This window comes from Streptomyces hesseae, from assembly GCF_031845785.1.
In the GTDB taxonomy this organism is placed as follows: domain Bacteria; phylum Actinomycetota; class Actinomycetes; order Streptomycetales; family Streptomycetaceae; genus Streptomyces; species Streptomyces hesseae.
In genome coordinates, this window is the sequence record NZ_JAVRFI010000025.1 from 57,457 (window position 1) to 98,654 (window position 41,198).

Consider the following 41,198-nt stretch of genomic DNA (forward strand, 5'->3'; position numbering starts at 1 on the left):
CCATGACCGAGCCGGGGCAGGCTCGGTGGTGGGCGCGCTGTCGGCAGGTCGTCGGACTTCAGGTGCGCTGGGTATATGCGCACACATACACCGTTGCGGGACAGTTCCGGATTTCCACCGGATTCCCCTGCGACGACAGCGGAGACGAGCATACATCTAGTGCCGGGTCTCGCACGCGCCCCCACATGTTGTGTCGTCGCGTCATGAGACGGTCGCGGAATGTGCTAACGGGCGTACCTGGAAGGGCAAGAGAAGAGGGCCGCCACGCCCCCTGGGCGGGGATGTGGCGGCCCTCCGGGGGGCCTCCGGGCGGTGGTCCCGGGGGTGGCGGGTCAGTGCCCGCCGGGGGCTCCTGCGGTGGCCGGCGGGAGGTCCGCGCTGACCCCCGGGTCACCGGCGTCGGCCGTGTAGTCCGAGGGCCGGGTCCGGTCCTCGCCGTCGGGCACCTTCAGCGCCTTGAGGACGACCGTCGCGACGATGACGACGATCACGTTAAGGATAAAGGCGGTAAGTCCGATATATCCCTTTTCCCCAATAAAGGGGATGAGGTTGGTGTTCCCGAAGTGGTCCTGGGTGGCGCTCGGTGTGGCGTACGCCCGCCACGTCCCGTACGTCATACCGGCCGCCCAGCCCGCGAGCAGCGCCCAGCGGTGGGGCCAGCGGGTGAAGAGCCCGCCGACGAGCGCGGGCACGGTCTGGAGGATCCAGATGCCGCCCAGCAGCTGGAAATTGATGGCGACCGTTTTGTCCATGGTGAGGACGAAAACGAGCGCGCCGACCTTGACCAGCAGGGACGCGAGCTTCGATACCTTCGCCTCGTGTTCGGGGGAGGCGTCCGGTTTGAGGAAGTCCTTGTAGATGTTGCGGGTGAAGAGATTTGCTGCGGCGATCGACATGATGGCCGCCGGTACGAGCGCGCCGATGCCGATCGCGGCGAAGGCCACCCCGGTGAACCAGTCCGGGAACATGTCCTCGAAGAGCTGGGGGATCGCCAGCTGGCCGTTCTTCACCTTCACCCCGGCGGCGATGGCCATGAAGCCGAGCATCGCCAGCAGGCCCAGCATCAGGGAGTAGAGGGGAAGGATGGTGGTGTTCCGGCGGATGACATTGCGGCTCCTGCTGGAGAGGACCGCCGTCACCGAGTGCGGATAGAGGAAGAGCGCCATCGCCGAGCCGAGCGCCAGCGTCGCGTAAGCCCACTGCGTCTCCGCTCCCGGGATCAGCGAACCCCGGGGTTTTCCGGTAGCGGGATTCTCGGTCGCGAACGCCTCGCCGGCCTTGCCGAAGATGTGCTCGAAGCCGCCCAGTCTGATCGGTATGTAGATGATCGCCACGATGATCACGATGTAGATCAGCGCGTCCTTGACGAAGGCGATCAGCGCTGGGGCGCGCAGCCCGGCGGAGTAGGTGTAGGCCGCGAGCACGCCGAAGGCGATGAGCAGTGGCAGGTCCTTGACGAACCAGTTGGTGTTCTCGCCGCCGCCGACGCCCATGACGTCGAGCACCGCCTGGATGCCGACCAGTTGCAGCGCGATGTACGGCATCGTGGCCAGGATCCCGGTCACCGCGAGGGCGAGGGAGAGGCCGCGGGAGCCGAACCGGCCCCGGACGAAGTCCGACGACGTCACATAGCCGTGCTTGTGCGCCACCGACCACAGACGGGGCAGGAAGGTGAAGACCAGCGGGTAGGTGATGATCGTGTACGGCACGGCGAAGAAGCCCGCCGCGCCCGCCGCGTAGATCGCCGCCGGTACCGCCACGAACGTATAGGCGGTGTAGAGGTCCCCGCCCAGCAGGAACCAGGTGACCCAGGTGCCGAAGGAGCGGCCGCCCAGGCCCCATTCGTCGAGGTTGTCGGAGTTCTCGGCCCTTCGCCACCGGGCGGCGAGGAAGCCCATGACCGTCACGACGACGAAGAAGAAAAGGAAGACGGCGAGTGCCACGCCGTTCACGCCGTCCTTCATCCCCTCTCACCCCCCGCGTGCCGCTCCCGGCGCACCGCCTCCTCACGCCGACGCACGATGACGTAGGCGATGACGGTGAGGAGAGTGGACAGCAGCACCCAGAGCATCTGGTACCAGTAGAAGAAGGGGATGCCGATGAGAGCCGGGGTGAGCCTGGCGTAGGAGTCCACCCAGAGCATCGCCACGAAGGGGATGGCGAGGCATACCCCCGCGACGATCAGCGGGACGGTCAAGACCGGGTTGCGTACGGTCAAGAGTGGTTTATGGCCGTCCGTGGCGGCTTGTGCGGCCGCGCGGCCGGGTGGATGCTCGGGTGGTTCCGACATGCGGTGACTCCGTCCCCTGTGCGATCACTTGCCGTAATGCGCTGGAAATCTAGGTGAGGGTGCCTCCGGTCGTCACCCCCTTTCCGGATATCGGAATGGCAACACCAGCAGGGGCGCGGGCGGAATCCCATCGTCCGGACGGCGGTTGGTGACGGGCCGTGCACACGTGGCGTCAAGTCGCCTTGCGCGGGCCATGGTTGTCCAGTATTTGACGAAACTTCGATCTGTCATCGACGGGTAATGCGCAGGTAAAGTGTTTGTCGCGGCGGCCGGGCAGAATCGGGCCCCGGCAGCCGGTGTGCCCCGAAGCAGTGGCCCCGGCGCGCCGCATCCGGACACCGGGTACCCCGGCGTCCGTCGCTCTTGATCCGACCCGACCACACCGTGCCCGGCGCGTCCCCACACGCGTCACGGGCGCAGGAGGCAGGCCCATCATGAAGTCGCTCATAGTCCACGCCCGTTCCTTCGCGGCCCACGTCGCGGACTCCGAACGCGCCGAGAGCTTCCGTGCCCTCCAATCCGGCCAGTCGCCGGAGGCGCTGTTCATCACCTGCTCCGACTCACGCGTCGTCCCCTCGCTCATCACCGGCGCCCGGCCCGGGGAACTCTTCGAACTCCGCACCGCCGGCAACATCGTTCCCGAGTACGGCGGCGGCCGCCCCATGGGCGAGACCGCCACCATCGAGTACGCCGTGCGCGTGCTCGGCGTCCGCGACATCGTCGTCTGCGGCCACTCCCACTGCGGCGCGATCAGCGCCCTCGTCCAGGGCGACGACCTCTCCGCCGCCCCCGCCGTCCGCGACTGGCTCGCGACACAGGCGGCCGGTTCGTCCTTCGGCGCCGATCTCGCCGACGCGGTCCAGCGGCACGCCGTGGCCCAGCTCGACCGGCTGCGCACCTACCCGTGCGTCCGCGAACGCGTCGAGGAAGGGCTGCTCTCCCTCCATGCCTGGTACTACGAGGTCCACACGGGTGCGGTCCGTGCGCACCGACCCGGCGGGGACAGCAGTACGTTCGGGCCCCTCTGAGGCGGCCGGGCGCCGCGACGGGCGCTGCCACGACGCAAGCAAGGCAAGCGGACTTCTTCGCGTGGCGGGCGGGAGATGCCCCCGTCCGCCACGCGAGCGACCCACAAGGAACCCCCACGTTCATGCTCTCCACCCGCAAAACCCTCACTACCTCCGGCGAGGGCGGACCGGGCGCGCTGCGCCAGGACGCCCTCGCCTCCCTGGTCGTCTTCCTGGTGGCCCTCCCGCTGTGCGTCGGCGTGGCCGTCGCCTCGGGTGTCCCGGCCGAACTCGGCCTGATCACCGGCATCGTCGGCGGCCTGGTCGTCGGCGCCCTGCCGGGCAGCACCTTCCAGGTCAGCGGTCCGGCCGCCGGGCTGACCGTCCTCGTCTTCGAGGCGGTGAAGGAGTTCGGCCTGGGCACCCTGGGCGCCATCGTGCTGGCGACCGGCGTGCTCCAACTGACCCTGGGCGCGCTGCGCTTCGGCCGCTGGTTCCGCGCGATATCCGTCGCGGTCGTCCAGGGCATGCTCGCGGGCATCGGGCTGGTGCTCGTCCTCGGCCAGCTCTACACCATGGCCGGCGCCAAGCAGCCGGGCTCGGGCCTCGCGAAGATCACGGGCCTGCCGGGTCTCGCCGTGGACGCCGTGACCGGCCGCGACTCCGTTGTCGCGTGTGCGGTGGGCGCGGGCACCATCGCCGTCCTCGTCCTGTGGAAGAAGCTCCCCGGGAAGGCCCGGCTCGTCCCCGCCCCGCTGGTGGCCGTCACCCTGGCCACGGCGGTCACCGCGGCCGCCGGCCTGGACATCGCCCGTGTCGAGGTCAAGGGCCTCGCCGACGCCATCCAGCCCCCGGGCCTCAACGACCTCACCTCCCTCGGCAGCGTCGCCGTCCTCGGCACGGTCCTGGCCTTCACCCTCATCGCCTCGGCGGAATCCCTCTTCAGCGCCGCCGCGGTCGACCGGATGCACCAGGGCCCGCGCACCCACTACGACAAGGAGCTCCTGGCACAGGGCGTGGGCAACACGGTCTGCGGCGTCCTGGGCGCCCTCCCCATGACCGCCGTCATCGTCCGCAGCGCCGCCAACGTCCAAGCGGGCGCCAAGACATCGCTCTCCCGCGTCCTCCACGGCCTGTGGCTGCTGATTTTCGCTGTCGCACTGCCCGCCGCGATCGGCGTCATCCCGCTGGCCGCGCTGGCGGGCGTTCTCGTCCACGCGGGCTGCAAGCTGGTGCCGGTCAAGGAGATCGGCCCGCTGTGGCGGGAGCACCGCGGCGAGGCACTGGTACTGGCGGCCACGGCCGTCGCGATCGTGACGACCAGCATGTTCGAGGGCGTGGTGCTGGGGCTGCTGCTGGCGGTGGTCAAGACGGCGTGGGAGGTCTCCCACGTCCACGTCGAGACCCGCGAACTCACCGGCGGCCGCCTGGTCGTGACGATCACGGGCCACGCCACCTTCCTGCGCCTCCCGCGCCTGCTGGAAACCCTGGAGGCCCTCCCGCAGGACCGCCCGGTCGAACTCGACCTGTCAGCGGTCCGCCACCTGGACCACGCGTGCCGCACGGCCCTGGAAGGGTGGGCGGAACGCCACAACGCGGAGGGAACGGAGGCGGTCCGGGTACGGCATCCGGAGCTCGCGTAAGGGAAAGGGGGGAGGGGCGGTGCTCCGCCCCTCCCCCCTCCCGGCCGGCCTTCAGTTCGCGGCGCGGCGACGGCGCGCCGTCACGAGCATGCCCGCACCGGCGGCGAGGGCGACAGCACTGCCACCCACGGCCCAGGGGAGCGAGGAACCGGCGCCGGTGGCGGCCATCTGCCCGCCGACGGCAGTGTCCTTCGCGGCGGGCTTCACGGCGACGTCGGCCGCGGGCTTGGCATCGCTGCCGCCACCGCTGGTCTCCGGCTTGGCCTGATCGCCGGTGGACGGCTTGCCGTCCTTGTCACCGCCGGTCCCGGCGCCGTCCTTCCCCTCCTTCTGCTCCTTCTCCTTCTTCTCCTTGTCCTTGGCTTCCTTGGCGGCCTTCTCGGCGGCCTCGTCCTTGGCGCGGGCCTCGTACTGACCCACCTCCAGGAAGCGCCGAACATCCTCGGGCGTTCCCTTGAGCGCCGTCTTCGCGGCTTCCCGCACGGCGGGCCCACCGGCGCTCAGAATCTGAACGGCACGAACCCGGTCATCCGCGGTCCGAGCTCCCTTGTAGCCGCTCTCCAGGAACTTCACCCGGTCCTCGGGGGTACCGTCGAGCGCCTTGTTCGCGGCTTCCCGGACGCCCGGGCCGACGTCCTTGCTCATTCCGAGCATCCTGAGGATCGCGAAGCGGTTGTCCTCGTCACGGCCCGCGTACTGGCCGGTGGTGAGGAATGCGCGCATATCCGCAGGCGTGCCGTTGAGCGCCTTCTCGGCCCTCGTCTTGAGACCGCGGCCGATGTTCTCCTCGCCGAGGATCTTCAGAATCGCGGCCTTGTCCTCTTCGGCCTGCTTCTTGTCGGTGCCTTCTTCCGGCTTCACCTCAGCGGCCTTCTCCGAGGCGGCGACCCCGGATGCCTTGCCGTCGTCGGCGGCGACCGCCGGAGAGGAGAACAGAACAGCCGGGGCCAGCGCGGCGGCAACGACGACTGCGGAAACACGGGCCAACTTCACGGATGTGCACCCACTTTTAACTAGAAGATCATTAAAGTTTTCTGTATAAGGTATGTCGCACCTCGGGGGTGCGGCAGGACCCGCCCTGGAAAACGGGAAGAGCGATGCGTCCCAATCAAGATCGCCGGGCATCGGGCTGTGAGCATGGGGATGCTCCTGGCTCACAGCCCGATGCCCCGAGTCGCGAGCGGTCAGCGCTCAGGACCGTTGCGTGCGTTCCGCTGACCCTTCATGTGGCGCAACGTCACCCATGCAAGCGCGAAGGAAGCGACGCCGATGGCCAAGAGGGCTGCCCTTGTGGTGAGTCCGCTGTTGGTGAATGCGCCGATGAAACCGGCTGCTGTTCCCGCGCAGCCGAGGAACAGGGAACGCCAGCCGAGGAGCATCTTGCCGAGCATTTCGCCGATCCCGGCGGTCGATCCTTTTACGAGACCCTCGCCTTTTGGTGAGTTCAGCCGGTTTTCCTTGTTGATCATTTACTTCACCACTCATGCGATGGGAGCGATGGGACGTCGCTCGAAAGGACTGGGTGCGACATAACGTACCGGGCCGCCCTCGGGCAGGAGGTAATCGACGATCGTTGCTCCGAAGGCCACCGGCCACCCAAACGCCCTGACACCGATTCTACCCAGGAACGCTCCTTTGCCCACCTCGACGGCAGAGCCGCTGACGTAGCCTCCGAGCTGCCCCGCGAAGAAGGGGCCAATGAATCCCTTGAAGGATTCTTTGGCCTCGTCCGTACGACCCAGCACGGTGAGTGCGACACCATCGAATGCCCCTCGCAGGCTGAAGAATCCGACTGTGTTGCGCACGCCATCGGGAATTCCGGCGTTGCTGTGTTTCTCGAAGACGACGTCGTCATTTTTGGGGTCGTCCTGGGGGCGATAGTTGATCTGTGCGTTCTTGTGGGCTTCTTCCCGTGCCGCCTTCACTTCTGCCTGCTGTTCCTGGTGGCGCTTCTCCGCAGCGATGGCGTATGCGTCGCGTGCGGCTTGCCCGGCAGCGGCGGCATCCCGGCCTGCGTTCAGGGCAGCCTCCTGGGCTCGACGGGCGGACGCGGCTGCATTGCCGGCCGAAATACTGGCTTGGGCAGCGGAGTCCGTGGCCCGGCTGGCCGAGTAGTTCGCTGCCCGGCTGGCCTTGCGCGCGGTAGCAGCCGCGGATTTGGCGCGGGTGGCGGAGTCCGCTGCTGCTGCGGCGGACTTGTCGGCGGCCTGGGAGCTCTCACGTGCCCGTGTCGCGTGATCCCCTGCTTCCCGCGCGGCCTGTTCCGCCTGCTTGGCGTAGCCGTTCGCCTCATCGGCCTTCCCCCTGGCGTGGGCGGCTGCCCCGGCGGCGGTGCTGGCGTCCTTGTAGGCATCGGCTGCGGCCTTGGCGGCGATGCTGATCTGCGCACGGACAGCCGCGACGTGGGCGGCGGTGTCCTGATCGGCTTGCGCGGCCTTGTATTGGAGACGCGTCACGAAGACGCCCGGCATCCAACGGGGCCCAGCCATGGCTGTGCGGGCAGCGGCCTTGACGTGCGGACCGCCCTTTTCCATGATCCGCAGAGTCTCGACCCGGTCGTCCTCGGCCTGGGCCTTCGGGTATCCGCTGAGGAGGAAGGCGCTGAGGGCCTTGGTCGAGCCGTCGTTCATGGCTGCGCTGCCCGCTGTGGTGACGGCCTTGCCCGCGTCTTCCATCGCCTGCAGGGTCTGGATGCGGTACTCGTCGCGCTGGCTCTCCACCACTCCGTCGGTCAAGAACGCTTCGACTGCCTCAGGGCCCCGAGTGAGTGCGGCTTCGGCGGCGTCAGCCGTCTTCGGCGTGCCGATCCGGGCAAGGTGGAGGACAGTCTCGCGATCGTCTTCCTGCTGCGCGGTGAGACGGTCGGTCGACAGCCAGGTGAGGATGTCGGCATCGGTGCCGGACAGGGCCTGGCCGGCAGCCTCACTGGTCCAGCTGCCGTTGCTGCTGAGGAGATTGACCGCGGCCTTGCGGGCAAGGCCGGCCGCCGCCGCAGGGTCGGACTTGGCCTTGTCCACTCCCTCCGCGAGCAGCTTCTTCGTCTCCTCGTCCATGCGGGCGGCCTGCGTCCGCGCGTACTGGTTGGTGGCCCTGGCCTCGTCGTCCAGAGACTTCAGCAGTTCGGCATCCGCGACTGCTTTTGCCCCCTCCTGCTCAAGCAGGTACTTCTCAGCATCGCGGGCAACCATCTCGACCTGTTGGGCCTGAGTGGTTGCGGCCCCGGCTTGTTCTGCCGCCTTGATGGCGGCGTTGGCGTGTGCGATGGCCTTCTTCGCCTCGGCGTCGGCCTCACCGGCGTGCTGAGCGGCGTCCTCTGCCGCCTTCGCGGCCGCCTCGGCATGACCGGCTGAGGATTCGGCGGCCTTGCGAGCCTCCCGGGCCGCTGCGGCAGCCTGGTTGGCCAGTCGCTGGGAGCGGTCAGAGGCTTGAGTGGCCTGCGTTGCCGCTGAGCGTGCTTGGGCTGCTGCCCGTCGCGCACGTGCGGCTTCGTCGGCGGCGACCCCGGACTGCTCGCCTGCTGCGGCTGCGGCCTCGGCAGCGGCGGCCGCGTTCTGCCCGGCACTGGCAGCTGCGGACGCGGAGTCCCCGGCGGCAGCACTCGCGTCAGCGGCGTGGGAAGCAGCTTGAGCTGCGGTGCGGGCGCCAGCTGCCGCATCGCGGGCTGCCTGGGCGGCCTTTCGCGCGTTGGCGGCCTGATTGCGGTCACCGATGGCGGCATTCGCCGACTGATAGGCCTTGGCGGCTGCCTGCCCCGCCGCGGTGGCGGCATACGCGGCGTTGGCGGCAGCTTGTGCGGCGGTGCGAGACGCGGCCACCGCGGTGTTCGAAGCTTGGATCGCCGTACGGGCAGCAGCCGCCGCTCCTTCGGCTGCCTGGGCGGCGCGGGTGGCGGCTCGTCCGGCCCTGTCCGCATCCCCCTTCGCCGCCTGGCTCTCTTCCGCCGCCTTCTGCGCGGCCTCCTTGGCCAAGGCAGCCGCCTTGTCGGCGCGCCCGGCCGCTGCCTTGGCCTCCTCGGTCTCGGCCCGGGCGCGCTTACCCGCCTCTGTGGCCGCTTCCGCGAGTTGGGTCACCGTCATCAGTTCCTGGTCGCGGGCACGAGCCAGGTGCTGTCCGGTCTCCAGGAACTGAATCCTGTCCTGTGGCGTTCCATTCATCGCCCGCGTGCCGGCCTGCTTCATCGCGCCGCCGCCGGACTCCATCAGGGCCAGCACTCGGACCCGGTTGTCCTCGTCCTCGGCCTTGGGCCAGCGTTTCTCGAAGAACTCCTCCAGCGCCTTGGCCGAGCCGTCGTTCAGTGCCCTCTGCCCTTCTCGGTTGACGGCCCTGCCACCCTCGCTCATCGTCCGCAGCACGTCGACGCGCCGGTCATCGCGCAAGGGCTTCTCGAACCCGGACTTCACGAAGTCGAGAACATCCTGGTCGCTCCCGGACAACGCCTTCTGCCCTGCTTCACTCACCCCCTTACCGGCGGTGGGAAGCATCTGGAGGATCGCGATGCGTGCGTCGTCGACTGTGGCCCGACGGAGGCCTCGCGCAAGAAAGTCCCGCAGGTCCGCATCGGTTCCGGTCAGTGCTTTGGCAGCGGCGCGCTTCACTCCCGTACCGCCGCTCATCCAGGCGTCGACGGCCTGGGCCCGGGAATTGACTGTTGATGCGGCCTGCTCCTGAGGAGCCGCCTGCGCGATAGCGGTCCCAAAGACAAGCGCAGAGACCGTCAGCGCTGTGAGTGAAGTGAGTCTGCGTCTGGATTGACCCGCTCTTTGGCGCATCAACTCTGTCTGATTCATGTCAAGTATTCGCTAACCGGATTCTACGTAAATGATTGTCCTGTGGGCGCGTTCGGCGCCGAATCCGATGATCACATGGGGTCAAGTGAGGTTAAAGGCGAAGTAAAAGAGGACTAAAGTCCCGACGGCTGCCCGTACCTCCTCTTCGGTGAGCGAGAATTCCTGCTGTCCGGAGTGGAGTTGAGCATGGGACTTTAGTCCCGAGCGGGGCTGAGCACAGGTGCGGGGAAAGCTTGAGATGTGATCTTCGGCACCCATTGGAAATTGTCGACCTGGCAAGCCTGGTGGTAGTCAGTTAGCTCTGCCGGTCGGGTCTGAAGCGCCCGATGCCTCCTCGGCGAACTGGTTCGGCGATTTTGTATGCCTGTCTCCACCGTGAACTGGTGACAGATGGGCTGTCTCCCATGAAAGAGCTATCGATGAAGACCCCTTCACGCCTGCTGGCCCTGGCCCTGGCCGGCTGCACCCTGACCCTGGCAGGAGCGGCCTACGCGGTCGATGCTCCGGCATCGACCACGTCTGCGGTCGGGACGGCCGGTACGTCCGACCGGGTTACCCAAATGCCTGTCGCCGTCGAGGACTTCTCCTATCCCAACGCGGAAAAAATCCTCGCGGAGAAGAATCTGAAGCTCAAGCGTGGAGACGGCAATATCATGCTGGCCGAATGTGACAGCTCGCCCGACCTGCTGCAGTTCATCGCCCGGGATCGGGATGATTTCTGCTTCCGCGTCAAGGGCGCCAAGGGATACCTCAGCCTTGAGGTTCCCGCTGTGACCGGAGTGCAGACCAAGGACCACACTGCACACGTTGCGATGACCGTCGACGGTAAGACCAAGTCCTACGACGTCGACAAGAACGCATGGAAGGGTATCGGCGAGACCACGGACCCGGCAAAGCGCGAACACGTACTCGTGGAGATCGTCACAGGGAAGTAGGCCACGCCCATCCGTCGGCCTCGGCTGTCGGGGTGTTGACAGGCTGCTTGCGACGAACTCGGGAAAATCACATGAATACTGATCAAGGAATACACATGTCTGCAAGGCGTTCGCGCGCCGTGTGGACAGCGGGGCTTCTCACTGCGGCTGTTGGAGCCGGTCTGCTGACTGCCGCGCCGGCGGGCGCCGTCGTGGGCGGTAGTGCCGGGGAGGGCGTGTACGCGTTCACTGCAAAGCTCAACGTCGGTGGAGAGCGCAGCTGCTCCGCAGCACTCGTCGAGAAGCAGTGGCTGGTAACCGCGGCCAGTTGCTTCGCCGACAATCCTGCTCAAGGCTTCAAAGTCGGCGCCGGTGCTCCGAAGCTCAAGACCACCGCCACCATCAGCGGCCGTGCGGTGGACGTCGTCGAGCTCGTCCCGCGCGAGGACCGTGACCTGGTGATGGCCAAGCTGGCCAAGCCGGCCACCGGCATCGCCCCGGTAGCGGTCGGCTTCAAGCCGCTCGCCCAGGGCGAGGAGCTGCGCGTCGCCGGCTATGGCCGTACCAAGGACGAGTGGGTTCCCGACAAGCTGCACTCGGCGAAGTTCACCGTGGGTGCCCTGCGGGACGGTTCCGTCGAGCTCGCCGGTGCGAGCGCCGACGCCGCCGTCTGCAAGGGCGACACCGGCGGCCCCGCCTTCCGCGAGGTCGGCGGCCGCTACGAGCTCGCCGCCGTCAACAGCACCTCCTGGCAGGGCGGCTGCTTCGGCAATGAGGACGAGACCCGCAAGGGCGCCGTCGACACGCGGGTCGACGACATCGCCGGGTGGATCCAGTCGGTCTCCTCCCGCACGCTGCTGTCGCGCTCGAGCTGGAAGTACGCCGCCCACACCGCGTCCGGCTACTTCACCGGCGGCTCGAACGACGGTAAGCGCCGCATGGACCTGTTCGTCGTCTGGAAGGACGGCGAGGCCACGCTCTTCCAGGGTGCCGATCACGACGACCCGAAGCAGCCCTTCTCCGCCGAGTACAAGATCGCCGACAAGGGCAGCTACTGGCAGGACGCCCGGGCCGTCACCGGCGGCAAGTTCACCGAGAACGGTTCCGACGGCATCACCGTCCGCTGGGCCAGCGGCAAGCTCTCGACGTACACCCACGTCGACGAGAAGGGTGTCCACGACGAGAAGACGCTCCGCCCCGGCGGCGGCGACAACCCGTTCTGGAAGAACGCCCGGCTGATCACGGCGGGCCGCTACACCGAGAACTCCCTGCGCGACGACCTGCTCGTCCTCTGGGAGGACGGCTCGACGTCGATGTACTCCGACATCGGCACCAAGGGCCTCAGCGGCTGGACCCAGCTGACCAAGGCGGACAACGGCTGGAAGAACGCCGCCCAGATCAGCGCCGGTGAGTTCACCGGCAAGAAGACCGCCGACCTCCTCATCCGCTGGAACGACGGCCAGGCCCAGGTCTTCCCGGGCGTCGACACCGCCGGATACCACGGCAGCCGGATCACCGTCCGGCCCGTCGGCTCGGCGTGGAAGAACGCCCAGACGCTGACGGTGGGTTCCTTCACCGCCCCCGGTAAGGGCCCGAACGACCTCCTCGTCGGGTGGAACGACGGCAACGTCAGCTACTACCCCGGTATCGACGCCGCCGGCACGCACGGCGAGGTCCAGCTCGTCGGCTGAACCGGCCCGACGCACATCAACCACGGTCCGGCCGCCGCTACCGAGGCGGCCGGACCTGAGCGTGTCCTGCCCGCGCTCGCCTATGACTCCCAAGGAAAGACACATGAACCGCAGTAGTTCGCGCGCAGCGTGGGCAGCCGGTTTCCTCACCACTGTTGTCGCGACCGGCGCACTGGTCGCCACCCCCGTGCACGCCGTCACCGGCGACGTGGCCAAGGACGGCCAGTACGTCTCCAACGTCAAGCTCGACATCGGCGAGGGCCGGCGCGCCTGCACCGGCACGCTCGTCGACGAGCAGTGGGTGCTGACCGCCGGCAGCTGCTTCGCCGACAACGCGCAGCCAGGCGGCAAGGTCGCCCCTGGGGCGCCCCAGCTGAAGACGAAGGCGACCGTCGGCCGGGCGGATCTCGCCACTGAGGCCGGTCAGGTGCGGGACGTCGTCGAGCTCGTCCCGCGTGACGACCGTGACCTCGTCATGGCACGGCTCGCCGCCCCCGTCGCCGACGTCAAGCCCACGGAACTCGGCAGCGGCGCGCCCGCCAAGGGAGACACCCTGCGGGTCGCCGGCTACGGCCGCACCAAGGACGAGTGGGTGCCGGACCGCGTGCACTCGGGCGCCTTCGGCGTCGACGCCGTGAAGGGCACCAGTCTCGACGTCACCGGCAAGGACGGGGCCGTCTGCAAGGGCGACACCGGCGGGCCGGTGGTGCGGGAGCGCGACGGGCGCGAGGAACTGGTCGCCGTCAGCAGCACCTCCTGGCAGGGCGGCTGCTTCGGGAACGAGGCCGAGACCCGCAAGGGCGCGGTCGTGACCCGGACCGACGACGTCGGCTTTTGGGTCCAGCAGGTGCGTGGCCTTCCGAAGCGCTACGCCACGACCACCGGCGACTTCGACGGCGACGGCAAGGCCGATGTCGCCATGCTGACCGACTACGGCCCGTCGAAGGACGGCCGGGGCCGGGCGGCGCTGTGGGTCCACACCGCCACCGGCGAAGGCTTCAAGGAGCCGCGCGCCGTCTGGGACACCGGCACGGACAGCTGGCGGTGGGACGCCGTCAAGCTGACGTCCGGCGACTTCAACGGCGACGGCAAGACCGACATCGCCGCGCTGTACAACTACGGCAAGACCGCCGACGGCCTCTACCGGACCGGTCTGTTCACCTTCACCAGCACCGGGACCGGCTTCAACGCCCCCGTGAAGGTCTGGGAGAGCACTTCCAGCTCCTGGAAGAGCTGGAACTGGGACGCCAGCAAGGTCACGGCCGGTGACTTCAACGGTGACGGCAAGGCCGACATCGCCGTCCTCTACAACTACGGCAACAACGGTTCCCGCAACGAGACCGGCCTGCTGACCTTCACCAGCAACGGCAACGGCTTCGCCGAACCCCGCAAGGCGTGGGCAAGCGGCTCGACCAGCTGGAACTGGAACAGCAGCAAGATGGTCGCAGGTGACTTCAACGGCGACGGCAAGACCGACATCGCCGTCCTCTACGGCAACGGCACGACGTCCGACAGCCGCAACGAGACGGCCCTGTGGCTCATCGCCGACAACAGCAATGGCTTCGTCGAGCACCGCAAGGTCTGGAACAGCCTGGCGTGGGAGGGCCGCAGCTGGATCTGGGAGGCCAGCAAGGTCACGGCCGGTGACTTCAACGGTGACGGCAAGGCCGACATCGCCGTCCTATACGACTACGGCAAGGTCTCCGGCAAGAACAAGACCGGCCTGTGGATCTTCTCCGGCACCAAGGACGGCTTCACCGACCCCCGCAAGGTCTGGGAGAGCGGCACCACGGTCGACAGCTGGAACTGGGCCGCGAGCGAGCTCACCGCCGGTGACTTCAACGGTGACGGCAAGGCCGACATCAGCGTCACGTACGACTACGGGCAGGGCGCCGACGGCCGTACGTCGGTCGCCCTGTGGACCTTCGCCAGCAACGGCAGCGGCTTCAACGCTCCCGTGAAGGTCTGGAACAGCGACCTGAAGCGCTGATTCACCCCGTGGGGCCGGCACCCTGTGCGCCGGCCCCACGCCCGCATCCCATCGCAGCAGTTCAGCAGCGTTCAGTAGTTCGGCAGTTCATACGTCAGGAAACCCGCCGCCCCATGAAGCTCGCCCCCATCCACCTCACCGGTCGCACCCGCCGCGGGCTGTGCGGGATCACGCTCGCCGTGTCCCTCTCCACGGCCGCTGCCGCGGGGCCGCTCACCGCACAGGCGAACCCGGCCGCGCCCGGGCCGGACAGTGCGCAGGCCGGCCCGTCCAGGGGCGTGCCGAATCTCGTGCTGCCCGATCTGCGGAAGCCCCCGCAGCAGCCGGGCCCGTCCGCCAACGGGGACGCCGGGATTCCTGCCACCGCGCTGGACGCCTACAAGAAGGCCGCGCAGGCGCTGGCCGCGAGCCAGTCGGGGTGCCGGATCCCGTGGGAGCTGGTCGCCGGGATCGGGCGTGTGGAGTCCGTGCACGCTTCCGGGTACGGGCTGCGCACCGACGGGTCCACCGAGCAGCCCATCCGGGGGCCGCGGCTGGACGGGAAGCAGTTCGCGCTCATCCGCGACACCGACGGCGGACGCTGGGACGGGGACACCGAGTACGACCGTGCCGTCGGCCCCACCCAGTTCATCCCCTCCACCTGGGTCACCTGGGGCGCCGACGGCAATGGCGACGGGGTCAAGGACCCCAACAACATCTACGACGCCGCCCTCGGCACCGCCCGCTATCTCTGCGCCGGCGACCGGAACCTCACGGATCCCGCCGACCTCGACAAGGCGATCCTCAGCTACAACAATTCCCGCGAATACGTCAACGCCGTCCTGGAGTGGATGCGGACGTACCAGGGCGGCAAAGTCACCGCCCTCCCGGACGACACCCCGGCCGTCCCCCATCGCCCGGACCCGGCCGACGGGCGGTCCGTCACCTCGGCGGACACCGCCGTGCGGACGTCCGTCCCCGCCCCGGGGGCGAAGCCGCAGCCCAAGCCCCTGCCGCAGCCGAAGCCCAAGCCGAAGCCCAAGCCGAAGCCCGAGCCCACGCCCGAACCCGAGCCCCGGCCCAAGCCCGACCCCCGGACCGTCACCCGTCTCACCCCTCTCGGGGAGCAGAGCCGCGACGCCGAGACCGGACAGGACCTCGACCAGGTCGCGCGGGTACGGGCGAGCAACGCCAACGGCGACCCCGTCCCCGGAGCCGGGGTCGCCTTCGAGATCGTCGGCGCCGACACCGACGCGCGTTTCCCCGGGCACGGGGACGCCACGACCGTCACCGTCACCACCGACGCACAAGGCATCGCCGTCGCGCCGCGCATGCGCGTCGGTGACCGGCCGGGCGGCTTTGTCGTCATGGCGACCACCGTGGGCAAGGACGTGACGTTCCGGGTGAACGCCCGGCTCTCCTCCTCCGCCACCGCCGACACCCTGACGCGGATCGGCGAACGGTCCCCGACCGCACCGGCCGGCGGTACCTTCGGCGAGAGTCCGCAGGTCAAGGCCACCCGCTATGGGCAGCCCGCCCTCGGCACGGTGCTCACCGCGACCTTCCTCACGAGCAAGGAGAACACCGCCGAGAACACCCTCGGCCCTTACTTCTCCGACGCGTCGGGCAAGACCGTCCGCACCCTCGTCCTGCCTCCGCCCGGCGCCGATGGCGTGGTCACCCTTCCGGCGATCCACACCGACGGGAATCCCGGTACGTACGTCCTCCGGCTCACCGCCGCCGACGGTGTCACCCTGGACGTCGAGCTCACCGTGACCGCGTGAGCGTCAGTACCCCGTCTCGCCGCGGTTGACGGCCATCACCATGACCGCGCCGATCAGGACCAGACGGTCGGTCAGCGCGTCGAGCTGCTGGCGTTGTTCCGTCGGGAGGTGCCAGTCCTCCCAGGAGGACGTCTCCTGCTTCGAGGGCGGGGCCTGCCACTCGGTGGCCCAGTCGCGGCCGAGCCGGGCCGCGAGGGGGGCGGCGGTGCGGGCCAGGCCGCCGTAGGCGCCGAGGAGGCCGAGCATGTGGCTGTCCGGGAGCCAGCCGCGCCAGGCGTCCAGCAGCTCTCCGGCGAGGTGGGCGACGTCTTCCAGCCAGAGGACGTGCTGGGTGACCCAGCCCTGGGGGCTGGGGGACAAGGGCATGCCCGGCAGCACTCGCTGCGGTATGGCGTCGCGACGTGTGAAGAAGTCGCGAGCGAGGGTCAGCTCGTGGTCCGAGGGGGTCCAGGAACGGTCGTTCAGGGCGATCGCGGCGGCATCGACCGCGTCGACGGCGTGGCTCATTCCGATACCGTACGTGCCCCGCAGGCCGAGGTGCGAGCGGGTCGGGGAACCGTCATGTACCGGGCGCGGCGGCCCGCCGCCAGCCATTCGGCCCGCAGCCGCTCGTAGACATCGCGCTCGGCGCTGGTCAGCGTGCGGCCGCGACGGGCCGTGAGGAACGTGCGTATCTCGTGGTTGAGCTGCTCCGGGGTCGGGGTCAGGGTCGCGTTGCATGACATGCCCTCAGGCTAGGGGGTGCCACTGACAACGGGCGCGCCCCAAGGTCGTGTTTGCGGAACGCTCATCGAATGGTCATGAAGTCGGTGGGTGAACCTTGAGGCGGTTCTTATGTCCCGGGGCCAAACCGTTCCGCGCCGCTACTCCGCCACCGGCCGCCGCAGCCTCGCCACGCTGCGTTGTCCCGGGGGCAACCCCCGGACCCCCGGCCGGGCGGGGGCGTCACCCCGCTACTCCGCCACCGGCCGCCGCAGCCTCGCCACGAACTTGTAGCGGTCGCCCCGGTACACCGATCTCACCCACTCCACCGGCTTGCCCTCCGCGTCCAGCGAATGGCGCGAGAGCAGCAGCATCGGCAGGCCCACGTCCGTGCCCAGCAGGCCGGCCTCGCGCGGGGTGGCCAGGGAGGTCTCGATGGTCTCCTCCGCCTCCGCGAGGTGGACGTCGTAGACCTCGGCCAGCGCGGTGTAGAGGGAGGTGTACTTCACCAGGCTGCGGCGCAGGGCCGGGAAGCGCTTCGCCGACAGGTGGGTGGTCTCGATCGCCATGGGCTCGCCGCTGGCGAGCCGCAGGCGTTCGATGCGCAGGACGCGGCCGCCGGGCACTATGTCGAGGAGACCGGAGAGGCGGTCGTCGGCGGTGACGTAGCCGATGTCGAGGAGCTGGGAGGTGGGCTCCAGGCCCTGGGCGCGCATGTCCTCCGTGTAGGAGGTCAGTTGGAGGGCCTGGGAGACCTTGGGCTTGGCGACGAACGTGCCCTTGCCCTGGATGCGCTCCAGCCGGCCCTCGACCACCAGCTCCTGGAGGGCCTGACGCACCGTCGTACGGGAGGTGTCGAACTCGGCGGCCAGGGTGCGCTCCGGCGGTACGGGAGTACCGGGAGGCATGGTTTCGGTCATATCCAGCAAGTGCCGTTTGAGCCGGTAATACTTGGGGACGCGCGCGGTCCGTCCGCCGCTCGCGGCGCTGCCGCCCTCCGCCGTCTCGCCCTCGGTCGCCATGGCGTGCCTTCCCGACCTTCCCGACTCCGATGATCCTGCTGCCGTCACCGGCTCCTCCGTCTATAGCGGTCACATGGTGGCACGGGCGGAGCCCGAGGAGGCCGGAGATACCCGGGTCGACCTCGATGTGTCGGTCCGGTAACGGAGCCGACAGCGACTCTTATACACCCTTGACACCCCAAAAGGTCTAGGCCAAGCTGCGGGCACTGGTCTAAACCATTAAAGACCACATTCGGTCCTCAAGGGAGAGTGCTGTGAAGCGAGGGCTCATAGCGGCGACGGGTGTCGTGGCCATGCTGGTGAGTGTTGCTGCCTGTGGGTCCAGCGACAGTGACAAGGGATCGGCCGACGGCGGTTCCAAGGACAAGAGCCTCACTGTCTGGTTCATGGATGGCTCGAATCCACCGGGTTGGACCAAGGCCGTTCAGGCCGAGTTCGAACAGAAGACCGGTGCAAAGCTCAATGTCCAGGTCCAGAAATGGGACGGCATTCAGCAGAAGCTCACCACCGCCCTCTCCGAGTCCAGCCCGCCGGACGTCGTGGAGGTCGGCAATACCCAGACGCCCTCCTACGCCCAGACCGGTGGCCTCGCCCAGCTGGACGACCTGAAGAAGGAGATCGGCGGGGACTGGACCGAGTCCCTCAACAAGCCGTCCGTCTTCGAGGGCAAGCAGTACGCCGCCCCCTGGTACGCCGCCAGCCGCGTCGTCATCTACAACAAGAAGATCTGGGCCGACGCGGGCATCAAGGACGCCCCGAAGACCCGTGACGAGTTCTTCAAGGATCTTGAGGCCATCCAGCAGAAGGGCGACGCCGAGCCGCTCTACCTGCCCGGCCAGAACTGGTACTTCTTCGACGGCCTGACCATCGGCACCGGCGCCGACCTGGTGAAGAAGGACGGCAAGAAGTACGTCTCCAACCTCGGCGACCCCAAGGTCGCCAAGGCCATGGAGATCTACAAGAAGTACCAGTCCTACAGCAAGGCCCCCAAGGACAAGGACGAGGCCACCCCGCAGCAGGCCGACGTCTTCGCCAAGGGCAAGACCGGCGCCTTCATCGGCATGGGCTGGGAGGCCGCCACCGCCATCAAGGCGAACCCGGAGATCGAGAAGGAGATCGGCTACTTCACCATCCCCGGTGAGACCGCCGGCAAGCCCGAGGGCGTCTTCCTCGGCGGCTCCAACCTCGCGATCTCCGAGGGCAGCAAGAAGAAGGACCTCGCCAAGGAGTTCCTGAAGATCGCGCTGTCCGACAAGAACGAGGGCGCGCTGGCCAAGGAGGTCGGCTCGCTCCCCAACAAGGACGCGCTGCTGACCAACCTCAAGGGTCAGCCGGCCGCCGAGGCCGCCGCCCCCGCCGCCAAGACCGGTGGCACCACTCCGCTGATCCCCGAGTGGGCCAACGTGGAGAACGCGCCGAACCCGGTCAAGGCCTATATGACGGCCGTTCTGGGCGGCAAGTCGCCGGAGGAGGCCGCCAAGCAGGTCGAGGGCGACATGAACAAGCGCCTCGCCCAGAAGCAGTAGCCCTCCAGGCAGTCCTCCAACAGCGATTCGACCGGTCCCGTACGGGCCGCCGTGGGGGCGGCCCGTACGGGACCCCGCAGCACGCACAACCGTTCCACAGGGGAGAAGGCGGACGACGATGTCAGCGCAGATCGAAGAGGCGGCGGCCACCGGCCCGGCGCCCCGGATCGGCAAAGGCGGCGCCCCGCCGCCCCGCCGCGACCGGGAACGCGCGGCGAGGAGCCTGCCCTACCTGCTGATCCTCCCCACCGTCGCCGCCGTCGTACTGCTGCTCGGCTGGACGCTGGTGAAGAACGGCCTGCTGTCCTTCCAGAACCTCAACAAGCGCCAGCTGATCCAGCGCGTCACCGAGTGGACCGGCGTCGACAACTACGACAGCGTCCTCGGCAGTTCCGAGTTCTGGCACGTCACCGGCCGTTCGGTGGTCTTCACCGCCGCCAACGTCGTCCTGATCATGGTGGTGGGCTGTCTGATCGGCCTGCTGCTCGCCCGGCTCGGTACAAAGATGCGGCTGCTGCTCTCGCTCGGCCTCGTCCTCGCCTGGGCCATGCCCGTCGTCGCCGCCACCACCGTCTTCCAGTGGCTCTTCGACCAGCGCTTCGGCGTCGTCAACTACCTCCTCGACGCGCTCGGCCGGCACTCCATGGCCGGCTACAACTGGACCAGCGACCAGCTCCCCACCTTCTTCGTGATCACCGTGCTGATCGTCTGGCAGTCTGTGCCCTTCGTGGCGATAAACCTCTACGCGGCCACGACCACGATCCCCAAGGAGCTCTACGAGGCCGCCTCACTGGACGGCGCGGGCACCTGGAAGCAGTTCACCTCGGTGACCTTCCCCTTCCTCAAGCCGTTCTTCCTCGCCACGACCTTCCTTGAGGTCATCTGGGTCTTCAAGTCCTTCACCCAGGTCTTCGCGATCAACGAGGGCGGCCCCGACCGGCTCACCGAGACCCTGCCCGTCTACGCCTTCCAGGAGGGCATGGGCAGCCAGCACTTCGGCATGGGCGCGGCGATCTCCATCCTCACCATCGTCATCCTGCTGGCGCTGACGGCCCACTACCTGCGCCTGGTTCTCAAGCAAGAGGAGGACGAACTGTGAGACGTCCGCTGCCCAGGACCATCGGTCGCGCCTGGCCGGGGGCGACAGCGGTCGTCCTCTTCGCCGTCTTCGCCTTCCCCGTCTACTGGATGTTCGCCACGGCCTTCAAGGCCAACAAGGACATCGTCAGCGACACCCCCGTCTGGTTCCCCTCGAACCCCACCTTCGAGCACTTCGACAGGGCGGTGAGCGCCGACGGCTTCTGGACGTTCGTCGGGAACTCCCTCACCGTGACCCTGGTGGCCGTCGCCCTGTCGCTCGTCATCGCGCTCCTGGCGTCCTTCGCCGTCGCGCGCATGCGCTTCAAGGGCCGCAAGAGCTTCATCCTCGTGATGATGATGGCCCAGATGGCGCCCTGGGAGGTGATGGTCATCGCGTACTACATGATCGTGCGCGACGCGGACATGCTGAACAGCCTGGCGCCGCTCATCGCCATCTACACCGTCATGGTGCTGCCCTTCACCGTCCTGACGCTGCGCGGCTACGTGGCCGCCGTGCCCAAGGAACTGGAGGAGTCCGCCATGGTCGACGGGTGCACCCGCACCCAGGCCTTCATCCGGGTGATCTTCCCGCTGCTGGCGCCCGGCCTGATGGCCACCTCGCTCTTCGGCTTCATCACCGTCTGGAACGAGTTCCCGATGGTCCTGATCCTCAACAAGGACCCCGGATCGCAGACCCTCCCGCTGTGGCTGACCGGCTTCCGCACCACCTTCGGCGACGACTGGGGCGCCACCATGGCCGCCTCCTCGCTCTTCGCGATCCCGATCCTCGTCCTGTTCGTCATCCTCCAGCGCAAGGCGGTCGGAGGCCTCACGTCCGGCGCAGTGAAGGGCTAGGAGCATTGACATGACCATCCTCACCCAGCACCGGGACAGCCGGAGCAACCCGGACAGCCTCACCCGGGACGCCCTGACCGTCCTCCAGCCCGGCTTCACCGGGACGACCGCCCCCGACTGGCTGCTGCGCCGGCTCGGCGAAGGCCTCGCCTCCGTCGGTCTGTTCGGCCGCAACATCGCCTCCCCCGAACAGCTCGCCGCCCTGACCGCGCGGCTGCGCGCCGAGCGCGACGACGTCCTCGTCGCCATCGACGAGGAGGGCGGCGACGTCACCCGGCTGGAGGTCCGTACGGGCTCCTCCTTCCCCGGCAACCTCGCCCTCGGCACCGTCGACGACACCGCGCTCACCCGCGCCGTCGCCCATGAGCTGGGCCGCCGCCTGGCCGCCTGCGGAGTCAACCTCAACTGGGCGCCCTCCGGGGACGTCAACTCCGACCCCGACAACCCCGTCATCGGCGTACGGTCCTTCGGCGCCGACCCGGCGCTCGTCGCCCGGCACACCGCCGCCTACGTCGAGGGCCTCCAGGCCGCCGGGGTCGCCGCCTGCACCAAGCACTTCCCCGGCCACGGCGACACCGCCGTCGACTCCCACCACGACCTGCCCCGCATCGACGCGGACCTCGCGACGCTCCACGCACGCGAACTGGTGCCCTTCCGGGCGGCCGTCGCGGCCGGCACGAAGGCCGTGATGAGCGCGCACATCCTGCTGCCCGCGCTCGACCCCGCCCTGCCCGCCACGCTCAGCCCCCTCGCTCTCCACGGGCTGCTGCGCGCGCCCGTCACCGCCGGCGGCCTCGGCTTCGAGGGCCTGATCGTCACCGACGGCATGGAGATGCGGGCGATCGCCGGTACGTACGGCATCGAACGCGGCAGCGTCATGGCCATCGCGGCGGGCGCCGACGCGATCTGCGTCGGGGGCGGCCTGGCCGACGAGGACACGGTGCTGCGGCTGCGCGACGCGCTCGTCGCGGCCGTGCGCGCCGGGGAACTGCCGGAGGAACGGCTCGCCGACGCGGCGGAACGGGTACGGGCTCTGGCGAGCTGGACGTCCTCGGCGGCGCGCCCGGATCCGTCGGCGTCCGACCCCGACGTGGGGCTGGTCGCCGCGCGGCGCGCGCTGCGGATCACGCGTTCCGGGGCGGGGTACGAGCCGCCAGCCGGGCCCGTGTACGTCGCCGCCTTCACGCCCGTCGCCAACATCGCCGTCGGCGACGAGACGCCGTGGGGCGTGGGAGCGGAGCTCGCCCGGCTGCTGCCGGGGACGCTCACCGAGGCGTACGGGCCGGAGTCGGCAGGGGCGGAAGCGGTGCTCGCGGCGGCGGGGGAGCGACGGATCGTCGTGGTCGTCCGCGACGTCCACCGGCATCCGTGGATGGCACGGGCCCTCGGGACGCTGCTGGCGGCACGGCCGGACACGGTCGTGGTGGAGATGGGGCTCAACGAGGCGCCGCCGAGCGGTGCGCTGCACATCGCTACGCATGGGGCGGCGCGGGTGTGCGGGATCGCTGCCGCGGAGGCGATCGCGGGCGTGGGGGAGTAGTCCGAACGCCGGACGGGCTGCGATCAGCCCGTCCGGCGTTTGAGGACCGGGGGTCCGGGGCGGAGCCCCCGGAGACGACTACAGCCCCTGCCAGGCCGGCTTCGCCGCGTACGTCGCGCGGAAGTAGTCGGCCAGCTTCAGCTTCGTCGCCGCCGCCTCGTCCACGACGACCGTCGCGTGGGGGTGGAGCTGGAGGGCCGAGGCGGGGACGAGGGCGGAGACCGGGCCCTCGACGGACGCGGCGACCGCGTCGGCCTTGCCCTCGCCCGTGGCCAGCAGCACCAGGTGGCGGGCCTCCAGGATGGTGCCGATGCCCTGGGTGATGACGTGGTGCGGCACCTGGTCGATGTCGCCGTCGAAGAAGCGCGCGTTGTCGACGCGGGTCTGCTCCGTCAGCGTCTTGATGCGGGTGCGGGAGGCCAGTGAGGAGCACGGCTCGTTGAAGCCGATGTGCCCGTCCGTGCCGATGCCCAGCAGCTGGAGGTCCACACCGCCGGCCGCCGGCAGCGCCCGGTCGTACGCCTCGCACGCCGCCTGGACGTCCTCGGCGGTGCCGTCGGGGCCCATGAAGGAGGACGCCGGCAGCCCCAGCGGCTCGACGACCTGACGCAGGACCGTCGAGCGGTAGGACTCGGGGTGGTCGGCGGGCAGGCCGACGTACTCGTCGAGCTGGCAGACACGGGCGCGCGAGACGTCCACCGCGCCGGCGCGGACCTTGGCCGTGAGCGCCTCGTAGACGGGCAGCGGGGTCGAGCCGGTGGCAACGCCGAGCAGCGCGTCGGGCTTGCGGCGCAGCAGGGCGGCCATGGCCTCCGCGATGAGCTCCCCGCCTGCCTTGGCGTCCGGGACGATGACAACTTCCACGCTGGGCCTGCCGATCTGGAGAGGGGGTGTGGTATAGACCAATTTAGCAGAACGGGTGTCGCTCGCCCCGGCTGGCGGGGGTGGGGAGGCCCGTGGTCGACTGAAGGGGCCGCCCGGTGCGTACACGGGCGCCTCGCCGGGAGGTGGGCCGGTATGACCAAGGAGAGACCGGGCCTGATCATGGCCGGGGAGACGGCCGAACAGCCCGCCGTACTGCGCCGTGTCCTGGACCGCGGCGCGGCCGCCGCCCAGGAGGTCGCAGGGCGCATCGCCGCCCGTGATTTCCGGTTCGTCCTGCTCACCGCGCGGGGCACCTCCGACAATGCGGCCCTGTACGCCAAGTACTTGCTGGAGGTGCGGCTCGGCAAGCCCTGCGGGCTGACCTCCATGTCGACCTTCACCGCCTACGGCGCCCGGCCCGATCTGCGGGACGTCCTGGCCGTCACCGTCAGCCAGTCCGGCGGCTCCCCGGACCTGGTGGCCTCCACCGAGGCCGCCCGCGCGGCCGGCGCCGTCACCCTGGCGGTCACCAACAACCCGGACTCCCCGCTCGCCGCGGTCGCCGAGTACCACCTCGACATCCTGGCCGGGCCGGAACGGGCCCTCCCGGCGACCAAGACGTACACGGCCTCGCTGCTCACCCTCTATCTCTTCGTCGAGGGGCTGCGCGGCGGCGACGGCTCGGCCGCGCGGGAGCTGCCGGAGCTCGCCGGGCAGATCCTGGAGCGCGGCGCCGAGGTCGCCCGGCTCGCCGCCCGCTACCGCTTCGCCGAGCGGATGGTCCTCACCTCGCGCGGCTACGGCTACCCGACCGCCAAGGAGGGCGCGCTGAAGCTGATGGAGACGAGCTACATCCCCGCCCTCGCCTACTCGGGCGCCGATCTGCTGCACGGGCCGCTGGCCATGGTGGACAACATCTTCCCCGTCATCGCGATCGTCCCAGAGGGAAAGGGCGGCAAAGCGCTGTCTCCTGTGCTGGAGCGGCTGCGCGGGCGAGGGGCCGACCTGGTCGTCGTCGGGAGCGAGGCCGAGGTCGCGCGGGCGACGGACGGATTCGTCCTACCCACGGAAGGGGTGGCGGAGGAGGTGCAGCCGGTCCTGGAGATCCTGCCGCTCCAACTGCTCGCCCACGAGGTGACCGTCGCCCGGGGGCAGAACCCCGACGCGCCCCGAGCCCTGGCCAAGGTCACCCGGACAAGGTGAGGTCTGCCTGCTGCCTCGGCCCCGACTACAGCCTCGCGACGACTACGGGCCGCGGCGCCCGCCGGGACCCTCAGCCCAGCCGGCACCGCAGCCCGGAGCGAATCGGCCGGACCGGCGCTCGTGAGGTGTGCGGGCCCCACGGCCGGGTCGGCCGACGGGAGGCCGGGCCGCCCTGGGGCGGGCCGGGCCTCGCTCCGCCCTCTTGTGCGGCGAGGGCGGACGTCTTGGCGCCCATTGTGGACTAGACCATTCATCGCTGTCCATGCTGTTGCCGCACGGACTCCATGGGTATGCCGATCATCATGTGTCCTCCACCGACCGGCCCGTCCCACGCCCCACGGAAAAGAACTAGGCTCACCACCGTGCCCTCCATGAACGACCTCGTACGCCAGCACACCGCACTCGACGACTCCGATCTGGAGTGGCTGCATCTGCTGGTCTCGGAGTGGCAGCTGCTCTCCGACCTGTCCTTCGCCGACCTGGTCCTCTGGGTGCCCACCCTGGACGGCACCCGCTATGTGTCCATCGCCCAGATGCGGCCCAACACCGGACCCACCTCCTACCACGACGACATGGTCGGCCACCTCGTCCCGCGCGGCCGCCGCCCCATGCTCGACGCCGCCCTCGACGAGGGCCGGATCGTCCGGGAGGGCGACCCGGAGTGGCGGGAGGAGGTCCCGGTGCGGGTCGAGTCCATCCCGGTCCGCCGGGACGGGCGGGTGCTGGGGGTCATCGCCCGGAACACCAATCTGCTGACCGTGCGGACGCCCAGCCGGCTGGAGCTCACGTATCTCCAGAGCGCCTCCGACCTGGCGCAGATGATCGCCGGCGGCTCCTTCCCCTTCCCCGGCCAGCAGGTCGACATGGACGCCTCGCCGCGCGCCGGCGACGGCCTGATCAGGCTGGACGCCGAGGGCATCGTCCAGTACGCCAGCCCCAACGCCCTCTCGGCCTATCACCGGCTGGGCCTCGCCGCCGATCTCGTCGGGCATCATCTGGGCGAGACCACCGCTCAGTTGGCGCCCTCGCGGGGCCCGGTCGACGAGGGGCTGGCCAAGCTCGCCAGTGGCTGGGCGCCCCGCGAGTTCGAGGTGGAGGCCAATGACGGGGTCATTCATCTGAGGGTGATCCCGCTCAAACCCAAGGGCAGCCACATCGGTTCACTCGTACTGTTGCGCGATGTAACCGAACTGCGACGGCGCGAACGCGAGTTGATCACCAAGGACGCCACCATCCGGGAGATCCACCACCGGGTGAAGAACAACCTCCAGACCGTGGCGGCCCTGCTGCGCCTCCAGGCGCGCCGGATCGGCTCCGCCGAGGGCCGTGAGGCGCTGGAGGAGGCGGTCCGCCGGGTCGGTTCCATCGCGATCGTCCACGAGACGCTCTCGCAGAACCTCGACGAACGGGTCGAATTCGACGAGATCGCCGACCGGGTCCTCGCCATGGTCGCCGAGATCTCCCCGGGCCGGGTCACCGCCCGGCGCACGGGCCGCTTCGGGGTGCTCGACGCCGAGGTCGCCACGCCGCTGTCGATGGTCCTCACCGAACTGCTCCAGAATGCCCTGGAGCACGGCTTCGGGCCGGGGGAGCAGGGCACGGTCGAGGTCACCGCGGTCCGTGGCGGCACCCGCCGGGACGCCCGGCTGCTGATCTCCGTCCAGGACGACGGGTGCGGTCTGCCCGAGGGCTTCGACCCCCAGCGCGCCGGCAATCTGGGACTCCAGATCGTACGCACCCTGGTGGAGGGCGAGTTGGGCGGAAAGTTCGACATGGTGCCCGCATCCGGGCGGGGCACGCGAGTGGTACTCGACATTCCCGTCAGGGCGGAGAAGCCATGAACAGCCCTGACAAGCGGCTGTAAAAAGCACTGAGCCCCGGTTCTCTCAAATGAGAGGACCGGGGCTCAAAGCTTTTATGCCCAGAAAACTGTGCTTAGCGCACGGGTGGGGGGTACTGCGCGCTGCGGCTCGGGGACCGAGAGGGGCGGGGCGACTCGCGTCAGGCGGTGGCGTTGCGAGCGCGGTTGCGAGCGGCACGGCGCTTCATCGCGCGGCGCTCGTCCTCGCTGAGGCCACCCCAGACGCCGGAGTCCTGACCGGACTCGAGCGCCCACTGCAGGCACTGCTCCATGACGGGGCAGCGGCGGCAGACGGCCTTGGCTTCCTCGATCTGCAGCAGCGCAGGACCGGTGTTGCCGATGGGGAAGAAGAGCTCGGGGTCTTCCTCGCGGCAAACGGCGTTGTGACGCCAGTCCATGGCTGCTCCATCTCCTCGTGTTACGGCTACGTGGCTTGTGAATGTGAACGCTTTCACGAATCCCCCCGCAAGGGAAGCGCCGACCTCCAGCCAGGCAGACTGGTGCGGTCCAGGAAGATAAGGAGGGGGTTCGGGCTCTTCGGGGAAGCCTTGATGGCGGGCTGTCCCGATCGCCACGAAAAGACTCGCAAACCTCGGCGACGGATACAACCCCTTCTGGAAAGTTTTTTTTGATTCCTCGGTGTCGGCTAGGTCACAGCCGTCATTCCAGGGGGTGGAACCCAGTCTAAACGTTCGAGTGGAAGGACTTTAGGCCCTAGCACTCACACAATCACACGCAGTGCACGGCGAACGCCTGTGAACGTCACGCTGGTGCGCAGTCCGAGGTGGTCGCCGTCCATCTGGAAGGGCAGGGGGGCCTGCGAATGCAAGGTGAAGGAGTCCTGGTCATGCAGTGACACAGCGTGTTTGCCCTGAGGGCCGCGCTCCGGCGTCGACGTCAGCAGCTGAGTGCCGTAGCGGGTCGCCGCCGCGGTGGACAGCTTGGTGAATCCCAGCACGTCAAGGGCGGTGTCGAAGGACGCCTGCGGCAGCGCGTACATCGGCCGGTTGCCGAAGTACGTCCATGGGGCCGTGTTGCAGATTATCGACATGACGAGATTCTCGAGTGGCTTCTCGCCAGGCCGTTCGAGGGTGATCGTGCCGTGTCGCCGGTTCGTTTCTCCGAAGAACTGGCGCATCACCTGTCGCACATACAGGGAGTGTGTCGAACGCTTGCCGCGCTCCCGCTGCTGCTCCACCCGGCCGACGACGCCCGCGTCGAAGCCGAAGCCGGCGCAGAAGGTGAACCAGCGGGCCGGCACCGCCTCGTCCTCCGTGCCCGGCGTCCCGCCCGCGAGGCCGAGCCCCACGGTCCGCTCCGAGCCCTCCCGCAGGGCGTCCAGCAGGGCGCCCGTCGCCTCCACCACGTCATTGGGCAGGCCCAGCGCGCGGGCGAAGACATTGGTGGAGCCGCCCGGCACCACCGCGAGCCGCGGCAGACCCTCCGGATCGGGCCCGGAGTGCAGCAGGCCGTTGACGACCTCGTTGACCGTGCCGTCCCCGCCGAGCGCGACGACCAGCTCGACATTGCCGCTCTCGGCCGCCCGGCGCGCCAGGTCGCGTGCGTGCCCCCGGTACTCGGTCATGGCGACGTCCAGCTTCAGGTCGCTGGCCAGGGCGTGCGCCAGGACATCGCGAGTACGGGCACTGGTGGTGGTGGCCGAAGGATTGACCACAAGAAGCGCACGCATGCGCGCCAGCCTACCTACCTGTCGGTACACGGCCCGTCCCAGGCCCGGCTTCGAAGGATTTGCGTACCGATACCCTGCTGGGGTGAGCAGCAAGCAGTCCGCGTCGAAATCCGCCCGGAAGGGTGCGTCCTCAGGGGCCACCGCGAAGGGTTCCCCGGGTGCCTCCGGCCCCGCTCCGGAAGCCGCTGGGCCCCGGCCCGCCCGGCTGACGGCGGCCGCCGGGCTGGTTGCCTTGGAGGGGCTGGCCCTCGCCGCCTCGGGGATCTATCTGTTGGTCATGGGGCTGCTGGGCAAGCCGGACAGCCCGCAGCAGGCCGAGATGGGCGGACTGACCGTCCTCGCGCTGGCCGCGCTGCCGCTCCTCGCCGCGCGCGGCCTGTGGCTGCTGCGGCGCTGGAGCCGCGGCCCCGCCATGATCACGCAGATCATGGCGCTGCCGGTCGCCTGGACGCTCTTCAGCGGCGGCGGTGCCGCGCTGATCGCCGGCGCGGTGGCGCTCGCGCTGACGGCCGTGGCCACGCTCGTCCTGCTGGTGAACCCCACCGCGACCGAGGCGCTCGGCATCGGCCCGCGCGAGTCGTGACCGCCGGCTCCTGACTGCTCCTGCCGGCTCCTGATTACTCCTGTTACTCCTGCTTACTCCTCGATCAGCAGCCGGTCCCGGAGCTGGGCGAGCGTACGGGCCAGCAGCCGGGAGACGTGCATCTGGGAGATGCCCACCTCCTGGGCGATCTGCGACTGCGTCATATTGCCGAAGAAGCGCAGCAGCAGGATCTTCTTCTCGCGCGGCGGCAGATCCTCCAGCAGCGGCTTGAGGGACTCCCGGTACTCCACGCCCTCCAGCGCCTCGTCCTCCGCGCCCAGGGTGTCCGCGACCGCCGGGGACTCGTCGTCCGTGTCGGGGACGTCCAGCGAGAGCGTCGAGTAGGCGTTGGCGGACTCCAGGCCCTCCAGCACCTCCTCCTCGGAGATCCCCAGCTGCTCCGCCAGCTCATGGACCGTGGGCGCGCGGCCGTGCCGCTGGGAGAGCTCGGCCGTGGCCGTCGTCAGCGACAGCCGCAGCTCCTGGAGCCGGCGCGGGACCCGCACCGCCCAGCCCTTGTCGCGGAAGTGCCGCTTGATCTCGCCCACCACCGTGGGGGTGGCGTAGGTCGAGAACTCCACCCCGCGGTCCGGGTCGAAGCGGTCCACGGATTTGATCAGGCCGATCGTGGCGACCTGGGTGAGGTCGTCGAGCGGCTCGCCGCGGTTGCGGAAGCGCCGGGCCAGGTGCTCCACGAGCGGCAGATGCATCCGCACCAGGTGATTGCGCAGCTCCGCCCGCTCCGGCGAGCCGTCGGGGAGCTCCCGCAGCTCGATGAACAGGGCGCGGGCGCCGCTTCGGTCGTGCGGATCCGCGTGCTGGTGCCGCTGCCGGCGCTGGTGCTGATCCATGTGGTCCGCCTGCTCTGACCGCTCTGACCGCTCTGATGGGTCGCTCACCCGCTCCGCCGCCGGGCCGGGCGGAACCGCCGGGTCCGCCGGAGTCGTCGGGTCCACCGGGTCCGCCGCGTCCGGCGCGATGTCCGGATTGAGGTCTTCCGGATCGGGCCGGGCAGGCTGCTGCGGGATTGCCGGAGTGCGCACTCCCCGCGATGACGCAGTACTCACGGAGCCCCCTCTTCCGTCACGGCTGCCCGGGGCCGGCGCCGCGCTTCTTGTGCAGGCTGATGCTCACCGTCCGGTCCTCCGCGACGGTGGAGTCGACTTCGCCGGCCAGGGCGGAGAGCACCGTCCAGGCGAAGGTGTCGCGCTCGGGGGCGCGGCCGTCCGTCGTCGGCGCCGAGACGGTCACCCGCAGCGCGTCCCCGACGAGCCGGAAGACGCAGCTGAGCACGGAACCGGGAACGGCCTGTTGCAGCAGGATGGCGCAGGCCTCGTCCACGGCGATGCGCAGGTCCTCGATCTCGTCGAGGGTGAAGTCCAGCCGGGCCGCGAGGCCGGCTGTCGCCGTCCGCAGCACCGACAGATAGGCACCCGCAGCGGGCAGCCGGACTTCCACGAAGTCCTGGGTCGTCCCAGGCTCGCCAGCGATTGGGGACACCCTCACCTCCAAGGTGGCACAAGCTCATTGAGCTGTCGGGAGCGCCGGTCCCACGGCCCCCGGACGAGGGCGGCGCGGGCCGGTGCGGCACATGGTCCGGCTGAGACGCTATCGCGATCTGCGGTTCCGCGCCGCAGGCCCACGACTGTCACTCATGGTAAACCCGTAAGCACAGACGGTGGGTAGGGCTGTGCGGCCTCAAATCGAAAGCGAGGTCGGCCTGTTGGGATTTTCGTCACTCTGTGCGAGCACCGCAAGGGCCTGGAGCGGTTCTCCCGACAACCGGCGGACGGTCCACTCGTCCATCGCCTCCGCGCCCAGCGATTCGTAGAAGGCGATCGACGGCGCGTTCCAGTCCAGCACTGACCATTCGAAACGCCGATAGCCCCGCTCCACGCAGATCCGGGCGAGCTCCGCCAGGAGCGCCCTGCCGTGGCCGCCGCCGCGGGCGTGCGGACGCACGTAGAGGTCCTCCAGGTAGATACCGTGCGTACCCGTCCAGGTCGAGAAGTTGCGGAACCACAGGGCGAAGCCCACCGTTTCCCGACGGTCCGCGTCACTCTCCGCTATCAGCGCGAAGACCGCCGGGTCCGCGCCGAACAGGGCGTCGCGCAGCTGTTCCTCGGTCGCCCGCGCCTCGTCCAGCGCCCTTTCGTAATCCGCCAGTTCACGGATCATCGCGTGGATCTGCGGGACGTCGGCCGGAGTCGCGGGTCGGATCATGCGGGCATGATCTCAGACGATGTGCTTGTCCTCGTAGCACCAGCGCCAGCTCTGCCCCGGCTCGAAGCTGCGCATCACCGCGTGCCCCGTCTCCTCGAAGTGCCCGGTCGCGTGGCGGTACGGGGACGAGTCGCAGCAGCCCACGTGGCCGCACACCAGGCACAGCCGCAGCTGCACCGGATGGCTGCCCGCCGCCTCGCACTCCGGGCAGGTCGGGGTCAGCGGCGCCGGCTCGGGGCGCGGCAGCTCGTCCACATGCGAACACTCGATCATGATGGCCAGGTTAGAGCGCGCGAGCGGAGCGCGAACGGAAGGGTGGAGGAGCCATGGACGTCATGCCGCTGCTGACGCTGATCGCGGGCGGCGCCGCCGTCGCGGGCGTCGCCCGCAGGACCCCCGTGCCCGCGCCGCTGCTGCTCGTCGCCGTCGGCCTCGTCGCCTCGTACGTCCCCGGCGTACCGGACTACACCCTCGACCCCCACATCGTGCTGCCCCTGGTGCTGCCGCCCCTGCTGCACACCGCCGCCCTGGAGAGCTCCTACCTCGATCTACGGGCCAACCTGCGGCCCGTGGCCCTGCTCAGCGTGGGGTACGTCCTTTTCGCCACCCTCGCGGTCGGCTACGTGGCCTCCCGCGCGGTGCCCGGCCTGCCGCCCGCCGCCGCGCTCGTGCTGGGCGCGGTGGTGGCCCCGCCCGACGCGGTGGCCGCCACCGCGATCGCCCGGAGGCTGGGGCTGCCGTCCCGGATCACCACGATCCTCCAGGGCGAGTCCCTGGTGAACGACGCGACCGCCATCACCGCCTACAAGGTCGCCCTCGCCGCTGCTCTTGGCGCCGGAGCCACCTGGGCCGAGGGCGTCCGGGAGTTCGTGATCGCCTCCGTCGGGGGCATCGGCGTCGGCCTGATCCTCATGGTGCCGATCCACTGGCTCCGCACCCACCTGCGGGAGCCGCTGCTCCAGAACACCCTCTCGCTGCTCATCCCGTTCGTCGCCTACGCCGCCGCCGAGGAGGTGGAGGCCTCCGGGGTGCTCGCCGTGGTCGTGGTCGCGCTCTACCTGGGACACCGGTCCTGGCAGGTCGACTTCGCCACCCGGCTCCAGGAGGCGGCCGTGTGGCGGGTGGTCTCCTTCCTCCTGGAGTCGGCCGTCTTCGCCCTCATCGGGCTCCAGTTGCGGATCGTGCTGCGGGACCTGGGGGCGTACGGGGTGGGGGAGGCGCTGCTGTACGCGGTGATCGTGTTCGTCGCGGTCGTCCTCGCGCGGTACGTGTGGGTCTTCCCGGCGACGTTCCTGCCGCGCGTGCTGTTCCCGCGGATCCGGGAGCGGGAGCCCGACACGGACTGGAAGGCGCCGGCGGTGGTCGGGTGGGCCGGGATGCGGGGTGTGGTCTCGCTGGCGATCGCCTTCTCCATCCCCGTCGCCACGGATGAGGGGGCGCCGTTTCCCGCGCGGAGCCTCATTCTCTTTCTCACGTTCACGACGGTGATCGGGACGCTGGTGGTGCAGGGGCTCACCCTGCCCCCGCTCATCCGCCGGCTGCGGCTGCCCGCGCGGAACGCGGCCGCGGAGACGCTCGTGGAGGCGCAGGCGCAGAGCGAGGCGTCGACGGCCGCGGAGCGCCGCCTGGAGTCGCTTCTCGCGGATGAGGGCAACGCGCTGCCGCAGCCGCTGGCCGATCGCTTGCGGGCCGTGCTGGAGCGGCGGCGCAACGCTGTCTGGGAGCGACTGGGGGCGGTCGACGAGCGGACTGGGGAGTCGGTGGACGACACGTACCGGCGGCTGGCGCGGGAGGTGATCAGCGCGGAGCGGGAGGTGTTCGTGGCTTTGCGGGACGCGCGGCGGATCGACGACGAAATGCTGCGGACGCTGTTGCGTCGGCTGGACCTGGAGGAGGCGGCGGCGTACCGGGAGGGGGAGGAGGGCTGAGGCCCCCTACGGCGCCCCCGTGATGACGGTCACCACCCGCGTGCCGGGTGCGAACGCGCCCTCCTGGGCGAGCGTCGTCAGTCCGTACAGCATCTTCGCCACGTACACCCGCTCCAGCTCGATCCCGTGCCGGGAGGCGAAGTCCGCCGCGAAGGCCTCCAGCTCCGGGGAGGTCTTCGCATAGCCCCCGCCGTGGAAGCGGTCGTCCAGGGTCCAGGCGCCGCGTCGGCCGCCGAAGGCCTCGTTCTGGAGGCGGAGTATCTCCGTCTCCAGGAAGCCTCCCTTCAGGACCGGGAAGCCGATCGCCCGTTGCCCGGCGGACAGCCCCGCCGCCAGGCCGGCGAGCGTGCCGCCCGTGCCGCAGGCCACGCCCACCACGTCCGCGACGCCGCGCAGCTCGCGGCCGAGCTCGGTGCAGCCGAGGGCGGCCGCCGCGTTGCTGCCGCCCTCGGGGATGACGAACGCGTCCGGAGGGGCCAGGGAAGCCAGAACCTCCGGTTCCGCCTTGCGGCGGTACGTCGCGCGGTCGACGAAGCGCAGCCGCATGCCGTCCGCCGCGCAGCGGGCCAGGGACGGGTTGAGCGGGCGGTCGGCCAGTTCGTCGCCCCGGACGACGCCGATCGTGCCGAAGCCCAGCAGGCGGCCGGCCGCCGCCGTGGCCCGGAGGTGGTTGGAGTACGCCCCTCCGAACGTGAGCAGCGTCCGGGCGCCGGACGCGGCCGCCGCGCGCAGGTTGGGCTCCAGCTTGCGCCACTTGTTGCCCGGCAGGTCCGGGTGTATCAGGTCGTCCCGTTTGAGCAGCAGCCGCAGGCCGCGCTCGGCGAAGCGCTCGTCCGTGAGCTCCGTGAGCGGGGACGGCAGAGCCGGCCGCAGCGCGGCGGGATCGGCCGCGCCGGGGGGATTGTCGCTGGTCACGCAGTCCATTTTGTACTCTTGCGATCGCCGACGACGACGTCGGTGAGACACCGCCAGGAAAGCGCAGAGCAGCATTGGACTACCAGGCCGTCCTCGAAGAGGTCGCCGACTTCGCCCGGCCGTTGATCGGCCGTGGCCAGGTGGCCGACTACATCCCCGCCCTCGCGGAGGTGGACACCGGACAGTTCGGCATCGCCGTCGCCGATGTCGACGGCCGCGTGTACGGCGTGGGGGACTGGGAACGGCCCTTCTCGGTGCAGTCCATCTCCAAGGCGTTCAGCCTCGCGCTGGTGCTGGCCGAGGGCGGCGACCGGATCTGGGAGCGGGTGGGCACCGAGCCCTCCGGCAACCCCTTCAACTCGCTGGTGCAGCTCGAGTACGAGCACGGCATTCCGCGCAATCCGTTCATCAACGCCGGCGCGCTGGTCGTCACCGACCGGCTCCAGACGCTGACCGGGGACGCCAGCACGACGATGCTGGACTTCCTGCGGGCGGAGAGCGGGAACCCGGACGTCTCCTTCGACGCGGCGGTGGCCAGGTCCGAGTCCGAGCACGGCGACCGCAACGCGGCCCTGGCCCACTTCATGGCCAGCTACGGCAACCTCGACAACCCCGTGCCGACGGTGCTGGAGCACTACTTCTGGCAGTGCTCCGTCGAGATGAGCTGCCGGGACCTCGCGCTGGCCAGCGGCTTCCTGGCCCGGCACGGGCTGCGGGCGGACGGGACGCGGCTGCTGCCGCGCCGCGAGGCCAAGCAGGTCAACGCCGTGATGCTGACGTGTGGCACGTACGACGCGGCCGGCGACTTCGCCTACCGGGTGGGCCTGCCGGGCAAGAGCGGCGTGGGCGGCGGCATCGTCGCGGTGATACCGGGACGATGCACGCTGTGCGTCTGGAGCCCGGGGCTGGACGCCCGGGGGAACTCCGTGGCGGGTGTGGCGGCGCTGGACCACTTCACGACGTTGACCGGTTGGTCCGTTTTCTGAGGGCGGGTGCCTCTGGTGCCGGCCCGGGTGGTCCGTACTCCGAGGCCGGTGCATGGTGGTGCCATGGAGCATGAGCTGCGCGCCGAGTACATCGACGGCAGGGCCGCCGCCGACCCCCGGGCCGAGATCAAGATCTGGCACGTGGTCCGGGAGGACGGTACGACCGCGATGTGCGGCCGGGAGCTGGAGAGCGCCGCCGCCGTGCGGTCGGCGGACGACTGGGGCAGCCCGGACGTACCGATGTGCCACTCCTGTGGGGCGCTCTACCTGCGTGAGCAGCCGTAGCGCCCACCCCTACGGGCAGTGGATGACCTGCCCCGCGTACGACAGGTTGCCGCCGAAGCCGAACAGCAGGATCGGCGCGCCCGGTGCCACCCGGCCGGAGGCCACCAGCTTCGACAGCGCCAGCGGAATGCTCGCCGCCGATGTGTTGCCGGACTCGGTGACGTCGCTGGCGACGATCGCGTTGACCGCGCCCAGCTTCCGGGCCACCGGCTCGATGATGCGCAGGTTCGCCTGGTGGAGGACGACGGCCGCCAGGTCCTCGGGGGCGATCCCGGCCCGTTCGCAGACCGAGCGGGCGATCGGCGGGAGCTGCGTCGTGGCCCAGCGGTAGACGCTCTGGCCCTCCTGCGCGAAGCGCGACGGCGTGCCCTCGATCCGTACGGCGTGGCCCATCTCCGGGACCGAGCCCCAGACGACCGGGCCGATGCCCGGCTCGGGCGAGGCCGTGACGACGGCCGCGCCGGCGCCGTCGCCGACCAGGACGCAGGTGGTGCGGTCGGTCCAGTCCGCGACGTCCGTGAACTTCTCCACGCCGACGACCAGCGCGTTCGTCGCCGATCCGGCGCGGATGGCGTGGTCGGCGGTGGCGAGGGCGTGGGTGAAGCCGGCGCAGACGACGTTGATGTCCATGACGGCGGGGGAGGACAGGCCCAGCGCGGCGGCGACACGGGCGGCCGTGTTGGGGCTGCGGTCGACGGCCGTGCAGGTGGCGACGAGGACGAGGTCGATGTCGGCGGGGGCCAGCCCGCTGTTGGCCAGGGCCTTGGCGGCCGCCTGGCCGGCCATGTCGGCGACCGTCTCGGTGGGCTCGGCCACCCGGCGGGTGCGGATGCCGACCCGGGTGCGGATCCATTCGTCGCTGGTGTCGACCATGGCGGCCAGCTCATCGTTGGTGAGCACCCTGGCCGGCTGGTAATGGCCGAGAGCCAGTACCCGGGATCCGGTCATCGGCGTTCCTCCTGCGCGCGCGGGGAATGAGGAGCTCCCAGTTTTGACGCTGCGCGGCTGTGGCGAGGTACGCGATCCGCCAATGTTCCGGCGGGTAACTGGTGAGATCCGCACAGGGCCCGGCCGCCGGAGCGGCCGGGCCCTGACCCTACGGGACGGTCACCGGACAGTGCGTCAGCGCAGCGAGAGCGCCGTGCGGATCGTGGTGAACAGCTCGGTCTGGTCGGTGACGCCGAGGACGCGCTGGGACTGCGGGCCCTGGGCGGCGATCCGGACCTCGGTTCCGGTGTGCTCCTGGGACTGGCCCGGAGTGTTGGTGGAGTAGTTCACCTTGAGCTGCTGGCCCTCGTTGGTGATCAGGGTCGAGGACAGGCCGGGCGGGTTGGCCTCCAGCGGCACGATCTGGCTGCTGTGGCCGTGGTCGGCGGTGGTGACGACCAGGGTGTCCGGGTGCCGGTCGGCGTACTCGCGGGCGGCCTTGACCGCGCGGTCGAAGGCGGCGGTCTCGCCGATCTGGCCGCAGGGGTCGGCGGCGTGGTCGCGCTTGTCGATGGAGGCGCCCTCGACCTGGAGGAAGAAGCCGTTCTTCTTGCCCTTGCCGGTGTTCAGCAGCTCCAGCGCCTTGCGGGTCTGGCTCTCCAGGTCCGGGGTGCCGGCCTTGCGGTCGGGGTTGTTCGTCACACAGCGCTGGGCGGCGGTGCCGCCGACGGCGGCGCTCTTGCCGGTCCACTCGACGGGGACGTTGCCGTCGGCGAAGAGGCCCAGCACCGGCTTGCCGGCGCGCGCCGACGAGAGGCCCTTGGCGTCGGTCACGATCTGGTAGCCCAGCTTCTGGGCCTGCTGGGTGACGGTCATGCCCTGGTAGCGGCCCTCGGTGATCTTCTGGTCGAAGCGGGCCTTGCCGCCGCCGAGGAGGACGTCGACCTTGTGGTTGACGCTCTGCTCGGCGATGGAGCCCGGGCCGCCCTTGGCGACGGTGTCGTTGGGGCACGCCTTCATGTCGGCCGGGCCCTGGCAGCTGCGGTCGGTGGCGTGGGAGGCGAGCACGGCCGGGGTGGCGTCGGTCAGCTCGGCGGTGGTGACGCTGCCGGTGGCCAGGCCGCCCCGCTGGGCCAGCTCCAGGATGGTGGTCATCGGCTTGTCGGTGCCGGGGGTCTTGGATATCCGGCCGTTGACCGTCTTGCGGCCGGTCGCCCAGCCGGTGCCGCTGGCGGCCGAGTCGGTGACGTAGTCGGGCTTGCCGTTCTTGTCGACGGCGTACGTCGTGTAGGCGCCCGTCATGGGGAACTTGTCCATGTTGAGCCGGCCGGCCGCGCCCACGGTGTAGTCGCGGGCCAGGGTGATCTCCGAGTCGCCCATGCCGTCACCGATGAGCAGGATGACGTTCTTGGCCTTCTTCGGGGTGTGGCTCGAGACGTCCGACGGGCCGTGGTGCTCGGCCGCCGAGGCCGCGGCGGGCACCGCGATCCCGGCGACGAGCAGCGCGGCGGCGCCCCATGCGAGACGGCGTCGGTACGGACGAGAACCCATGGTCTGTTCCTTCCTGGAGGTCCGGGCGGGGTGCGCGGACGCAGGAAGGACACCAGGGGCGGGTGTACCGCGGGGGACCTCCAGGTGGCCTGGAGGTCACCGGGTGCTGTCGACAGCGCTTCCCTGTGCGGCCTGCGGGGTAGGAGCGGCGGAAGCGGCGGATGAGGTCGCGGCGGGAGCGGCCGAAGAGGCCGCTACGGGCGCTTCGGCGTCGTCGCTCTTCATCGCCTTGGCCTCGCTCTTGAGGATGCGCATGGACTTGCCCAGGGAACGGGCCGTGTCGGGCAGTTTCTTCGACCCGAACAGGACGACCATGACGAGCACGACCACGAGAATGTGCCAGGGCTCCAGGGCGTTCCGCAGCATGACGGCTCCACCGCCTCTCTACCGATCTCTACCGGCTCTTGTGACGTTCTGACCTGATGGCTGACCACACAATACTTGCTAGATTGCGCAACTGGACAACCAAAGTTCGTGACAGCCCGTCCTACCGGGCGGAACGGCACGAACCGGGGGAGCGATGAGGGTACGGACATGACGGGCACGCGAGGCAGGCCGAGGCATCGGGTGCGGATCGTCACCGTGGTCGCGGTGTCGTTCCTCCTGCTACTCGTCGCCGGCGCCGGATGGGTGTACCTGCGGCTCAACGGCAACATCAGCACGTTCGACGCCGACGGCCTGTCCAAGGACCGTCCCGGCGCGGGGGCGGCCGGCCAGAACGTCCTGGTGATCGGCTCCGACTCACGGTCCGGCGACAACGCCTCGCTGGGCGGCGGCGAGGGCGACGTGGGCCGCTCGGACACCGCCTTCCTGCTGCACGTCTACGGCGACCGCGAGCACGCCGTCGCCGTCTCCATCCCCCGGGACACCCTCGTGGACATCCCGTCCTGCCGGCTCCCCGACGGCGGTTGGACGAACGAGCAGCAACACGTGATGTTCAACTCGGCCTTCACCGTGGGCGGCTCACCCAAGGGCAACCCCGCCTGCACCCAGAACACCGTCGAGCGCCTCACCGGGCTGCGCGTCGACCACACGGTCGTAGTCGACTTCGCGGGCTTCTCCGCGATGACGTCCGCCGTGGGCGGCGTCGACGTGTGCGTCCCCAAGGACGTCTACCGGGGCGACCTCAACCCCAACCTCGGCTCGCGCGGCGATCTCATCTTCCACCAGGGCCGGCAGACCGTCTCGGGCCAGAAGGCGCTCGACTACGTACGGGTGCGGCACGGCATCGGCGACGGCTCCGACATAGGACGCATCCAGCGCCAGCAGGCCTTCCTCTCCTCGCTGATCAAGAAGGTCCGGTCCCAGGGCTTCAAGCCCACCACCCTGCTCCCGCTCGCCGACGCGGCCACCAAGTCGATGACCGTGGACCCGGGGCTGGGCTCGGCGGACAAGATGCTGTCGTTCGCGATGTCGCTGAAGAACATCGACCTCCACGACATGAAGTTCGTGACCCTGCCCTGGCGCTACGACGGCGACCGCGTGGCGATCGTCCAGCCCGACGCGGACGCCCTGTGGGCCTCGATCCGGGCGGACCGGACGATCGACGGCAAGGACGCGGGCCGGAAGGGCGCCGGGAGCGGGCCTTCCCCTTCGGGTTCTGTCTCCGGCGCGGGGGTGAAGGTCTCCGTCCGCAACGGCACCACGGTCGACGGGCTCGCCGCCCGCGCCGCCGCCTCCCTCAAGAGCAGCGGCTTCGAGGTCCTGGATACCGCGACGGTCGGCTCGCAGGACGAGTCGGGCACGGTGATCGAGTTCGGCTCGGGCGAGGCGGGCAACGCGCGGACCGTCGCCCGGCTCTTCCCGGGGGCGTTCGTACGCGGCGCCGACATCAGCGGCGTCGTGATCACGCTCGGGCGCGACTACGCGGACGCGCCGTCGTCTCCACCCTCGCCGTCGCCGTCGGGTACCCCCAGCGGCGCCCGCTCGGCGGATGACGACCCCTGCGCCAACCTCTCGTACGGCTGAGACGCAACGGACACAACGGAACCTATATGCCTGATTGATCCGTTTTAGTGGTAGGTGCACAGTAGACCGTGAAGACGCCGAGGAGTCATGCCATGTCCGCCGTCGCTGTCCCCCGGGTGCTCGCCAGGTCGTTCCGGAACTGGCTCGTCCCCTTGATCGCAGCCCTGCTGACCTGCGCCGGCGCGCTGCTGTACGCCCCCGCCGCGCACGCCGCCGACACCGGGCTGGACGCCGCGGCCCAGGCGCTGCGCAAGGGCCCCGTCTACGTCGACCCCAGGGCCTCCGCGCAACTGCCCGCCGCCGACGCCGACGCGCTGGCGAAGAAGATCAAGGACGCGGGCAAGCCCGTCTTCGTCGCCGTGCTGCCCAACGCCCCCGAGTTCCCGCAGAGCACGGTGCTGCGCGACCTGCGCACCAGGGTCGGGATCGCGGGTGTCTACGCCGTCCACCTCGGCGACAAGTTCAACGCGGCCGGCGACCGCTCGGTGATGTCCCGCAACGCCGTGAGCAACCTCGTCGGCTCCGTCCAGCGGTCCGGCGGCGACGCGAAGACGCAGCTGAACGCCTTCGTCGACTCGGCCGACCGGACGGCCAGGGGCCACGCCCCCGGCTCCTGGGGCGGCGGCACCCAGGGCGTCGGCGCCACGGGCCTGATCACCGGCGGCGCGATCGTCGTCGCGGGCGGCGCCGGGGCGTACGCCCTCTACCGGCGGAACAAGCGCAAGCGCGAGGAGCGCGAGCGCGCCGAGCTGGACAAGCTGCGCGTGGTCGTCGACGAGGACATCACCGCGTTCGGCGAGGAACTGGACCGGCTGGACTTCACGCCCTCCGAGGCCGGTGCCACGGACGAGATGCGCGCGGACTACGCGCGGGCGCTGGACGCCTACGAGGACGCCAAGTCCCGGATGGCGGCTGCGGGCAAACCGGAGGAGGTCCAGGGCGTCACCGAGACCCTCGACAACGGCCGCTTCGCCCTGGCGACCCTGGCCGCCCGCCGCACGGGGGCGCCGCTGCCGGAGCGCCGGCTGCCCTGCTTCTTCGACCCGCGCCACGGCCCGTCCGTCCAGGACGTCCAGTGGGCACCGCCGGGCGGCGCGCTCCGCACCGTACCGGCCTGCGCGGCGGACACGGCCCGCCTCGCGGACGGCCAGGAGCCCCTGACCCGCCAGGTCCAGACCGACGCGGGCCCCCAGCCCTACTGGAACGCGGGCCCCGCCTACGGCCCCTGGGCAGGCGGCTACTTCGGCGGCGGCCTGCTGCCGGGGCTGCTGGTGGGCACGATGCTCGGTGGCCTGATGACCGGCCCGGCGTATGCCGCTTCGGGCGCGGATTACTCCGGCCCGGAGGGCGGCGACGACACGGGCTCGGACTTTAATCCGGATGATTTCGGGGGTGGCGGTGGAT

At 70.0% G+C, this 41,198-nt stretch carries 37 protein-coding genes and 1 riboswitch; of the genes, 18 read left to right on the top strand and 19 right to left on the bottom strand.

The window, feature by feature from the left end:
* Positions 1-25 precede the first annotated feature (25 nt).
* Positions 26-152, bottom strand: a riboswitch (cobalamin riboswitch).
* A 180-nt stretch (positions 153-332) separates the two neighbouring features.
* Positions 333-1,964, bottom strand: a complete 1,632-nt coding sequence (mctP, locus tag RM609_RS28380) for a monocarboxylate uptake permease MctP (protein ID WP_311614437.1) — start codon at positions 1,962-1,964, stop codon at positions 333-335.
* Positions 1,961-2,218 carry a DUF3311 domain-containing protein gene (locus tag RM609_RS28385; RefSeq protein ID WP_311614438.1) on the bottom strand — a complete coding sequence of 86 codons (258 nt, stop codon included), beginning with the start codon at positions 2,216-2,218 and terminating at the stop codon, positions 1,961-1,963. The genes mctP and RM609_RS28385 overlap by 4 nt, the downstream gene beginning before the upstream one ends.
* A 506-nt stretch (positions 2,219-2,724) precedes the next feature.
* Here RM609_RS28385 and RM609_RS28390 point away from each other — a divergent pair.
* Positions 2,725-3,318, top strand: a complete 594-nt coding sequence (locus RM609_RS28390; RefSeq protein ID WP_311614440.1) for a carbonic anhydrase — start codon at positions 2,725-2,727, stop codon at positions 3,316-3,318.
* Between the two features lie 122 nt (positions 3,319-3,440).
* Positions 3,441-4,940, top strand: coding sequence for a SulP family inorganic anion transporter (locus RM609_RS28395; protein WP_311614442.1), 1,500 nt, complete (start codon positions 3,441-3,443; stop codon positions 4,938-4,940).
* 51 nt (positions 4,941-4,991) lie between these two features.
* Here the strand turns inward: RM609_RS28395 and RM609_RS28400 are convergent, their stop codons facing one another.
* Genes RM609_RS28400 through RM609_RS28410 form a run of 3 tightly spaced genes read right to left on the bottom strand, consistent with a single transcriptional unit; the run spans position 4,992 to position 9,727 of the window.
* Positions 4,992-6,098 (bottom strand): ALF repeat-containing protein, encoded by a 1,107-nt coding sequence (locus tag RM609_RS28400; RefSeq protein WP_311614443.1) that lies wholly within the window; start codon positions 6,096-6,098, stop codon positions 4,992-4,994.
* Positions 6,099-6,124: 26 nt separating this feature from the next.
* A complete protein-coding gene (locus tag RM609_RS28405; protein ID WP_311614445.1) occupies positions 6,125-6,409 on the bottom strand; it encodes a hypothetical protein in 285 nt (94 codons plus the stop codon).
* Between the two features lie 12 nt (positions 6,410-6,421).
* On the bottom strand, positions 6,422-9,727 hold the full coding sequence (locus RM609_RS28410) for an ALF repeat-containing protein (RefSeq protein WP_311614447.1): 3,306 nt from the start codon (positions 9,725-9,727) through the stop codon (positions 6,422-6,424).
* Positions 9,728-10,131: 404 nt separating this feature from the next.
* On the opposite strand from RM609_RS28410, the gene RM609_RS28415 reads away from it, so the two are divergent.
* The 4 genes from RM609_RS28415 (at position 10,132) to RM609_RS28430 (ending at position 16,085) form a co-directional block, all read left to right on the top strand.
* Entirely contained in the window at positions 10,132-10,662 is a 531-nt protein-coding gene (locus tag RM609_RS28415; RefSeq protein WP_311614449.1) for a hypothetical protein, read from the top strand.
* 95 nt (positions 10,663-10,757) lie between these two features.
* Positions 10,758-12,332 carry a S1 family peptidase gene (locus RM609_RS28420; protein ID WP_311614451.1) on the top strand — a complete coding sequence of 525 codons (1,575 nt, stop codon included), beginning with the start codon at positions 10,758-10,760 and terminating at the stop codon, positions 12,330-12,332.
* A 103-nt stretch (positions 12,333-12,435) separates the two neighbouring features.
* Entirely contained in the window at positions 12,436-14,322 is a 1,887-nt protein-coding gene (locus RM609_RS28425; RefSeq protein ID WP_311614453.1) for an FG-GAP-like repeat-containing protein, read from the top strand.
* A 113-nt stretch (positions 14,323-14,435) separates the two neighbouring features.
* The gene (locus RM609_RS28430; protein WP_311614455.1) at positions 14,436-16,085 is read left to right on the top strand and encodes a lytic transglycosylase domain-containing protein; all 1,650 of its coding nucleotides are present in this window, start codon (positions 14,436-14,438) and stop codon (positions 16,083-16,085) included.
* Positions 16,086-16,088: 3 nt separating this feature from the next.
* Here RM609_RS28430 and RM609_RS28435 read toward each other — a convergent pair whose 3' ends face one another.
* The 3 genes from RM609_RS28435 to RM609_RS28445 form a co-directional block, all read right to left on the bottom strand.
* Positions 16,089-16,592, bottom strand: a complete 504-nt coding sequence (locus RM609_RS28435) for a hypothetical protein (protein ID WP_311614456.1) — start codon at positions 16,590-16,592, stop codon at positions 16,089-16,091.
* On the bottom strand, positions 16,589-16,810 hold the full coding sequence (locus RM609_RS28440) for a hypothetical protein (protein WP_311614457.1): 222 nt from the start codon (positions 16,808-16,810) through the stop codon (positions 16,589-16,591). The genes RM609_RS28435 and RM609_RS28440 overlap by 4 nt, the downstream gene beginning before the upstream one ends.
* Before the next feature lie 228 nt (positions 16,811-17,038).
* Entirely contained in the window at positions 17,039-17,809 is a 771-nt protein-coding gene (locus RM609_RS28445) for a GntR family transcriptional regulator (protein WP_311614459.1), read from the bottom strand.
* Between the two features lie 254 nt (positions 17,810-18,063).
* Between RM609_RS28445 and RM609_RS28450 the strand changes: the two genes are divergently transcribed.
* From RM609_RS28450 to RM609_RS28465, 4 genes are all read left to right on the top strand, one after another.
* On the top strand, positions 18,064-19,335 hold the full coding sequence (locus tag RM609_RS28450) for an extracellular solute-binding protein (RefSeq protein WP_311614461.1): 1,272 nt from the start codon (positions 18,064-18,066) through the stop codon (positions 19,333-19,335).
* Positions 19,336-19,453: 118 nt separating this feature from the next.
* Entirely contained in the window at positions 19,454-20,434 is a 981-nt protein-coding gene (locus tag RM609_RS28455) for a carbohydrate ABC transporter permease (protein ID WP_311614463.1), read from the top strand.
* Positions 20,431-21,270, top strand: a complete 840-nt coding sequence (locus tag RM609_RS28460; RefSeq protein ID WP_438828557.1) for a carbohydrate ABC transporter permease — start codon at positions 20,431-20,433, stop codon at positions 21,268-21,270. Before RM609_RS28455 ends, RM609_RS28460 begins: the two co-directional genes overlap by 4 nt.
* Before the next feature lie 10 nt (positions 21,271-21,280).
* Positions 21,281-22,810 (top strand): glycoside hydrolase family 3 protein, encoded by a 1,530-nt coding sequence (locus RM609_RS28465; RefSeq protein ID WP_311614465.1) that lies wholly within the window; start codon positions 21,281-21,283, stop codon positions 22,808-22,810.
* Between the two features lie 78 nt (positions 22,811-22,888).
* Here the strand turns inward: RM609_RS28465 and nagB are convergent, their stop codons facing one another.
* Positions 22,889-23,674, bottom strand: coding sequence for a glucosamine-6-phosphate deaminase (gene nagB, locus RM609_RS28470; RefSeq protein WP_311614467.1), 786 nt, complete (start codon positions 23,672-23,674; stop codon positions 22,889-22,891).
* Between the two features lie 153 nt (positions 23,675-23,827).
* Here nagB and RM609_RS28475 point away from each other — a divergent pair, with 153 nt between their 5' ends.
* Both RM609_RS28475 and RM609_RS28480 read left to right on the top strand, forming a co-directional pair.
* Positions 23,828-24,877, top strand: a complete 1,050-nt coding sequence (locus tag RM609_RS28475; protein WP_311614469.1) for an SIS domain-containing protein — start codon at positions 23,828-23,830, stop codon at positions 24,875-24,877.
* Between the two features lie 371 nt (positions 24,878-25,248).
* Positions 25,249-26,718: a sensor histidine kinase gene (locus tag RM609_RS28480; protein ID WP_311614471.1), complete on the top strand. Its 1,470-nt coding sequence runs from the start codon at positions 25,249-25,251 to the stop codon at positions 26,716-26,718.
* Positions 26,719-26,878: 160 nt separating this feature from the next.
* On the opposite strand, the gene RM609_RS28485 is transcribed toward RM609_RS28480, so the two are convergent.
* Together RM609_RS28485 and RM609_RS28490 are read right to left on the bottom strand one after the other, a co-directional pair.
* Positions 26,879-27,136 carry a WhiB family transcriptional regulator gene (locus RM609_RS28485; protein WP_004937597.1) on the bottom strand — a complete coding sequence of 86 codons (258 nt, stop codon included), beginning with the start codon at positions 27,134-27,136 and terminating at the stop codon, positions 26,879-26,881.
* 323 nt (positions 27,137-27,459) lie between these two features.
* Positions 27,460-28,428: a diacylglycerol/lipid kinase family protein gene (locus RM609_RS28490; protein ID WP_311614484.1), complete on the bottom strand. Its 969-nt coding sequence runs from the start codon at positions 28,426-28,428 to the stop codon at positions 27,460-27,462.
* A gap of 82 nt (positions 28,429-28,510) precedes the next feature.
* Here RM609_RS28490 and RM609_RS28495 point away from each other — a divergent pair, with 82 nt between their 5' ends.
* A complete protein-coding gene (locus tag RM609_RS28495) occupies positions 28,511-29,011 on the top strand; it encodes a hypothetical protein (RefSeq protein ID WP_311614486.1) in 501 nt (166 codons plus the stop codon).
* 53 nt (positions 29,012-29,064) lie between these two features.
* Here RM609_RS28495 and RM609_RS28500 read toward each other — a convergent pair whose 3' ends face one another.
* The 4 genes from RM609_RS28500 to RM609_RS28515 form a co-directional block, all read right to left on the bottom strand.
* On the bottom strand, positions 29,065-29,910 hold the full coding sequence (locus tag RM609_RS28500) for an RNA polymerase sigma factor SigF (RefSeq protein ID WP_311614518.1): 846 nt from the start codon (positions 29,908-29,910) through the stop codon (positions 29,065-29,067).
* Positions 29,911-30,094: 184 nt separating this feature from the next.
* Complete coding sequence (locus RM609_RS28505) at positions 30,095-30,511, bottom strand: ATP-binding protein (RefSeq protein WP_126915983.1); 417 nt, start codon at positions 30,509-30,511, stop codon at positions 30,095-30,097.
* Between the two features lie 198 nt (positions 30,512-30,709).
* The gene (locus RM609_RS28510; protein WP_311614489.1) at positions 30,710-31,234 is read right to left on the bottom strand and encodes a GNAT family N-acetyltransferase; all 525 of its coding nucleotides are present in this window, start codon (positions 31,232-31,234) and stop codon (positions 30,710-30,712) included.
* A 12-nt stretch (positions 31,235-31,246) separates the two neighbouring features.
* Complete coding sequence (locus tag RM609_RS28515; protein ID WP_311614490.1) at positions 31,247-31,507, bottom strand: UBP-type zinc finger domain-containing protein; 261 nt, start codon at positions 31,505-31,507, stop codon at positions 31,247-31,249.
* Positions 31,508-31,560: 53 nt separating this feature from the next.
* On the opposite strand from RM609_RS28515, the gene RM609_RS28520 reads away from it, so the two are divergent.
* Positions 31,561-33,162 carry a Na+/H+ antiporter gene (locus RM609_RS28520; RefSeq protein WP_311614491.1) on the top strand — a complete coding sequence of 534 codons (1,602 nt, stop codon included), beginning with the start codon at positions 31,561-31,563 and terminating at the stop codon, positions 33,160-33,162.
* 6 nt (positions 33,163-33,168) lie between these two features.
* Here RM609_RS28520 and RM609_RS28525 read toward each other — a convergent pair whose 3' ends face one another.
* The gene (locus RM609_RS28525) at positions 33,169-34,086 is read right to left on the bottom strand and encodes a 1-aminocyclopropane-1-carboxylate deaminase/D-cysteine desulfhydrase (protein WP_311614492.1); all 918 of its coding nucleotides are present in this window, start codon (positions 34,084-34,086) and stop codon (positions 33,169-33,171) included.
* Between the two features lie 65 nt (positions 34,087-34,151).
* On the opposite strand from RM609_RS28525, the gene RM609_RS28530 reads away from it, so the two are divergent.
* Positions 34,152-35,063: a glutaminase gene (locus RM609_RS28530; RefSeq protein WP_311614494.1), complete on the top strand. Its 912-nt coding sequence runs from the start codon at positions 34,152-34,154 to the stop codon at positions 35,061-35,063.
* Positions 35,064-35,126: 63 nt separating this feature from the next.
* Positions 35,127-35,348 (top strand): hypothetical protein, encoded by a 222-nt coding sequence (locus RM609_RS28535; RefSeq protein WP_311614495.1) that lies wholly within the window; start codon positions 35,127-35,129, stop codon positions 35,346-35,348.
* A gap of 9 nt (positions 35,349-35,357) precedes the next feature.
* Here RM609_RS28535 and RM609_RS28540 read toward each other — a convergent pair whose 3' ends face one another.
* From RM609_RS28540 to tatA, 3 genes are all read right to left on the bottom strand, one after another.
* Positions 35,358-36,296 carry a beta-ketoacyl-ACP synthase III gene (locus tag RM609_RS28540; protein WP_311614497.1) on the bottom strand — a complete coding sequence of 313 codons (939 nt, stop codon included), beginning with the start codon at positions 36,294-36,296 and terminating at the stop codon, positions 35,358-35,360.
* Positions 36,297-36,470: 174 nt separating this feature from the next.
* Positions 36,471-37,826, bottom strand: coding sequence for an alkaline phosphatase (locus tag RM609_RS28545; RefSeq protein WP_311614499.1), 1,356 nt, complete (start codon positions 37,824-37,826; stop codon positions 36,471-36,473).
* 96 nt (positions 37,827-37,922) lie between these two features.
* Positions 37,923-38,192, bottom strand: a complete 270-nt coding sequence (tatA, locus tag RM609_RS28550; protein WP_311614501.1) for a Sec-independent protein translocase subunit TatA — start codon at positions 38,190-38,192, stop codon at positions 37,923-37,925.
* A 168-nt stretch (positions 38,193-38,360) separates the two neighbouring features.
* Between tatA and RM609_RS28555 the strand changes: the two genes are divergently transcribed.
* On the top strand, positions 38,361-39,794 hold the full coding sequence (locus tag RM609_RS28555) for an LCP family protein (protein ID WP_311614502.1): 1,434 nt from the start codon (positions 38,361-38,363) through the stop codon (positions 39,792-39,794).
* 92 nt (positions 39,795-39,886) lie between these two features.
* A partial coding sequence (locus RM609_RS28560; protein WP_311614505.1) for a hypothetical protein occupies positions 39,887-41,198 on the top strand: 1,312 nt, incomplete at its 3' end.

What these genes read in the sequence shown, in the direction of transcription:
- RM609_RS28510 (WP_311614489.1), bottom strand. Translation starts at nt 31,234, where the DNA reads ATGATCCGACCCGCGACTCCGGCCGACGTCCCGCAGATCCACGCGATG.
- mctP (WP_311614437.1), bottom strand. Translation starts at nt 1,964, where the DNA reads ATGAAGGACGGCGTGAACGGCGTGGCACTCGCCGTCTTCCTTTTCTTC.
- RM609_RS28425 (WP_311614453.1), top strand. Translation starts at nt 12,436, where the DNA reads ATGAACCGCAGTAGTTCGCGCGCAGCGTGGGCAGCCGGTTTCCTCACC.
- RM609_RS28515 (WP_311614490.1), bottom strand. Translation starts at nt 31,507, where the DNA reads ATGATCGAGTGTTCGCATGTGGACGAGCTGCCGCGCCCCGAGCCGGCG.
- RM609_RS28405 (WP_311614445.1), bottom strand. Translation starts at nt 6,409, where the DNA reads ATGATCAACAAGGAAAACCGGCTGAACTCACCAAAAGGCGAGGGTCTC.
- RM609_RS28540 (WP_311614497.1), bottom strand. Translation starts at nt 36,296, where the DNA reads ATGACCGGATCCCGGGTACTGGCTCTCGGCCATTACCAGCCGGCCAGG.
- RM609_RS28465 (WP_311614465.1), top strand. Translation starts at nt 21,281, where the DNA reads ATGACCATCCTCACCCAGCACCGGGACAGCCGGAGCAACCCGGACAGC.
- RM609_RS28520 (WP_311614491.1), top strand. Translation starts at nt 31,561, where the DNA reads ATGGACGTCATGCCGCTGCTGACGCTGATCGCGGGCGGCGCCGCCGTC.
- RM609_RS28415 (WP_311614449.1), top strand. Translation starts at nt 10,132, where the DNA reads ATGAAAGAGCTATCGATGAAGACCCCTTCACGCCTGCTGGCCCTGGCC.
- RM609_RS28440 (WP_311614457.1), bottom strand. Translation starts at nt 16,810, where the DNA reads ATGTCATGCAACGCGACCCTGACCCCGACCCCGGAGCAGCTCAACCAC.
- RM609_RS28525 (WP_311614492.1), bottom strand. Translation starts at nt 34,086, where the DNA reads ATGGACTGCGTGACCAGCGACAATCCCCCCGGCGCGGCCGATCCCGCC.
- tatA (WP_311614501.1), bottom strand. Translation starts at nt 38,192, where the DNA reads ATGCTGCGGAACGCCCTGGAGCCCTGGCACATTCTCGTGGTCGTGCTC.
- RM609_RS28485 (WP_004937597.1), bottom strand. Translation starts at nt 27,136, where the DNA reads ATGGACTGGCGTCACAACGCCGTTTGCCGCGAGGAAGACCCCGAGCTC.
- RM609_RS28555 (WP_311614502.1), top strand. Translation starts at nt 38,361, where the DNA reads ATGACGGGCACGCGAGGCAGGCCGAGGCATCGGGTGCGGATCGTCACC.
- RM609_RS28475 (WP_311614469.1), top strand. Translation starts at nt 23,828, where the DNA reads ATGACCAAGGAGAGACCGGGCCTGATCATGGCCGGGGAGACGGCCGAA.
- RM609_RS28410 (WP_311614447.1), bottom strand. Translation starts at nt 9,727, where the DNA reads ATGAATCAGACAGAGTTGATGCGCCAAAGAGCGGGTCAATCCAGACGC.
- RM609_RS28430 (WP_311614455.1), top strand. Translation starts at nt 14,436, where the DNA reads ATGAAGCTCGCCCCCATCCACCTCACCGGTCGCACCCGCCGCGGGCTG.
- RM609_RS28445 (WP_311614459.1), bottom strand. Translation starts at nt 17,809, where the DNA reads ATGGCGACCGAGGGCGAGACGGCGGAGGGCGGCAGCGCCGCGAGCGGC.
- RM609_RS28455 (WP_311614463.1), top strand. Translation starts at nt 19,454, where the DNA reads ATGTCAGCGCAGATCGAAGAGGCGGCGGCCACCGGCCCGGCGCCCCGG.
- RM609_RS28490 (WP_311614484.1), bottom strand. Translation starts at nt 28,428, where the DNA reads ATGCGTGCGCTTCTTGTGGTCAATCCTTCGGCCACCACCACCAGTGCC.
- RM609_RS28435 (WP_311614456.1), bottom strand. Translation starts at nt 16,592, where the DNA reads ATGAGCCACGCCGTCGACGCGGTCGATGCCGCCGCGATCGCCCTGAAC.
- RM609_RS28395 (WP_311614442.1), top strand. Translation starts at nt 3,441, where the DNA reads ATGCTCTCCACCCGCAAAACCCTCACTACCTCCGGCGAGGGCGGACCG.
- RM609_RS28420 (WP_311614451.1), top strand. Translation starts at nt 10,758, where the DNA reads ATGTCTGCAAGGCGTTCGCGCGCCGTGTGGACAGCGGGGCTTCTCACT.
- RM609_RS28390 (WP_311614440.1), top strand. Translation starts at nt 2,725, where the DNA reads ATGAAGTCGCTCATAGTCCACGCCCGTTCCTTCGCGGCCCACGTCGCG.
- RM609_RS28535 (WP_311614495.1), top strand. Translation starts at nt 35,127, where the DNA reads ATGGAGCATGAGCTGCGCGCCGAGTACATCGACGGCAGGGCCGCCGCC.
- RM609_RS28480 (WP_311614471.1), top strand. Translation starts at nt 25,249, where the DNA reads ATGAACGACCTCGTACGCCAGCACACCGCACTCGACGACTCCGATCTG.
- RM609_RS28545 (WP_311614499.1), bottom strand. Translation starts at nt 37,826, where the DNA reads ATGGGTTCTCGTCCGTACCGACGCCGTCTCGCATGGGGCGCCGCCGCG.